Below are 57,671 nucleotides of genomic sequence, written 5' to 3'. Positions count from 1 at the left end.
CTCGAACACCTCGACGAGCGCTATCTGCGCGCGGTCGGCTACGCGACCAAGAGCAAGCGCAATGCGTTTCCGAAGATGGTGCTGATCGGCGACATTGTCGGCGACGATGCCGATGCGGTCGCGCAGGCCACTTCGGAAGTCGTGCGGATGGCCAACGGCAAGAGCGGCGAAGGCTTCGTCGCGGTCAACGCCGAGGCGCGCAAGCGTTTCTGGCTCGACCGCAGCCGCACCGCTGCGATCGCCAAGCATACCAACGCGTTCAAGATCAACGAAGACGTGGTGATTCCGCTCGACCGGATGGGCGAGTACACCGACGGCATCGAGCGCATCAACATCGAACTGTCGATCAAGAACAAGCTGCAACTGGTCGACGCGCTCGAAGCGTTCTTCAAGGGCGGCAAGCTGCCGCTCGGCAAGAGCGACGACGCCAATGAAATTCCGAGCGCCGAACTGCTCGAAGATCGCGTGCAGCAGGCGCTGGATCTGCTGAAGAACGTGCGCACGCGCTGGGAATTCCTGCGCGACAAGCTCGATCTGTCCTTGCGCGAGGCGCAGCATTATCTGGTCGGCCTCGGCTACGAAGCGCTGGCGGAGAAGTTCGCTGATCGCGTGGACGCGCAGCCGGATGCCAGCGTGTTCCACGTCACGCAGGACCGTACGATCCGCGTGTCCTGGAAGCAGGAAATCCGCGCCGAACTGCAGCAGATCTTCAACGGCGGCGAGTTCAAGCCGATCCTCGAAGAAGCCCAGGCGATCCACAAGCATGTGCTGCGCGGCCGCGTGTTCGTCGCGCTGCACATGCACGCGGGCGACGGCAACGTCCACACGAACCTGCCGGTGAACTCGGACAACTACGAGATGCTGCAGGACGCCCATACGGCGGTGGCGCGCATCATGAAGCTGGCGCGTTCGCTCGACGGCGTGATTTCCGGCGAGCACGGCATCGGTATTACGAAACTCGAATTCCTCACCGAAGACGAGATCGGCGAATTCCGCGCTTATAAGCAACGCGTCGATCCGCATGGCCGCTTCAATGCGGGCAAGCTGCTCGAAGGCGCCGATCTGCGCAACGCCTACACGCCGAGCTTCGGCCTGATGGGTTACGAATCGCTGATCATGCAGCAGTCCGATATCGGCGCGATCGCCGATTCGATCAAGGACTGTTTGCGTTGCGGCAAGTGCAAGCCGGTCTGCGCGACCCACGTGCCGCGCGCCAACCTGCTGTACAGCCCGCGCAACAAGATTCTCGCCACCTCCTTGCTGGTCGAGGCGTTCCTGTATGAAGAGCAGACCCGCCGCGGCGTGTCGATCAAGCACTGGGACGAGTTCAACGACGTCGCCGATCACTGCACCGTCTGTCACAAGTGCGTGACGCCGTGCCCGGTGAAGATCGACTTCGGCGACGTGACGATGAACATGCGCAACCTGCTGCGCAAGATGGGCAAGAAGAAGTTCAACCCGGGCAACGCGGCCGGCATGTTCTTCCTCAACGCCACCAATCCGCAGACCATCAACCTCGCGCGCACCGCGATGATGGGCATCGGCTACAAGGCGCAGCGCCTCGGCAACGACGTGCTGAAAAAGTTCGCGAAGAAGCAGACGGCGCATCCGCCGGCTACCGTCGGCAAGCCGGCGGTCACGCAGCAGGTGATCCACTTCATGAACAAGAAAATGCCGGGCAATCTGCCGAAGAAAACCGCGCGCGCGTTGCTCGACATCGAGGACAACAAGATCGTCCCGATCATCCGCAATCCGAAGACGACCACCGCCGACACGGAAGCGGTGTTCTACTTCCCGGGCTGCGGCTCCGAGCGGCTGTTCTCGCAAGTGGGTCTGGCCACGCAAGCGATGCTGTGGGAAGCGGGCGTGCAAACCGTGCTGCCGCCGGGTTATCTGTGCTGCGGCTATCCGCAGCGCGGCTCGGGCCAGTTCGACAAGGCCGAGCAGATCGTCACGGATAACCGCGTGCTGTTCCACCGTGTCGCGAACACGCTGAACTACCTCGACATTAAGACGGTGGTGGTGTCGTGCGGCACGTGTTACGACCAGCTCGCCGGCTACGAATTCGAGAAGATCTTCCCGGGCTGCCGGATCATCGACATCCACGAGTTTCTGCTGGAGAAAGGCATCAAGCTCGAAGGCGTGAGCGGTGTGCGCTACATGTACCACGACCCGTGCCACACGCCGATCAAGACGATGGACCCGGTCAAGCTCGTCAATGAACTGATGGGCTCGGAAAAAGACGGCTACAAGATCGAGAAGAATGATCGCTGCTGTGGCGAATCCGGCACACTCGCGGTGACCCGTCCTGACATTTCGACGCAGGTCCGCTTCCGCAAGGAAGAGGAGATCCGCAAGGGCGCGGCGAAGCTGCGCGGTATTCCGCCGGGCGGCGCTCCGCTGGGCAGCGCTCCGCTCGTCGGCGCGGGGGCGGACGCGGTCAATCCGGGCAACGGTTCGGCCGGTGCGGCCGTCGCCGTGGGTACGCCGAACGGCGCCGCCGACGTGAAGATCCTGACGAGCTGCCCGTCCTGCCTGCAAGGCCTGTCGCGCTACAACGAAGACGCGGGCACCGAAGCGGACTACATCGTCGTCGAGATGGCGCGTCTCGTGCTCGGCGAGAACTGGATGGCGGATTACGTCCAGCGGGCGAACAATGGCGGAATCGAGCGCGTGCTGGTTTAATGGCACCACTGACGATTTCTGCCTGAGGACGACGATGGACTGTGTTTTTTGCCGCGAAGACGGCGGCGACGTGCTGTGGCAGGACGACACCTTGCGTGTCGTCCTTGCCGACGAACACGATTACCCGGGCTTCTGCCGGGTGATCTGGAGCAAGCATGTGGCCGAGTTTTCCGACCTTGCCGGAAGCGACCGCGATCGCGTGATGCAGGCCGTGTATGCGGTCGAGCGCGCGATGCGGCGCATCATGCAGCCGGTCAAAGTGAATCTGGCGAGCCTCGGCAACCAGGTGCCGCACGTGCATTGGCATGTGATTCCGCGTTTTTCGAACGACGCGCATTTCCCGTTGCCGATCTGGGCGCCGCGCCAACGCACGGTGTCCGAAGCGATGCTGTCGTCGCGCCGCGCGCAGGCTACCTTGCTGCGCGACGCAGTTCGCCAGGAAATCGAACAAGCTCTTGGCTGAGCGCCCCTAACCTGTCGCTTCGCGCCAGGCCCCCCGAGGGGGTAAGAAAACTTGGGGCGGCCCGGCGTTAAGATGAATGCCCCCAAACCTGTCGCTTCGCGTCAGGCCCCCCGAGGGGATAAGAAAACTTGGGGCGGCCCGGCGTTAAGATGAATGCCCCCAACCTGTCGCTTCGCGCCAGGCCCCCCCCGAGGGGGTAAGAAAACTTGGGGCGGCCCGGCGTTTTCTTATGAGGCCATCATGAGCGGATTGACCCCCGATACCCCGGTGCCGACCGGTGTGGTCGTGCATTCCAGATCGCGCGTGCTCGAATTGCAGTACGCGAACGGCGAAACGTATCGCTTGCCGTTCGAACTGCTGCGCGTGTATTCGCCGTCGGCGGAAGTGCAGGGGCACGGACCCGGCCAGGACACCTTGCAGACCGGCAAGCGCGACGTGACGATCACGATGATCGAAGGCGTCGGCAACTATGCGTTGCAGCCGACGTTCTCCGACGGCCACGCCACCGGCATTTATTCCTGGGACCTGCTGTACGACATGGCAGTCCGTCAGGGTGAACTCTGGCGCGCCTATCTCGCCAAACTGGAAGCGGCCGGCGTCGACCGCGATGCGCCCATGATTCCATCCGGCGCTGCGCACGGGCATTGTCACTGATACGATTCGCCCTGATCGCCGCACTGATGCGGCGCAACATTTCAGAATACGCGAAAGGACGAGCGCGATGAGCAAAACTCACTTCGGCTTTCAATCAGTCGACGAACAGGAAAAAGCGCAGAAGGTGGCGGGCGTGTTCCACTCGGTTGCCGCTAACTACGACTTGATGAACGACCTGATGTCGGGCGGGTTGCACCGGGCGTGGAAGATGTTCACGATCGCCCAGGCCAACGTGCGGCCAGGCTTCAAGGTGCTCGATATCGCAGGCGGCACGGGCGATCTGTCCAAGGCGTTCGCGAAGCAGGCCGGGGAAACCGGGGAAGTCTGGCACACCGACATCAACGAATCGATGCTGCGCGTGGGTCGCGACCGCCTGCTGGACAAGGGCATCATCACCCCGGCGTTGCTGTGCGACGCCGAAAAAATCCCCTTTCCGGACAATTACTTCGATGTAGTCACCGTGGCATTCGGCTTGCGCAACATGACGCACAAGGACGTGGCGCTCGCTGAAATGCGCCGGGTGCTGAAGCCGGCAGGCCGTCTGCTGGTGCTGGAATTCTCGAAGGTGTGGGATCCGCTCAAGAAGGTCTACGACGTCTATTCGTTCAAGGTCTTGCCGTGGCTCGGCGACCGTTTTGCGAAGGATGCCGAGAGTTATCGTTACCTCGCGGAATCGATCCGGATGCATCCGGACCAGGAAACTTTAAAAACAATGATGGAACAAGCGGGTCTCGATGGCGTCAAATATTACAATTTGTCAGCTGGCGTGGTAGCTTTACATGTGGGGACCAAATACTAGGGTCCCTAACCCATCGATTTTTAAAGGAAAGTACGAATATGTCCGATTCAGGTGTGTTATCTCCCCGTAAGGTTTCGAGGTCGTTGGTGAGAAGAATCGGACTGATCGCGATGGTCGGCCTGATCATGGCCGGCTCTCTCGCCTCGCTCGATGCGGAAGCCCGCCGCATGGGCGGCGGCCGCAGCATCGGCCGTCAGTCGACTACGGCTCAGCAGCAATCTCAGTCGACCCCGACTCAACCTTCCCAAAGCAATCAGGCCACGCAGCAGCGCGCCCAACCGGCGCCGGCTCCTGCGCCCACGCCGGCCGCGCAGCCTAACCGCTCGCGCTGGCTCGGGCCGATCGCCGGTCTCGCTGCCGGTCTCGGCATCGCCGCGCTTCTGTCGCACTTCGGTCTTGGCGGCGCGTTTGCCAGCGCCATGGCCAACATCATCGTGATCGCCGTGATCGCGATGATCGGTATCTGGCTGATCCGCCGTTTCATGGGCCGCAAGCGCGATTCGGCGCAACCAGCGTACGCGGGCGGCGCGCCGTCGCTGAACGCGAGCGGCACCGGCTACTCGCAGGAACCGCGCTTCAGCGCGCCGCCCACCGGCTCGTATCTCGAACCGCAAGGCAGCCCGCTGACCACGCCGTCCGTCAACGCCATGCCCGCCGTGCCGGCCGGCTTCGATTCGGAAGCGTTCCTGCGTAACGCCAAGGTGTACTTCGTGCGCCTGCAAGCCGCGTGGGATGTCGGCAACATGGACGACATCCGCGAATTCACCACGCCGGAGATGTTCGCCGAGGTGAAGGTCGATCTGTCGTCGCGCGGCGCGGAGTCGAACCAGACGGACGTGGTGCAGCTGAACGCCGAGCTGCTCGGCGTCGAAGAACGCGCGAACGAATACTTCGCCAGCGTGCGCTTTTCCGGCTTGATCCGCGAATCTGCGGGCGCGGCGGCCGAGCCGTTCGTCGAAGTCTGGAATCTGTCGAAGTCGAACCGCGCCGGCGAAGGCTGGCTGCTGGCCGGCATTCAGCAGGTGGCGCAGCACTAGGACAGCACCGCTCGTCCTGACTTCGCACAAAGCATTGGCCGTTCGGCATAGCAAGCCGCGAAGCGAACGGACGTTACAATAGGAACCCGCGTGGGCACCTCGTCCGCGCGGGTTTTTTCTTGCCACTTTCAATGACCCTCGCCGCCAAGCCCTTCGCTGCTGCCGTCAATCACCTGCTCGCCCGCGAATCGTGGGCTCGTGAGCGCCTCGCCCCGTACTCGGGCAAAACCGCCAGACTGTCGTGTCCGCCGGTCGTGCTGATGCTGCTGGTGCAACCCGATGGCTACCTGAGCGCGATCGGCGAAACCGAGGCGCAGCAGTTCGACGTGACCATCGCGGTGCCGTCGGATGCGCTGCCGGCCTTCGTGCAAGGCGGCCAGGCCGCCGTGATGAAGCACGTGAAGATCGAAGGCGACGCCGAATTCGCCACCGTGATCGCGAAGCTCGCCGAGCATCTGCGCTGGGAGCCGGAAGAGGATCTGGCCAGGCTGATCGGGGATGGTCCGGCATGGCGGGTGGCGTCGGTCGTGCGCTCGGTCGGCGCACATGCGCGGCGCACCGGCCGCAACCTGCTCGATATGGCCGCTGAATATCTGCTCGACGAGAATCCGCAATTGGTGCGGCGCGCTGCGCTCGACGATTTCAACGTCGAACTGGCGCGTGCCCGCGATGCTTTGGCACGCGTCGAAAAGCGCCTTGAGCGCCTTGAACTGAAGGTCGAAGCCCGCGGCGCCGGTGCGTCGGGCGGCGCCGCCACGTTGCGCGGCACGCGCTAGTCACCGGGCTCCACTATGCGTTTTCTGCGTTTCCTCAAGATTTTTTTCACCGTCATTCGCTTCGGTCTCGATGAGATGATGCTTGGCCGCATCAACGACCGGCGCGTGCGTTTGCTGCTGCGTATCACCACTATCGGCCGCAAGTTCGACGAACCGCCGGGCGTGCGGCTGCGGCTCGCGCTCGAAAGCCTCGGGCCGATCTTCGTCAAGTTCGGCCAGGTGCTGTCCACCCGGCGCGATCTGTTGCCGGTCGATATCGCCAACGAGCTTGCCAAGCTCCAGGATCAGGTGCCGCCGTTCGACTCGGCGGTGGCGATAGGATTGGTCGAGAAGTCGCTCGGCGCGCCCGTCGACGTGCTGTTCGACGACTTCGAGCGCGTGCCGGTGGCGAGCGCGTCGATCGCGCAGGTGCACTTCGCGAAGGTGAAGGCCGGCCAGCATGCGGGCAAGGCCGTCGCTGTCAAGGTGCTACGGCCGAACATGCTGCCGGTGATCGATTCCGATCTCGCGCTTCTGCGCGACATCGCCGTGTGGGCCGAGCGCCTGTGGGCCGACGGCAAGCGCCTGAAGCCGCGCGAGGTGGTCGCCGAGTTCGACAAATACCTGCACGACGAACTCGACCTGATGCGCGAGGCGGCCAACGGCAGCCAGTTGCGGCGCAACTTCGCCGGGCTCGGTCTGCTGCTGGTGCCGGAAATGTACTGGGAGTTCTGCACGCCCACGGTGCTGGTGATGGAGCGGATGGTCGGCGTGCCGATCAGCCAGGTGGATGCGCTGCGCGCGGCGGGCGTCGATATTCCGAAGCTGGCGCGCGAAGGCGTCGAGATCTTCTTCACCCAGGTGTTCCGCGACGGCTTTTTTCATGCCGACATGCACCCGGGCAACATTCAGGTGAGCCTCGATCCGGCCCATTTCGGCCGCTATATCGCGCTCGATTTCGGCATCATCGGCGCGCTGTCGGACTTCGATAAGAACTACCTCGCACAGAACTTTCTCGCGTTCTTCAAGCGCGACTACCATCGCGTCGCCACGCTGCACCTCGAGTCCGGCTGGGTGCCGCCGACCACGCGGGTCGAAGAACTGGAAAGCGCGATTCGCGCGGTCTGCGAGCCGTATTTCGACCGCGCGCTGAAGGATATTTCGCTCGGGCAGGTGCTGATGCGTCTGTTCTCGACGTCGCGACGCTTCAACGTCGAGATCCAGCCGCAGCTGGTGCTGTTGCAGAAAACCATGCTGAACGTGGAGGGACTCGGCCGCTCGCTCGACCCGGAACTGGATCTGTGGAAGACCGCCAAGCCGTATCTCGAACGCTGGATGAACGAGCAGATCGGTGTGCGCGGCTGGTACGAGCGGCTGAAGATCGAGGCGCCGCAGTGGAGCAAGACACTGCCGCAGCTGCCGCGCCTGATTCATCACGTGCTGGCCGAGCGTCACGACCACACTCGCGGCGCGAACGACGACATGATTCAGCAGATTCTGCTCGAACAAAAGCGTACCAACCGGCTGCTGCAAGGGCTGCTGCTGTTCGGCGTGGCAGTCGGGGTCGGCGCGGTGCTGGCGCGGGCGTTTCTGGCGTTTGCTTACGGCGGTTAATCCCGATCCATACGAGGCACCTGATGAGCGACCCGAAGCAACCCTCCGCACCTGATTTCGCCGTCGGCGACCCGAACTCGCCGGAATTCTGGACCGAGCGTTTCGAGCGCCGGTTCACGCCGTGGGACCAGGCCGGGGTGCCGGCGGCGTTTCGGTCGTTCGCCGAGCGGCATGGCGGCGCGGCCGTGTTGATTCCGGGCTGCGGCAGTGCTTACGAGGCGCTCTGGCTGATCGAGCGCGGCAATCCGGTCCGTGCGATCGATTTTTCGCCGGCCGCCGTTGCGGCAGCGCGTGAGCAATTGGGCGCGCGGCATGCGGATCTGGTCGAACAGGCGGACTTTTTTACGTGCCAGCCGCCGTTCGCGCCGGCATGGATTTATGAGCGCGCGTTCCTCTGCGCACTGCCGGTGGCCCGCCGCGCAGACTACGCGCAGCGGATGGCGGAACTGTTGCCTGGCGGCGCGCTGTTAGCGGGGGTTTTCTTCATCGGCGAGACGCCCAAAGGACCGCCGTTCGGGATCGAGCGCGCCGAGCTCGACGCGCTGCTCACACCGTACTTCGATTTGATCGAAGACGAAGCCGTGAACGATTCGATCGCCGTGTTTGCCGGACGCGAGCGCTGGCTGACGTGGCGCCGCCGCGGTTGAGGGCAGCGCCGGCGCGTGCCCGGCGGACTTGATTCGGCGGTGGCCGCCCCCATTTGCAGCGACGGCGGCTGCGTCGGGCGCTTGCCCCGGAAATCCGGGGGCGGGCTGCCGTTTGCGGCTATAATTCAAGGCTTTGCAAGCGTTTACAAGATTTCAGTAGGGAAAGGATCATGCCGATCTACGCTTATCGTTGCGAATCGTGCGGCTTCGGGAAGGATGTGCTTCAGAAGATGAGCGACCCCCAGTTGACGCAGTGTCCCGAGTGCGGGAAAGACACCTTTCGCAAGCAGGTGACTGCCGCCGGCTTCCAGCTGAAGGGCTCGGGCTGGTACGTCACCGATTTCCGCGGAGGCAATGGCGGCGCTAGCGCGCCGGCGAAGCCCGACGCGAATGGCGGTTCGAATGCGGGCGCGGGCGAGAACGGCGCGTCGGCGAATGACGGCGCCGCGAAATCCGACACGGGTTCGGCCAGCAGCCCGGCAGCAGCCGCAACGCCGGCCGCGCCTGCTGCCGCACCGGCCGCTTCGGCAGCCTCGAGCGGTTCGGGCAGCGCCTAGCAGGACTGCCGCCCTCAGGGCGGCGCACACATCCGCGCAGCGGGCTCTCGCTCGCGCGGCTTTCTGGCGGTACACATGACGACGAAAAAAACGACGCTCAAATCGGTGTTCCTGACTGGCCTGCTCGTGCTGGTGCCTCTGGCTATCACACTGTGGGTGCTCGGCCTGATCATCGGCACGATGGACCAGACGCTGTTGCTGCTGCCGAGCGCATGGCAGCCAGAGCGCATCTTCGGCTTCCGCCTGCCGGGTCTCGGCGCGGTGCTGACGCTCGCGTTCATCTTTGTCGTCGGGCTGTTGACGCAGAACTTCATCGGCCAGAAGCTCGTGAAGTGGTGGGAGGTCGTGGTCGCGCACATTCCGGTGGTCGGACCGCTATATACCAGCGTCAAGCAGGTGTCCGACACGTTGTTGTCGAGCAGCGGCAATGCGTTTCGCAAGGCGCTGCTGATCGAATACCCGCGCCGCGGCTCCTATACGATCGCGTTTCTGACCGGCATTCCGGGCGGTGACGTGGTCAATCACCTGAAAGAAGATTACGTCAGCGTGTATGTGCCGACTACGCCGAATCCGACCTCCGGCTTCTTCCTGATGGTGCCCAAAAGCGAAGTGATCGAGCTCGACATGACGGTCGACGCTGCGCTCAAGTACATCGTCTCGATGGGCGTCGTGGCGCCGTCCGCGCCGCCGGCGCTGGTGCGCCGCACGACAGTCGAGCCTCCGCTGTAATGCCGGCGCGCAAAGTTTCACGCAGTGTTCGACTGCCGCGCGCCGTTCAACCAATGCAAAACGAAAGACAAACATCATGTCGATGAGATCTGAATACTGCGGTCTGGTGACCGAAGAACTGCTGGGCCAAACCGTCTCGCTGTGCGGCTGGGTAAGCCGCCGCCGCGACCATGGCGGCGTCATCTTCATCGACCTGCGCGACCGCGAAGGCCTCGTTCAGGTCGTCTGCGATCCGGATCGCGCGGAAATGTTCAAGGCCGCCGAAGGCGTGCGCAACGAGTTCTGCCTGCAGATCAAGGGCGTGGTGCGCAGCCGTCCGGAAGGCACCACGAACGCCGCGCTGAAGAGCGGCAAAATCGAAGTGCTGTGCCACGAGCTGATCGTGCTGAACGCTTCGATCACGCCGCCGTTCCAGCTCGACGACGACAACCTGTCGGAAACCACGCGTCTCACGCACCGTGTGCTCGACCTGCGCCGTCCGCAGATGCAGCACAACCTGCGTCTGCGTTACCGCGTCGCGATCGAAGTGCGCAAGTATCTGGACGCGCAAGGCTTCATCGACATCGAAACGCCGATGCTCACCAAGAGCACGCCGGAAGGCGCGCGCGACTACCTCGTGCCGTCGCGCACCAACGCGGGCCAGTTCTTCGCGCTGCCGCAATCGCCGCAGCTGTTCAAGCAGCTGCTGATGGTGGCGAACTTCGATCGCTACTACCAGATCGTCAAGTGCTTCCGCGACGAAGACCTGCGCGCCGACCGTCAGCCGGAATTCACGCAGATCGACTGCGAAACCTCGTTCCTGTCGGAACAGGAAATCCGCGATCTGTTCGAAGCGATGATCCGTCACGTGTTCAAGGAGACGATCGGCGTCACGCTGGACGAGAAATTCCCGGTCATGCTGTATTCGGAAGCGATGCGCCGCTTCGGTTCGGACAAGCCGGACCTGCGCGTGAAGCTCGAATTCACGGACCTGACGGATGCGGTCAAGGACGTCGACTTCAAGGTGTTCAGCACGCCGGCCAACACGAAGGACGGCCGCGTCGCGGCGATCCGCGTGCCGAAGGGCGGCGAGCTCTCGCGTGGCGACATCGACAGCTACACGGAATTCGTCCGCATCTACGGCGCGAAGGGTCTGGCGTGGATCAAGGTCAACGAAGTCGCGAAGGGCCGTGACGGTCTGCAAAGCCCGATCGTCAAGAACCTGCACGACGAAGCGGTCAAGGCGATCATCGAGCGCACCGGCGCGCAAGACGGCGACATCATTTTCTTCGCGGCGGATCGCGCGAAGGTGGTGAACGACAGCCTGGGCGCGCTGCGTCTGAAGATCGGCCATTCGGAGTTCGGCAAGGCCAACGGTCTGGTCGAGTCCGGCTGGAAGCCGCTGTGGGTGGTCGACTTCCCGATGTTCGAATACGACGAGGAAGACAACCGCTACGTCGCCGCGCATCACCCGTTCACGAGCCCGAAGGACGAGCACCTCGAGTATCTGGAAACGGATCCGGCGCGCTGCCTCGCGAAGGCCTACGACATGGTGCTGAACGGCTGGGAAATCGGCGGCGGTTCGGTGCGTATTCACCGTGAAGAAGTGCAGAGCCAGGTGTTCCGCGCGCTGAAGATCGGCGCGGAAGAAGCGCAAGCCAAATTCGGCTTCCTGCTCGATGCGCTGCAATACGGCGCGCCGCCGCACGGCGGTATCGCATTCGGTCTGGACCGCATCGTCACGATGATGGCCGGCGCCGATTCGATCCGCGACGTGATCGCGTTCCCGAAGACGCAACGTGCGCAGTGTCTGCTCACGCAAGCGCCGAGCGAAGTGGACGAGCGCCAGCTGCGCGAGTTGCACATCCGTCTGCGTACGCCGGAACCGAAGGCGTAACGTATTTGACGGTCGGGCAAGCCAAAGCTGTCTGAAAACGGCAGCGTGTCGGCGAAAAAGCGAAACGAAAAAGGCGCGTGATGCGCCTTTTTCGTTTTTTGCGTTACAGTCGAAGCAACTGCTTTCGACCGCTCATCGGACCACTCGCCGACATGTACCGCACAAGCGTTGCGCCCAGTTTTCACGCCATGCCGAAACCGCCGAAGATCCCGCAATCCGTACTCGTCATCATCCATACGCCCGCGCTCGAAGTACTGCTGATCGAGCGCGCCGACCACGAAGGCTTCTGGCAGTCGGTGACGGGTTCCAAAGACCATCTCGACGAGCCGCTCGCCGAAACCGCCGCGCGCGAAGTCGCCGAAGAAACCGGCATCGTGCTCGGCAGCGCGCGGGTGCCGCATAGCGCGCTCTTCGATTGGCAATATCAGATCGAATACGAGATCTACCCCGAGTTCCGCCACCGCTATGCCGAGGGCGTGATCCATAACACCGAGCATTGGTTCAGTCTGCAAGTGCCCGAGCAGCTCGAGGTGACGCTCGCGCCGCGCGAGCACATCGCGTTCCTGTGGCTGCCGTATGAAGAGGCGGCGTCGCGCTGTTTTTCGTCGTCGAATGCCGATGCGATCCTGCAGTTGCCGAAGAGGCTGAACGAGCGCCCGAAAGAGCGCGATGGGCGCTTGAAGGAGCGTGCCCGGTGAGCGTCGGCGGCGCGCGCCGTTTCGCGCGACTCCGGCAATCCTTGCTTGGCCGCCGCTACTGGCAGCGCTACCGTTTCACCAGCGGCAACGACGTCAAGCTGCTGCGTTCCGGCGACGAGTTCTTCGCCGCGCTGACCGCGCGTATCGACGCGGCGCGGACCGACGTCTTTCTCGAAACCTATATCTTCTGCGACGACAGCGCCGGCCACGCCGTCAGCGCGGCGTTGCTGCGTGCTGCGGCCCGCGGTGTGACGGTGCGTGTGATTACCGACGGCATCGGCACCGAGCGCTTGCCGATGTTCAACGAATGGCCGGCGGCCGGCATCGAGCATCGCATCTACAACCCGCATCTGTTCGGCCGCTTCGGCTTCTCGCGCACGCACCGCAAACTGGCGGTGGTGGACGATCAGTTCGCGTATTGCGGCGGCATCAACATCGTCGACGATTACGAGAACAACGGTGAGAAGCTGCCTTACCGGCGCTGGGACTTCGCGGTCGAGTTGCACGGGCCGGTGGTCGCCGATATCCGCCAGGCATTCGAGCTGCAATGGCGGCGGATTCGCCTTGGCCATCGGCCGCTGGAATCCATGGCGCCTGATCTCGGGCCGACGTCGTACGCGTCGCTCGGCACGCTGCGCCGGCGGCGCCGCAACCGCAACGAGGCGCTGTGGGCGGGCGGTCAGCCGTGCGTGGCATTCGTCGCGCGCGACAACCTGATCAACCGGCGCGCCATCGAAAAAGCCTACCTGACTGCGATCGGCCAGGCACGCAGCGAAGTGCTGCTGGCCAATCCCTACTTCATGCCGGGCCGCAAGCTGCGCCGCGCGTTGGTGTTCGCGGCGCGGCGCGGCGTCGATGTGAAGCTGATCATCGGGCGCAAGGAGTTTGCCGCGCTCGATTACGCGGTACCGTTCCTGTATCGTGCGCTGCTCAAAGCAGGCGTGAAGATCGCCGAGTACGAGAAAACCATGCTGCACGGCAAGGTCGCGGTGGTGGATTCGAATTGGGCCACCGTCGGCTCGTCGAACCTCGACGCGCTCAGCCTGGTGCTCAACAACGAAGCCAACGTGGTGCTGGTGAACGACCCGCAGATCGGCGCGCTGCGCGAAGCGATCCTCGTGGCGTTCCAGGACTCGCGCCGGATCGATGAGGCGCGCTATGAGACCCGCCCGGCCGGAGAACGGCTCCTGAACTGGCTCGCGTATACGACCTACCGGGCCGTGATGAAGCTGCTGACGGTGGGCGGTTATGACTAGCGCATTCTCTTCTCTCACATAAGTGCAAGGGCGCGGCGTCAATCGAAGGATAGAAAGAAGACAAACGAGAAGGCAAACGGGAAGGCAAACGCCTCTAAAAAATCTCCTTCGTCTGATTGACGGATGCCGCAGAATTGAAACCAGGTTAGAAACCGGTTTCTAATAAAGTCCTTGTTTCGCGGACGGCTGCACTCAATAATAGTACGGCCGTTCGATTTTCTTTCGGTCACATTAGAACGGTAAAAAAGCTATGCGAAAAGGCGAACAAACGCGAGCCGCGATTCTCGAAGCAGCACTCGATCTGGCAAGCCGAGACGGACTGGAAGGTCTGACGATTGGGCTGCTGGCCGAGCGCATGCAGATGAGCAAAAGCGGTGTGTTTGCGCATTTCGGGTCGCGCGAGGATTTGCAGGTCGAAGTGGTGCGCGAATATCACCGTCGTTTTGAAGACGAGGTGTTTTTTCCGAGTTTGCGTGAACCGCGCGGCTTGCCGCGTCTGCGCGCAATGATCTCCCGCTGGATCGAGAAGCGCATTCAGGAAGTCACCACTGGGTGCATCTACATCAGCGGCGCGGTCGAGTATGACGACCGCGCGGACAACCCGGTGCGCGAGCAACTGGTGTCGAGCGTGACGATCTGGCGTGCGGCGCTCACTCGCGCGATTTCGCAGGCAATGGAAGAAGGGCATCTGCGTGCCGATACCGATCCGCAGCTGATGCTGTTCGAACTGTACAGCTTCACGCTCGGCCTGCATCACGACGCGCGCTTCCTGCACTTGCCGGATGCAGTGCGTCTCACGTGGGCCGCGCTGGAAAAATTGATTGTTTCGTATCAGAGCGAAAGCCGTTAGCAGGACCGCCGAACCTGAGCAGATTCAGCGGCGCTGAAGGTCCGATCCGCGGACTGAGCTAACGGCCTGGCTTCTTGTCAAACTTTGGAGAGAGTCATGGGACAGTACGCCGCGCCGCTGCGCGACATGCAATTCGTGTTGCACGAGCTGCTTAACGTCGAAGCCGAAATCAAGCAGATGCCGAAGCACGCGGATCTCGATGCCGACACGATCGACCAGGTGCTCGAAGAGGCCGGCAAGTTCTGCTCCGAAGTCCTGTTCCCGCTGAATCAGAGCGGTGATCAGGAAGGCTGCACGTACGTCGGCGACGGCGTCGTGACCACGCCGAAGGGCTTCAAGGAAGCTTATCAACAGTACGTCGAGGCCGGCTGGCCCGCGTTGGGCTGCGATCCGGAATACGGCGGCCAGGGCTTGCCCGCGTTCGTCAACAACGCGCTGTACGAAATGCTGAACTCGGCGAATCAGGCGTGGACGATGTATCCGGGCCTGTCGCACGGCGCCTACGAATGTCTGCACGCGCACGGCACGCCGGAACTGCAGCAGCTTTATCTGCCGAAGCTGGTCGCAGGCGTTTGGACCGGCACGATGTGTCTGACCGAACCGCATTGCGGCACCGACCTCGGCATTCTGCGCACCAAGGCCGAACCGAACAGCGACGGTTCGTACGCGATTAGCGGCACGAAGATTTTCATTTCCAGCGGCGAACACGATCTCGCGGAGAACATCGTTCACCTGGTGCTCGCGCGTCTGCCGGATGCGCCGAAGGGCACCAAGGGCATTTCGCTCTTCATCGTGCCGAAGTTCATCCCGAACGAAGCAGGCGGGCCTGGCGAGCGCAACGGCGTGAAATGCGGTTCCATCGAACACAAGATGGGCATTCACGGCAACGCGACCGCCGTGATCAACCTCGACAACGCGAAGGGCTGGATGGTGGGCGAGCCGAACAAGGGCTTGAACGCGATGTTCGTGATGATGAACGCCGCGCGCCTGGGCGTCGGCATGCAGAGCCTGGGCCTGACCGAAGTCGCGTACCAGAACTCGCTGACGTACGCGAAAGAGCGTCTGCAGATGCGTTCGCTGACCGGTCCGAAGGCGCCGGAAAAAGCCGCCGATCCGATCATCGTGCACCCGGACGTGCGCCGCATGCTGCTCACGCAGAAGGCCTATGCCGAAGGCGCACGCGCGTTCTCGTACTGGTCCGCGCTGCACATCGACAAGGAACTGTCGCACGGCGACGAATCCGTGCGCAAGGAAGCGGCGGATCTGGTCGCGCTGCTCACGCCGATCCTGAAGGCGTTCCTGTCGGACAACGCGTTCGAAGGCACCAATCACGCGATGCAGATCTACGGCGGCCACGGCTTCATCACCGAGTGGGGCATGGAGCAATACGTGCGCGACGCCCGCATCAACATGATCTACGAAGGCACTAACGCCGTTCAGTCGCTCGACCTGCTGGGCCGCAAGGTGCTCGGCGACATGGGCGCGAAGATGAAGAAGTTCGGCAAGCTGGTCGCCGAGTTCGTCGAAGCCGAAGGCGTGAAGCCGGAGATGCAGGAGTTCATCAACCCGCTCGCCGACATCGGTGAAAAGGTGCAGAAGCTGACGATGGAAATCGGCATGAAGGCGATGCAGAACCCGGACGAAGTCGGCGCCGCCGCCGTGCCGTATCTGCGTACCGTCGGCCACCTGGTGTTCTCGTACTTCTGGGCGCGCATGGCTCGCATCGCGCTGGACAAGGAAGCATCGGGCGACGCGTTCTACAAGGCAAAGCTCGCCACCGCGCGCTTCTACTTCGCGAAGCTGCTGCCGGAAACGGCGATGACAATCCGTCAGGCTCGCGCGGGTTCCAGGTCGCTGATGGAAGTCGACGAAGCGCTGTTCTAAGCCACATCACGGCAAGCGCCACGCGATCCAGAAACGCGTGGCGCTTCGCCAAGCCATACATCGCGAAACATACGAGACACATTCGCGACACCGCACAACTCCCCGGAGGAACGACGTGAGCAATCTGATCATTCGCAAGGTAGCCGTGCTCGGCGCCGGCGTGATGGGCGCGCAGATCGCGGCGCACCTGATCAACGCCAAGGTGCCCGTGCTTCTTTTTGATCTGCCGGCCAGGGAAGGCCCGAAGAACGCGATCGCGCTGAAGGCGATCGAAAACCTGAAGAAGCTGTCGCCGGCGCCGTTCGGCGTGAAGGACGACGCGCAATATATTCAGCCCGCGAATTACGACGACGACATCGAGAAGCTCGCCGAGTGCGACCTCGTGATCGAAGCGATCGCCGAACGGATGGACTGGAAGCACGACCTGTACAAGAAAGTGTCGCCGCATATCGCGCCGAACGCGATCTTCGCGACCAACACCTCGGGTCTGTCGATCACCGAACTGTCGCAAGGTTTCGCGGATGAACTGAAGGCGCGCTTCTGCGGCGTGCACTTCTTCAATCCGCCGCGCTACATGCACCTGGTCGAACTGATTCCGACCGCCACGACGCGTCCGGAAATCGTCGATCAGCTCGAATCGTTCCTGACGAGCGTGGTCGGCAAGGGCGTCGTGCGTGCAAAAGACACGCCGAACTTCATCGCGAACCGCGTCGGTATTTTTTCGATCCTCGCCGTCATTACCGAAGCCGCGAAGTTCGGCCTGCGTTTCGACGAAGTCGACGACCTGACGGGCAGCCGCCTCGGCCGCGCGAAATCGGCAACCTTCCGCACCGCGGACGTGGTCGGTCTCGACACGATGGCGCACGTCATCAAGACGATGCAGGACAACCTGAAGGACGATCCGTTCTTCCCGGTCTACGAAACGCCGGCCGTGCTGGCCGAACTGGTGAAGAAGGGCGCGCTCGGTCAGAAGACCGGCGGCGGCTTCTACAGGAAGGAAGGCAAGGCGATCAAGGTGCTCGACCCGAAGACGGGCGAGTACGTCGACGGCGGCGCGAAAGCGGACGAACTGGTCGGGCGCATTCTGAAGCGTCCGCCGGCAGAGCATCTGAAGCTGCTGCGCGAATCGGAACACCCTCAGGCGCAGTTCCTGTGGTCGATCTTCCGCGACGTGTTCCACTACATCGGCGTGCATCTGGAGTCGATTGCGGACAACGCGCGTGATGTGGACCTGGCGATTCGCTGGGGCTTCGGCTGGAACGAAGGTCCGTTCGAAGGCTGGCAGACGGCCGGCTGGAAGCAGGTCGCGGCGTGGGTGCAGGAAGACATCGCGGCAGGCAAGGCGCTGTCGAATGCGCCGCTGCCGTCGTGGGTGCTGGAAGGCCCGGTCGCAGAGAAGGGCGGCGTGCATACGAACGAAGGGTCGTGGTCGCCGGCTTCGAAGACCTTCGTGCCGCGCTCCTCTCTCTCCGTGTATGACAAGCAGGTGTTCCGCGCACCGCTGGTCGGCGAAACGGCGGCGGACCCCAAGACTTACGGCAAGACGCTGTTCGAAACCGACGCAGTCCGCGCATGGGTCGACGATCGCGCGGGCGAGAACGATGTGCTGATCGTGTCGTTCAAGAGCAAGATGAACACGATCGGACCGTCGGTGATCGACGGCCTGACGCAAGCCATCGAACTCGCCGAAAAGGACTACAAGGGTCTGGTCGTATGGCAGCCGACGTCGCTGAAACTCGGTACGCCGGGCGGCCCGTTCTCCGCCGGCGCGAACCTCGAAGAGGCGATGCCCGCCTTCATGATGGGCGGCGCGAAGGGCATCGAGCCGTTCGTGAAGAAATTCCAGCAAGGCATGCTGCGCGTGAAATACGCGAGCGTGCCGGTCATCTCGGCCGTGTCGGGCATCGCGCTCGGCGGCGGCTGCGAACTCGCGCTGCATAGCGCGAAGCGCGTCGCGCACATCGAAAGCTATATCGGTCTGGTCGAAGTGGGCGTCGGTCTCGTGCCCGCGGGCGGCGGTTTAAAGGAAGCTGCACTGCGCGCAGCGGAAGCGGCAACCGCAGCCGACGCAACCAATGACCTGCTGAAGTTCGTGCAGAAGTCGTTCGAAAATGCGGCGCTGGCGAAGGTCTCGGCCTCCGCGCTCGACGCGCGCGCAATGGGCTATCTGAAGCCGTCCGACACCATCGTCTTCAACGTGTTCGAACTGCTCGACGTCGCGAAGAAGGAAGCGCGCGCGCTGTCCGCTGCGGGCTACCGTCCGCCGCTGCGCGTGACGCAAGTTCCGGTCGCGGGCCGCTCGGCGATTGCGACCATCAAGGCATCGCTTGTCAACATGCGCGACGGCCGTTTCATCAGCGAGCACGATTTCCTGATCGCGAGCCGCATCGCGGAAGCGGTGTGCGGCGGCGACGTCGAAGCGGGCAGCCTCGTCGACGAAGAATGGCTGCTGCAACTCGAGCGTCGTGCGTTCGTCGATCTGCTCGGCACGCAAAAGACGCAGGAACGGATCATGGGCATGCTGCAAACCGGCAAGCCGGTACGCAACTAAGTGACGCGCGGACGGCAATCGGATTGCATGGGACCGGAGTAAGGCGCTGAAGGGCTAACTCCGGTCGACCGCAAACATTGCATGGGACCAGAGTAGGCGCTAAAGCGCCAACTCCGGTCGACCGCAATCGGATTGCATGGGACCAGAGTAAGGCGCTAAAGCGCCAACTCCGGTCGACCGCAATCGAATTGCATGGGACCAGAGTAGGCGCTAAAGCGCCAACTCTGGTCGACAAAGGAGCTTTAAATGACAAAGCAATTGCAAGACGCATACATCGTCGCCGCGAGCCGTACGCCGATCGGCAAGGCGCCGCGCGGGATGTTCAGGAACACGCGCCCGGACGAACTGCTGGTCCACGCGATCAGGTCGGCCGTGGCGCAGGTGCCGGGCCTCGACACGAAGGTGATCGAAGATGCGATCATCGGCTGCGCGATTCCTGAAGCCGAACAAGGGCTGAACGTCGCGCGGATGGGCGCGCTGCTGGCCGGCCTGCCGAACACGGTAGGCGGCGTGACGGTGAACCGCTTCTGCGCATCGGGTCTGACCGCGCTGGCAATGGCGGCTGACCGCATTCGCGTCGGCGAATCGGACGCGATGATCGCTGGCGGCTGCGAATCGATGAGCATGGTGCCGATGATGGGCAACAAACCGTCGATGTCGCCGCACATCTTCGATCGCAGTGAAGACTTCGGCATCGCGTACGGCATGGGCCTGACGGCCGAGAAGGTCGCCGAGCGCTGGAAGATCAGCCGCGAAGCGCAAGACGCGTTCTCGGTCGAATCGCATCGCCGTGCGATCGCCGCGCAGCAAGCCGGCGAATTCAACGACGAAATCGCCGCGTACACGATCGCCGAGCGCTTCCCCGATCTCGCCACCGGCGAAGTGACGGTGAAGACCCGCGAAGTCACGCTCGACGAAGGTCCGCGTGCGGACACGTCGATGGAAGGCCTCGCGAAGCTGCGCACGGTGTTCGCGAACAAGGGTTCGGTGACGGCGGGCAACAGTTCGCAAACCTCGGACGGCGCGGGCGCGTTGATCGTGGTGTCGGAAAAGATCCTTAAAGAATTCAACCTGACGCCGCTCGCGCGTTTCGTCAGCTTCGCCGTGCGCGGCGTGCCGCCGGAAATCATGGGCATCGGTCCGAAGGAAGCGATTCCGGCCGCGCTGAAGGCTGCGGGTCTCAAGCAGGACGATCTCGACTGGATCGAACTGAACGAAGCGTTCGCCGCGCAGTCGCTGGCGGTGATCCAGGACCTCGGTCTGGATCCGTCGAAGATCAACCCGCTCGGCGGCGCGATCGCGTTGGGTCATCCGCTGGGCGCGACCGGCGCGATTCGTGCATCGACGGTGGTGCACGGCCTGCGCCGCCGTAACTACAAGTACGGCATGGTGACGATGTGCGTCGGCACCGGCATGGGCGCGGCGGGCATCATCGAACGTCTGTAATCGTGTTCGCCCCGATCCCCGCGTTGATTCCCGTGTTGATCCCGGCGTTGATCCCCTGAGGACCGCAGAAACGGTTCGCAGGCCGCCTGGCTTGCGAATCGTTTTTCCATTCAGCAGAAGTACGAGGAGATGACAATGGATATTCAGGTCGAGCGCGCGGACGGCGTGCTGACGATTGCCTTCAACCGGCCGGACAAGAAGAACGCGATCACGGCCGCGATGTATCAGACGATGGCCGATGCGCTGGTCGAGGCGCACGGCGACGCGTCGGTTCGGGCGATCCTGATTCGTGGCAGTGTCGGTATTTTCAGCGCCGGCAACGATCTCGAAGACTTCATGAAGCAGCCGCCAGACGGCGAAAACTCGCCGGTATTTCAATTCCTGCGTGCGATCAGCTCGGCGGAAAAGCCGATGGTGGCGTCGGTGGCGGGCCCGGCGGTCGGCATCGGCACGACGCTGCTGCTGCATTGCGATCTGGTCTACGCGGCGGAGACGGCGAGCTTCTCGCTGCCGTTCGCGCAGTTGGGGCTATGTCCGGAGGCGGCGTCGAGCCTCTTGTTGCAGCGCGTCGCCGGTTATCAGGCAGCGGCCGAAAAGCTGCTGCTGGGCGAAGCGTTCGACGCGCGCGAGGCGCACCGAATGGGCTTCGTGAATCGCGTGCTGCCCGCTGCGGAAGTGGACGCGTTCGCGGCGGCACAGGCGGCGAAGCTGGCGGCGCTGCCGGCCGCGTCGCTGCGCGTGACCAAGAGTCTGATGAAGCGCGCAAGCCAGCAGGAACTGCAAACGCAGATGACCGAGGAAGCGGTGCACTTCGGCAAGATGCTGCTCGCGCCCGAAGCGCGCGAGGCGCTCAAGGCGTTCTTCGAGAAGCGCAAGCCGGATTTCCGGCAGTTCGACTGAGCGCCGGCGCTCAGACGTTCAAGGCTGCGTCGGCTGCAACGTGTCGTAGTCGACGTAGCTGGTTTCGCGGCAGAAGCTGACGAGCCGCACGCCCGCTTTGCGCGCAATCGCAATCGCCAGCGAAGACGGCGCCGAAATCGTGGCGACCATCGGCACGTCGACGCGCGCCGCCTTGCGCACCAGCTCGTAGCTGGCGCGGCTCGACAGAAACACAAATCCCTCTTTGGTATCGGCGCGATCGAGCACCAGTTGGCCGATCAGTTTGTCGAGCGCGTTGTGGCGGCCGACATCTTCGAACGCATAGCGGATTGCGCCTGCCGCATCGCACCATGCGGCGGCATGCAAACCGCCGGTCAGACGGGTCAGCGCCTGGTGGTCGGGCAACTCGCGCGCCGCCCGGGCGATCGCATCGGGCGCGAGCCGTTGCAGAAAACCGGTGTCCGGCACGCGTTCCGGTTGCAGATCCAGCAGATCGATGCTTTCGATCCCGCATACGCCGCAGCCGGTGCGCCCCGCCAGCGCGCGGCGCTTTTCCTTCAGCGCGACGAATGCCTGCTGCACCACTTGCAATTGCACTTCGGCATGCGGCAATTCGCCGTCGTCATGCAGTTCGACCTCGATGTCCTGGATGTCGCTGCCGCGCTCCACGATCCCTTCCGAAATCGCGAAACCGACCGCAAACGCTTCCAGATCGCGCGGCGTGCACATCATCACCGCATGCGAAATGCCGTTGAAGACGAGCGCGACCGGCCACTCCTGACCGACGTGATCGGTGACGGTTTCGACCGCCGTGCCGCGGTGCCGGCGCACCTGGCGCTCCACGGCGCCCGGCTGTCCAGCCGTTTCCAGTTCGTTCAATGCCTGCCCCCTTTGTGAGGCTGCGCGTAAGCGGCTTCAGGCCTTGCCCGGCGCCGAAAAGCGGCCCCAGTCCCCGCCGCTGTCACGCGAATAAGGTTCTAAAATACCCCAAGGCGGGTTTGCGCGTTGCCCGTCGCCAAAGAGGAATACTGTCATGGGACTCAACGAGGCACCGATTCTGTTCAACTTCGAAGTCGAGTCTTCGGAGAATTTCACCTTCATTCCGATGTCGGTGCGCTTCAATCTCGACCGCTTCGGGCTGCGTATTTCGCTTGCACAGTGGCAGTTGCTGCCGCTCGAGGACCGCAAGCTGCTGGCGCGTTTCCCGGTCGAAGAAGACGCGGAAATCGAGCCGAATTTCGATCACGCGCTGTTCGAAATGCTGCGCACGCACGCGAACATCGAACCGGAGTGGTTCACGCCCGACGAAACACCTGCCTGGCGCCGCACGGATAGCGTACCGGAGGGCGTCGTGCACCAGGCGGGACTCGCCAGTCTGCCCACGCCGGGCACCGCCGAATGGGCCGAACTCGACCCGTTCAAACGCTATGTGCTCGCCAAATTGTCGCGCAAACCGGAAGGCAACCACGACTTTGTTCCCGCGATGAGGGAATTCGGTCTGGCCGGGTAGGTTTCGCCGGGTAGGTCTAACCCGGTAGGCGCGGCCGGCGAGGCCTGGCCGCTGAAACCCCGAGCCGGCCGCGTTCAGCCTCGAAGCGGGCCGCCGCCGCGCATCTCGCATCCGCAGGCGGCCCGGACCGCGAGCGAATTTTTTCGCCCGGCACCCTCAACCTGTTCCGAACCCTGCCGTTATCCATGGGTTGGCGCGTAAAAGACCCATATCGAAGCGAGCCCGCGCTCCCGCCCGCAGAACGATCGACGTTCGGAACCCATGACTCTCTTTTTATCGAAGCGGCTGCTGATCAATCTGGCGGTCGTCGCCGCGGCGGTCGGCGCGAACGCGTTCGTCGCCTATACGCAGATTTGCGATCAGCGCGACGCCGACGTGCGCATGCTGCGTTCGACGGGCGTGCGTCAGAACCTCGACGCCTACAATATGGCGCTCGACCATGGGCTGGCCGCGCTGGGCCGTTTCGAAGTGTCGGGCGAGGCGCCGCCTGCCAACGAGGGCGCCGCCATGATGACTTCGCTGGCCGGTCTGGAGCGCGAACTGCGCGGCGAACTCGCCGGCGAGCCGGTCATGCTCGATACGCTGGACAAACTGAGCGCGGATAGCCACGCGCTGCAACGCGATATCGACGCCGCGCTGTCGCGCAGCGCGAACGCCGCACCGACAGAGTCGCGCACCTGGGTAGCCTCGGACTACACGCGTCTTGGTATGGCGCAGGACCGCGTCGAAGCCGGGCTGGCGGCGCTGCGGGCGCAGGAGAATCATGCGCTGCAGGCGTCGCTCGCGGCCTCCACGCGCGAAACCCGGCACGCGATCGTACTGCTGATCCTGACGATGCTGGCCGGCAGCGCGCTGCTGATCTATACGTTCGGCGTACGCGAAAGCAGTGCGCGCGAGAAATTGCGCGCGGTCCGCGCGCTCGGCCGCAACGACGAGCGCTTTCGCGGCCTGTTCGACGATCATCCGGTGCCGATGTACATCTTCGATCGCGAGACGCTGCGCTTTCTGGCCGTCAACGCGGCCGCCGTTCAGCAATACGGCTACACCGAGAGCGAATTTCTCGGCATGACGATCCGTGCGATCCGCCCGGCTGGCGAAATTTCGCGTCTCGAATCGCATTTGCAGCGCAGCGACGTGGTGCCGCACCGCCGCACGATGGCGGGCATCTGGCATCACCGGCGCAAGGACGGCTCGACCATCAGCGCCGACATTTCGTATCACGCGATGAACTTCCTCGGCCGTGCCGCCTTTTTCGTGCTGGCTGACGACGTCACCGAGCAGATCAACGCCGAAGCCGAAGCGCGGCGCTCGAACCAGATGCTCGAGACGGTAATCGACAACATTCCGCAGCGCATTTTCTGGAAGGACGCGGAATCGCGTTACCTCGGCTGCAACATGGCGTTCGCGCGCGATGCGGGGCTCGTCTATCCCGAGCAGGTAGTGGGCAAGAGCGACGCCGATATGCCGTGGCGGGCGTTCGCCGACCAGCTGCGCGGGCACGACGAAGAGGTGCTGAGCACCGGTGTGCCGAAGATGAACTTCGAAGTCGACGTGGTGATCGGCGGCGTGCATCGTACGACGGTCACGAGCAAGCTGCCGTTCACCGACGGCGACGGCCGCATCATCGGCGTGCTCGGCTCCTATACGGACATCACCGAGCGCAAGCGCGCCGATCTGGCCTTGCGTTTGCAAAGCCGCGCACTCGATGCGAGCGTCAACGCGATTCTGATCACCGCGCCGTCGCCGGCAGGCAATCTGATCGAATACGTGAACCCCGCGTTCAAGCGCATCACCGGCTACGATCCCGCGGAAATGATCGGCCACGATTGCCGCGTGCTGCAACGCGACGACCGCGATCAGGAAGGCGTCGCCGCGATTCGTCAGGCGCTGGCGGCGAACCGCGAAGTCAGCGCCGTGGTGCGCAACTATCGCAAGGACGGCGCGCTGTTCTGGAATCAGCTGTTCATCGCGCCGGTGCCGAACGCGGAGGGCGTCATCACGCATCACATCGGCGTGATCAACGATGTGACCGACCTGATGCGCTATCAGGAGCAACTCGAATACCAGGCCAACTACGACAGCCTGACGCGGCTGCCCAATCGCAACCTGCTGCGCGACCGCCTGCAGCATGCGCTGATCGTCGCGCAGCGGCATCACAAGGGCGTCGCGGTGGTGTTCATCGATCTCGACGGTTTCAAGAACGTCAACGACAGTCTCGGCCATAGCGTCGGCGACGGCCTGCTGAGCGTAGTCGCCGAGCGGCTCGCCCGCTGTACGCGCACGAGCGATACGGTGGCCCGTCATGGCGGCGACGAGTTCGTGATCGTGATCACCGACACCGTCGACGAACAATCGCTGATCGCGTGGATGGAGCGCGTGCGCGCCTCCATTTCCGAGCCGGTGTGGCTCGACGGCACGGAGTTGTATGTCGGCTGCAGCATGGGCGCGAGCCTGTTCCCGCAGGACGGCGACGACGCGGAAACCCTGATGAAAAAGGCCGACCTCGCGATGTATCGCGCGAAGGACATGGGCCGCAACACATTCCAGTTTTATCAGCCGGAGATGAACGCGAGCGCGGGCGCGCGCCTGAACCTCGAACGGCGTTTGCGCCGAGCATTGCGCGACAACGAATTTCTGCTGCATTACCAGCCGCAGGTGGATATCGGGAGCGGGCAGATTGTCGGCACCGAGGCGCTGGTGCGCTGGCGCGATCCGGAAGTCGGCTTGATCCCGCCGTCGTCGTTCATTCCGGTCGCGGAAGAAAGCGGCTTGATCGGGCCGCTGTCCGAGTGGGTGTTGCGCGAAGCGTGCCGGCAGAACAAGGCCTGGCAGGATGCGGGCTTGCCGCCGGCGCGGGTGTCGGTGAATCTGTCGGCGCGCGTGTTCCAGCAGCGCGATATCGCCAAACTGGTGATGCAGGTGTTGGCGGAAACCGGCCTCGCGCCACAATACCTCGAGCTCGAACTCACCGAAAGCACGATCATGCGCAACGCCGAAGAAGCGGTGTCGATGCTCAACGAACTGCACGCGCTGGGCATCGGTCTCGCCATCGACGACTTCGGCACCGGCTATTCGAGCCTCAGCTATCTGAAACGCTTCCCGGTGGACCGCCTGAAGATCGACCGCTCGTTCGTGTCGGACATCGGCGTGTGCGGCGACGACGAAACGATCACTTCGGCGATCATCGCGCTCGCGCATTCGCTGAAGTTGCAGGTGATCGCGGAAGGCGTGGAGACCTCCGCGCAACTCGATTTCCTGAAAGAGCGCGCGTGCGACGAGATGCAAGGCTTCTACTTCGCCAAACCGTTGTCGACGGAGGCGATCTCCGAGTTGCTCCAGGGCGGAGTGGCGCGGGAACTGGCCGCGGTTTGAGCGCTAGCGAGGACCGTCGCAGCGCTCCGGTTCGAGATCCGCCAGCACGCTCAAACCGCCGGCGTATCCACGAAAACCGGCAACTGTTCGGCTGACGCGGAAAAAGCCTGCAGGCGGGGATACGCGGCCTTCACGACGATCTCCGGCAGGAACATCTGCGTGAAGTTCCACGCGACCGCCACGGTGACGTCCGCCGCACCGAAGTGGTCCGCCTCGACCGGCAGCGGCGCTGCTGCCAGTGCTTCCTCCAGCTCGCGATAAGCGGCGAGCAACTGCTCGCTCACCCGATCGACCCACGGCTCATGCTGCTTCTCGGCCGGACGCAGATTGCGTTCGTAGACGATCTGCACCGACTTCTCGCACGCGGCCAGCGCCAGCCCCGTCAGGCGCGCTGCGCGCTTCCAGTGCGCCGGCTGCGACGGGAAGATCCGCTGGTCCGCGCCTGCCAGCGTGGCGACGTACTGAAGGATCACCGTCGAGTCCATCACGCGTTGGCCGTCGTCGAGCACCAGCGTGGGCGCCTTGACGACCGGGTTGATCTTCTTGAACTCGTCGTAGGTGCTGAATACGGATATCGACTGCTGCTCGAAGTCGAGTTTCAGCAATTTGAGGCAGATGGCGACCCGGCGCACATAGGGCGAGTCGAGCATTCCGATCAGTTTCATCGCTTTTCCGTTAGAAGATTTATCATGGCGCGCCCAACTCCGCCGGCACGGGGCTATTTGCCGGCTGGGCGTCGCCAGTTGCGCCCAACCGATAGATTAAACATCTCGCGATAGTAAAAAAGCGATATTAATCGACGATTTCCGTCAGAATTTCTTACATGAAATCGATCCCGCCAATCGCCGCCCTCCGCTCGAATATCTGCGCGGCGGCGGTTGAGCCTGGGCGTCGTTCAATCCAGCACCGGCAATGCCCGCGGGCGCCGGTCGCTGTCGGTCGCGACGTAGGTCAAGGTCGCCTCTGTCACCTTCACGAGGTCTTCGGTCAGGCTCATGCGCTGCGCGTACACCTCGACCGACACCGTCACCGAGGTATTGCCGGTCTTCACGATATCCGCGTAAAAGCTCAGCAGATCGCCGACGAACACCGGCTGCTTGAAGACGAACGAATTGACCGCGATGGTCGCCACCCGCCCGTTGGCGCGGCGGCTCGCCGGAATCGAGCCGGCGATATCCACTTGCGCCATGATCCAGCCGCCGAACACATCGCCGTGGACGTTCGCGTCCGACGGCTGCGGCACGACGCGCAGCGCACAAGGCTTTTGCGGGAGTTGAAGGAGTTCGGTCATCGGGGCACCCTTGAGAAACGTATTGGCTCGGTCGGCTCGACCGGCAGGCGGGGGAATCTCACGACAACGGCACGAGACAGCTGCACGGCCGGCACGTAGCCGACGGCCGGACAGCCCATGAAAAGCGGCGCCAGCCGGCTTCTGCGACAATAGAAAGATCAGGAATTGTACGGGAAAGCGCCCAGCCGGATCGCGCGACAAAAAGCAGTTTGCCAACTGCCGGTCGGCGCGCCGCTGCGAACTCCGTCGCTTCCACACTCTCCCCAGCCGATCCCATGCGCCGCACGCCCTCCTCCGAACCATCGCCGATCTCGACCCAGCCGCGCAACGACTGGCAGACGATCCTGTCGCTGCTGCCCTACCTCGCCACCTACAAATGGCGCGTCGTCTTCGCGCTGAGCTGCCTGATCGGCGCGAAGATCGCGAACCTCGGCGTGCCGATCGTGATGAAGCGGATCGTCGACAGCCTCGCGTCGGTGCAGCATCTGACCGCGCTCGGCCGCGCGCAGGATTCGCCGGGCATCGTGTTGCTGAGCGGCGTCGGCTTGCTGGTGGTCGCGTATGCGGTGGTGCGGCTGTCCACGTCGCTTTTCACCGAGTTGCGCGAGATCCTGTTTTCGAAGGTGACCGAGAGCGCGGTGCGGCAACTCGCGTTGAAAGTGTTCCGCCATTTGCATGCGCTGTCGTTGCGGTTTCATCTCGAGCGGCAGACGGGCGGCATGTCGCGCGATATCGAACGCGGCACACGCGGCATCACGCAGCTCATTTCGTATTCGCTGTACAGCATTCTGCCGACGCTCGTCGAAGTCGGTCTCGTGCTCGGGTTTTTCGTCGTCAAATACGAGGCGTATTACGCGATCGTCACGTTCATCGCGCTCGCCGCATACATCACGTTTACCGTGAAGGTGACCGAATGGCGTACGCATTTTCGCCGCACGATGAACGATCTCGATTCAAAGGCGAATTCGCGTGCGATCGATTCGCTGCTCAACTACGAGACCGTCAAATATTTCGGCAACGAAGAGTGGGAAGCGCAGCGCTACGACGAGAACCTGAAGCGCTACCGGGCGGCTGCGATCAAGTCGCAAAACTCGCTGTCGGCGCTGAACTTTGGACAGCAGACGATCATCGGCACGGGGCTCGTGTTCATTCTGTGGCGCGTGACGCAAGGCGTGATGGCCGGGCGCCTCACGCTCGGCGATCTGGTGCTGATCAACACCTTCATGTTGCAGCTCTATATTCCGCTGAATTTTCTCGGCGTCGTGTATCGGGAGTTGAAGCAGAGTCTCACCGACATGGACCGCATGTTCACGCTGCTCGGCGCCTCGCAGGAAGTGCCTGACGTGCCGGATGCGCCCGCGTTGCGGGTGAGCGGCGCGCAGGTGCGGTTCGAACAGGTGAACTTCGCGTACGAACCGGCGCGGCAGATTCTGCACGATGTGAGTTTCACGATTCCGGCGGGCACCACGACGGCGGTGGTCGGCCATAGCGGCTCGGGCAAATCGACGCTCGCGCGGCTGATGTTCCGTTTCTACGATCTGGACCGTGCGAGCGGCGGCGCGATCGTTATCGACGGCCAGGATATTCGCGATGTGACGCAAGATTCGCTGCGCGCGTCGATCGGCATCGTGCCGCAGGACACGGTGCTGTTCAACGATTCGATCTACTACAACATTGCTTATGGCCGGGCGACCGCCACGCGAGAAGAAGTGATCGCGGCGGCGCGCGCGGCGCATATTCATGAGTTCATCGAAGGTTTGCCGAAGGGCTATGACACGCCCGTCGGCGAACGTGGGTTGAAACTGTCCGGCGGTGAGAAGCAACGCGTCGCCATTGCGCGGACCATCCTGAAGAATCCGTCGATCCTGCTGTTCGACGAAGCGACCTCCGCGCTCGATTCGCGTTCGGAGCGCGCGATCCAGCACGAACTCGATCAGATCGCACGCGAGCGCACGACGCTGATCATCGCGCACCGGCTCTCGACCGTGGTGCACGCCCAGCAGATCGTCGTGATGGACAAAGGGCGCATCGTCGAGCGCGGTACGCACGCCGAATTGCTGGCGGCGAACGGGCTGTTCGCGCAGATGTGGGCGTTGCAGCAGCAACGCGCGGCAGAGGCGCCCGAGGCGGTGGAAACGGTAGGCGCGGGAGAGGGTGGAGCCGGCGGGCGGTGAGCAAGACGCGGCGGGATATGCCGCGCTTGCTTAGCGCGCGCTCAGGTGTCGATCCAGGTCTTGCAGCTGCGCCGCTGTGCCGACGTTCTCCCACAAGCCTTCGTATAACTCGCCGCTCGCAAGGCCGCGCGCAATCGTGTCCCGGTAGTACGGCGTGAGCGCGCGCCGCGTGCCGCGCGGCAGATCGCGAAACATGCGCGTGTCATACAGGCCGATATTGCCGAACGTGAAGCGCGCTTGCGCGTCGAGCGACAACACGCCGTCGATCAAACCAAAATCGCCGTTCGGATGAAACGCCGGGTTCGGCACCATGATCAGATGCATGCCCGGTTCGGGCAACTTCGAAAGCTTGTCGGCGCGCGCATTCAGCGTCGCGTAATCGAAATCCGCATACACGTCGCCGCTGACCGCGACGAACACTTCGCTATGGCCGCTGTCTTCCAGCAGCGGCAGCGCCTGCACGATGCCGCCGGCGGTTTCCAACGCTTCGTGCTCGGCCGAGTAGCGCAGTTGCACGCCCCAGCGCGAACCGTCGCCGAGCGAGCCTTCGATCTGCTCGCCGAGCCACGCATGGTTGATCACGATGGTCTGAAAGCCGGCGCGCGCGAGCCGTTCGATCTGCCAGACGATCAGCGGCTTGCCGCCCGCTTCGAGCAAGGGCTTCGGGCACGTGTCGGTCAACGGACGCATGCGTTCGCCGCGGCCCGCGGCGAAAATCATCGCTTTCTTCAGAGACATCGTCATCGGTCAGAACGTGTAGCCGACTTCATTCGCGCGGCCTTCGAGATCGTCGAGCAGCTTCGCGAAGGGGCGCAGCGGCGCGTAGCGTTCGGCGACCTTGCGTGCATAGCCGATGAAACGCGGCAGATCCTTCATGTAATGCGGTTTGCTGTCGCGGTAGTTGATCCGGCAGAACAGGCCCAGCACCTTGATGTGCCGTTGCAGACCCATCCATTCGAGCTGGCGGTAGAACTCGCCGAAATCCGGGTCGACCGGCAGGCCGGCTTGTTTCGCGCGCTCCCAGTAGTACACGAAGCAATCCAGTTCGAACTCTTCGTCCCAGCTGAGGAAGGCATCGCGCAGCAGCGACGCGACGTCGTAGGTGATCGGGCCGTACACAGCGTCCTGGAAGTCGATCACACCGGGGTTGGCGGGGTTGGGCGCCGCAGCGGTCATCAGATTGCGCGGCATGAAATCGCGCAGCATGAACACTTGCGGCTGCGCCCGGGCGCTCGCGATCAGCAGCGCGAAGGTGCGCTCGAGCACCCCGCGGGTTTTTTCGTCGACCTCGCGCCCCAGATGCCGGCCGATGAACCACTCCGGCATCAGCTCCATCTCGCGGCGCAGGAAGGCTTCATCGAACGGCGGCAGCACGTTCTCGCGCGAGGTGAGCTGCCAGCGGATCAACGCGTCGAGCGCGTCGCGCATCAGCGTGCGGGCGCGGCGCGGGTCGGCGTCGTTCTGGGCGCCTTGCAGCGCGCCGAGGTACGACGCGGTGCCCAGATCGGTGACGAGCATGAATCCCGCGTCGAAGTCGACCTCCAGCACGCGCGGCACATGCACGCCGGCCGCTTCGAGCAACTGCGCGATCTGCACAAATTCGCGGCACTTTTCGGGCGGCGGAGCATCGACGGCGATTACCGTGCCGATGCTTTCGCCTTCCGCCGCCTTACCGGCAAGGCGGAAATAGCGGCGAAAACTGGCGTCGGAGGAGGCCGGTGCGAGTGTGGCGAGCTCGAGCGCATAGCGCGCTGCGTGGCCGTTCAGCCAGGCGGTGAGCAGGTCGAGGCGGGTATCGGTTGTGTCTTGGGAGGGGGGCAGCGTCATGAAAACCGGCGGCAAATTCAGAGGGGCAACGTCTTGCCATATAATACCCCACGACTTTTTTGACGCGGCTCACGCCAGCTTTTGCGTATTCCGCTTTACCGCCTGCCTCATCGTTCGAGAGATTGTCAATATTGATGTGCAGCCGACTGTCACGGTCGAGGTGTGCAGGCGGTGGATCGTGACTGCAGAAGCTGACGGACGGGCCGATTCGCCAAACGATACATGCCGCCTAGACAGCTTTCCCAAACGACTCCCTCTTGTGCCGGCGTGCCGCGCAAAAGGCGGCTCGTCGCGGCGTTGATCGCCGTTCCGGGCCTGATGCCCGCGCTTGCGCACGCCCAGTTGACGGGGGAAGCCGCGCAGCCGCAGCCTATTGACGCTCCCTGGGGCATGCAACTCGCCCCGCAGCTCGAAGAGCATCCGTTGCAGCCTGGCCAGAAGCCGGCCGCCTTCGTGCTCGGCGACTCCACCAGCGGCACCACCGATCAGGACATGGCCGCCAAGGGCTCGGCCGAGGTGCGCCGCAATACGGTCGTGATCAAGGCCGACGCGCTGCATTACGATCAGGACACGGACATGGCCGACGCCTACGGCCAGGTCCACGTGATCAACAACGGCAATACGTTCGTCGGCCCCGAAGCGCATCTGCGCGTGGATTCGAGCGAAGGCTTCATGACCGCGCCGAAGTACCGCTTCAACCTGACGGGCGGTTCGGGCAGCGCGGAGCGCGTCGATCTGCTCGACAACGAGCGCTCGGTGTTCACGCACGGCACCTACACGGCCTGTGCGTGCGTGGACGATCCGGCGTGGTACATCAAAGGCAGCGAGTTCGACTTCGACACCGGCGCGGACGAAGGCATCGCGCACAACGGCGTGCTGTTCTTTCAGGGCGTGCCGGTGTTCGCTTCGCCGTGGCTGTCGTTCCCGCTGTCGGGCGAGCGCCGCAGCGGCCTGCTGCCGCCCACGTTCTCGCTCAGTTCGGGCAACGGCTTCGAACTGTCGGTGCCGTATTACTTCAACATCGCGCCGAATCGCGATCTGACGGTCACGCCGCGTCTGATCTCGAAGCGCGGCGTGCAGTTGCAGTCGTCCTTCCGCTATCTGTCGCCGACCTATTCCGGCTCGATCACCGGCGAGTTCCTGCCGAACGATCGCCTGACGAAGACCAACCGCTACGCGCTGTATATCCAGCACAACCAGAACTTCGGTAACGGGTTCGGCGGCTACATCTACTACAACAAGGTTTCGGACAACACGTATCCGGAAGACCTGTCGTCGTCGGTCAGTCAGTTCATGAACGGCACCCAGCTCCTGTATCAACAGGAAGCCGGGTTGACCTACAACAACGGCCCGTGGTCGGTGCTCGCCCGCGAACAGCACTGGCAGACGCTGACGCCTTCAGTGGCGCCGTACGGCCGTGAGCCGCAGTTGAACGTGAAGTACACGAAGTACAACGTCGGCGGCTTCGACTTCGGCACGGAAGCCGACTACACGAATTTCCGCATCACGACCGCTGACGCGACCGAAGGCCAGCGCGTGATGTTCAACCCGTACCTCTCGTATTCGGTGGTCGGGCCGGGTTACTTCATCACGCCGAAGGTGCAGTGGCACTTTGCGTCGTATAGCCTGAACAACACCGGCACTAGCACCTCGCCGAAGAACTTCACCGAATCGATCCCGACGCTCAGCTTCGACACCGGGCTGATCTTCGACCGTTCGGTGCGGATCTTCGGTCAGGATTACATTCAGACGCTGGAGCCGCGGCTTTACTACGTGTACACGCCGTTCCGGAACCAGCAGTCCGCGCCGCTGTTCGACACCGCCGACTCCGACTTCGGCCTGGCGGAAATCTTCACGCCGAACACCTTCGTCGGCAACGACCGTATCGCCGACGCGAACCGCCTGACCGCGGCCATCACCACGCGCTTCATCAATCCGGCTACCGGCGACGAACGCGCGCGCTTCGTGCTCGCACAGCAGTACTATTTCCAGGATCAGCGCGTCACGCTGCTGCCTACCCAGACCAGCACGCAAGCTACCCATTCGGACCTGATCGCGGGTGCGTCGCTCAAGCTCGGGGCCGGTTTCGCTTCGGAAACGGCGTTCCAATATAATGCCGACAACAACCAGTTGGTAAAGACGAGCGTCGGTTTCGGGTTCAGTCCGGGCACCGGCCGGGTGGTCAATGTCGGGTACCGCTACACCCGCGCGAACACCACGCTGGACAATCAGCCGATCAATCAGGTGCTGGTCTCGGGGCAATGGCCGTTGTCACATCGGGTGTTCGGGGTGGGCCGTTTCAATTACGACCTGGGCGGGCACCGGATCGTCGACGGTCTGGTCGGCCTGCAATACGACGCCGACTGCTGGACGCTCGGCGCCGGGATCCAGCGCTATGCGAACGGTCTGAATACCTCGGGGCAGCATCAGGCGGGCACGCGGTTTCTCGCGCAGTTGACGTTCAAGGGCTTGTCGAGCGTCGACAACGGGCTGATTTCCGCGTTCCGCTCCAGCGTGGCCGGCTACACGCCGTTGCCGCCGCCACCGCCGCCGGAAGCGCGTTTCACCAATTACGAATGATGCTCGCCCGATCATTTATAGAATGCGAAAAGACGGGCCAGGCGCGCCCGACATCATTGGAGTATCTGTGGCAATCATGAAAAAGCTTCGCTTGGCAACGCTTGCGGCCGGTCTCGCCGCCGCGGCGTCTCTCCTGTCGGTCGCGCCGGTTCAGGCGCAGGCGCTGCGCGGCAATAGCGGCCAGACGGTCGACACCATCGCCGCGGTGGTCAACAACGGCGTCATCACGCGGCGCGAGCTCGACGAGCGCATGGGCCTGATTACCCGCCGGCTGAACCAGCAGAACGCGCCGGTGCCGCCGACCGATCAGCTGCGCCAGCAGGTGCTGAACCAGATGGTGCTGGAGCGCATCCAGCTGCAGAAGGCCAAAGAAGACGGCATCAATATCGACGACGCCGCCGTGCAAAAAACGCTCGAACGGCTCGCGCAGGCGAACAACATGACGCTCGACATGTACCGCTCGCGCATCGAGGCGCAAGGCGTGCCCTGGAGCACGTTCACGAGCGATGCGCGGACCGAACTCACGCTCTCGCGTTTGCGCGAGAAGGAAGTGGACAGCAAGGTCACGGTGTCTGACGCGGAAGTCGTGAACTATATCGCCAGTCAGCGCGGCCCGAACGCCGGTCTGACGAGCGATCTGCACTTCCAGCACATTTTCCTGAAGGTGCCGCTGAACGCGGCGGAAACCGACATCGAAGCGGCCCAGCAAAAGGCCCAGGCGCTGCTGACGGAAGCCAGGGGCGGCGCCAACTTCGAAAAGCTCGCGAAGTCGAATTCGCAAGCGCCGGATGCCTCGAAAGGCGGCGATATGGGTTTCGTGACGCCGTCCAGGCTGCCGCCTGAATTCGTCAAGGCCGCTGCGGCATTGCGCCCCGGTCAGGTCAACCCGGATCTGATCCGCACGAACGACGGCTTCGAAATCGTGCGTCTCGTCGATCGCCGCGCAGGCCAGGGCGCGAGCTCGGCCGATGCGCCGAAGCTCGTGCAGACGCACGTGCGCCACATTCTGCTGCGGGTCGGCGACGGCATGTCCGAGCCGCAAGCGCGTCAGAAGCTGCTCGAAATCAAGAACCAGATCGCCGCGGGCGGCGACTTCGCGAAATTCGCTCACACCTACTCGCAAGACGGTTCGTCGTCGCAAGGCGGCGAACTGGGCTGGATCAGCCCGGGCGAGACGGTGCCGGAATTCGAGCGCACGATGAACAGCCTGCAGGACGGTCAGATCAGCGACCCGGTGCGCAGCGAATACGGCTACCACCTGATCCAGGTGCTGGCCCGCCGCGAAGCGGAAGGCTCGGTTTCGCAGCAGATGGATCTGGCGCGTCAGGCAATCGGTCAGCGCAAGGCGGAACAGGCCTACGCCGACTGGCTGCGTGAATTGCGCGACACTGCATATATCGAAGTAAAACCCGCTCAAGCAAGCGTGCAATAAACGCCATGACAACCGCCGCCCAGTCCGCCAGCGCCCCGTTGCAAATCGCGATCACGACCGGCGAACCGGCCGGCGTCGGCCCCGAGTTGACGGCGCAGGCGCTGGCCGGGGCGGCGGCGCATTGGCCCGGCGCGCAGTTCACTGTGCTGGGCGACGCCGGTCTGCTCGCCGAGCGGGCCCGGGCGGTGGGCGTGGATTGGGCCGCGCTGACGGCGGACGGCAAGCGCGTGCGCGTGCAGCATCGGCCGCTCGGCGCACCGTCGCTGGCAGGCAAGCTCGACGCGGCCAACGGCCGCTACGTGCTCGATCTGCTCGACAGCGCGATCGACGGCGCAATGGCCGGCACGTTCGACGCGATCGTCACCGCGCCGCTGCAAAAAAGCACCATCAACGACGCCGGTGTGCCGTTTACCGGCCACACGGAATACCTGGCCGAACGCACGCACACGCCGCGCGTGGTGATGATGCTGGCCGGCACCGGCAAGCGCCCGTTGCGCGTCGCGCTCGCCACCACGCATCTGCCGCTGAAAGACGTGTCGGCGGCGTTGTCGATCGACAGCATCGGCGAGACGCTGCGGATCATCGATCACGACCTGCGCCACCATTTCGGTCTGCCGGCGCCGCGCATTCTCGTGACCGGTTTGAATCCGCACGCGGGCGAAAACGGTTATCTGGGCCGCGAGGAAATCGACGTGATTGCGCCGGCGCTGAAGCTCGCGAACCATCAGGGCATCGATGCGCGCGGTCCCTATCCGGCAGACACGCTATTCCAGCCGCGCTATCTGAACGAAGCCGATTGCGTACTCGCGATGTTCCACGATCAGGGCTTGCCGGTGCTGAAGTACGCCACGTTCGGCGAAGGCATCAACATCACGCTCGGTTTGCCGATCATCCGCACGTCGGTCGATCACGGCACCGCGCTCGATCTGGCCGGCACTGGCCGCGCCGACTCCGGCAGCTTGATCGCCGCGATCGATACGGCAGTGTCGATGGCGCAGCACCGCCGCGCGGGCTGATTCGCGCGGCTCATTGCTTGCAAACATCGCTTCACCTGCATCGCTTCACCCGTATCGCTTCACAGGCGGTTTCTTTTTTTAAGCAGTTCTCTTCCTAGCGTTTCTTCGATGTCCACCAGCAGACAGCAACGGGCCCAGCATCAGGGTCATACCGCACGCAAGCGTTTCGGCCAGAATTTTCTGGTCGATATGGGCGTGATCGATTCGATCGTCGACGTGATCCGGCCGCAGCGCGGCGAGCGCATGGTCGAAATCGGGCCGGGGCTGGGGGCGCTCACCGAGCCGCTGATCGAACGCCTCGCGACGCCTGAAGCGCCGTTGCACGCCGTCGAACTGGATCGCGATCTGATCGGCCGGCTCAAGAAGAAATTCGGCGACCTGCTCGAACTGCATGCGGGCGACGCGCTCGCGTTCGACTTCGGTTCGCTGGCTGCGCCGGGAGAAAAGGCGTCGCTGCGGATTGTCGGCAATCTGCCGTACAACATTTCGAGCCCGCTGCTGTTTCATCTGACGTCGTTCGCGCATCGCGTGATCGATCAGCACTTCATGCTGCAGAACGAAGTGGTCGAGCGGATGGTGGCGGAGCCGGGCACCAAGGCGTTCAGCCGGCTCTCGGTGATGCTGCAATACCGTTACGTGATCGACAAGCAACTCGACGTGCCGCCCGAAGCGTTCCAGCCGCCGCCGAAGGTCGATTCGGCGATCGTGCGGATGATCCCGTACGAGCTGCACGAATTGCCGCCGGTGGACGAGCGCGTGCTCGGCGAAGTGGTGACGGCGGCGTTCTCGCAGCGGCGCAAGATGCTGCGCAATACGTTGGCTGCCTATCGCGGCCGGGTGGATTTCGACGCGCTCGGTTTCGATCTGCAACGCCGCGCCGAAGACGTGCCGGTCGCCGAATATGTGCGCGTGGCGCAGGTCGTGGCGGCGCTGCCGTCGCACGGCGCCGCAGCCGCCGGGAGCAGCGCCGCCTGAGTTTCGGCTTTAGCCTTGAAGGAAGCGCGCTGCGTCCTGCTGCGCGCTCAAAGAACCATCTTCTGGCCCACCTCGCCTAAGCGGCCACCCGCTGAAGGGCTGCGGGGCAGTCGCGGACGTCTGCGCGCACGGCGATAGTCGGCCGGATGGCTGACTCAATGGCGAAACCGGCAAGCTGAAGGCGGCAGGCATAGATCGTACGATAACAAAACCACCCGCGCTGCAATGCGATGACCCACCGCCTACGCGTGCTTCTTGCATCTCGCAAGTAGTTCGCTGACGTAACGGCACCCGCGCAACACCTACAACAGTCTGTTTTCTTACTGTGTCCGTTTCAGGATAAGGTTCACCCACGCATATTTTGTCAGGTCATTGGCGGTACTTCGCATCTGGCGAAGTGGAGCCGGCAGCCGAAAAGACAGGATGCCTATACGTCACATCGCGTCACACCGCGGACCATCCGCCTGAAAACCTGACCGAAGCGTGCCCGAAGAGCAAAGCGAACGCACCACATTCCCCGGCGAGCGGAACCAGTTTGAGGAGACGGTATGAAGAACGTGAGCAAATGGGCGGTGGCGATGGTGCCCGCGGCATTGGCCTGTCAGATGGCGCACGCGCAATCGGGCGTGACGCTGTACGGCGTGGTCGACGAGAGCGTGCGGTATCTGACCCACGCGAACAAGGCCGGCGATTCTTCGATTGCGCTCGGCAACGGCGGCATGACCCAGAGCCGTTGGGGACTGAAGGGCGTCGAGGATCTGGGCGGCGGCTGGTCCACGTTCTTCAAGCTCGAAAACCGTTTTTACATCAATAGCGGACAAAGCGATCTCACCTTGCCATTCCTCAACGAAGCTCAAGTGGGAGTGCGCTCGAACTCCTATGGTCAGGTGATCCTGGGCCGTCAGTTCAACTTGATGATCGAAGGCGTCACGGTCGGCGGCTACGGCAGCAATCCCTGGATTCCGTACGATTTCAGCTTCCAGCCGGAAGTGACGATGACCGGCGGTATCTGGACCAGCAACCAGGTGCAGTATCAGGCGCACTACAACGGCTTGATGTTCGCCGCCGGCTATGCATTCGGCGGCAACGCGGGGAATTCATACGGCAGCCAGATCGGCGCCGCGGCCGCGTATGCGCCGAAGGGCGGTCCGTTCACCGTTGGCGGTGCGTACGAGGAGTCGAAAGACTCGGTCAACGGTGCGGCCGCGAAGGCGTGGAGCTTCGGCGGTTCGTACACCTGGGACAAGACGCGTTTTGCGGCCGGTTACATCGTCAATCAGAACGACGCCGCCTTTTCGAACTTCGCCAACGGGCCGTTCAGCGCGCCAGCGCTCGCCGCGCTCAAGTACACCGACTTTTCGCGGCGTCGCATGATCTTGGGCGGGATCACGCAGCAGTTCGGCCATGCGTGGCACTTTGCCGCGAATGTGTGGCGCACGCTGCAGGACGGCAAGAAGCCGTCTCAGGACGGCTCGGCATGGCAGTATCAACTGGTCGCCGATTACAACCTGTCCAGGCGCACCGATGCTTATCTGGAAGGCGATTACTCGCTGTATCGGGGCGATCTGATCGGCGCTCAGTTGCAGGGCGTCAACGGCATCGGGCTCGCGCAGAAGGGGACGCAGATCGGTGTGATGGCGGGCGTGCGGCATCAGTTCTGATCCGCGCTCTGCAGCGCAGCGTGATTCCAGTTACATTGACGTTCTCGACGTCACGCAACAGGGAGTACACGATGCGCCTGCTTCACACCATGCTCCGGGTCGGCGACCTGGACCGCTCGATCGCGTTCTACACCGAACTGCTCGGTATGAAATTACTGCGTCGCGACGACTATCCAGACGGCAAGTTCACGCTCGCTTTCGTCGGCTATGAAGACGAGCGTAACGGTACTGTCATCGAACTGACGCACAACTGGGACACGCCGTCGTACGACCTCGGCACCGGCTTTGGACACCTCGCCGTCGAAGTCGAAGACGCGTACGCCGCGTGCGACAAAATCAAGGCTCAGGGCGGCTCGGTTGTGCGCGAAGCCGGTCCGATGAAACACGGCACCACCGTGATTGCGTTCGTCACCGATCCGGACGGCTACAAGATCGAGTTCATCCAGAAGAAAAAGTAACGCACGCAGCGGGGCGAGGATTCAGGCAATGAGTATCGTGAATATCAACGCGATAGCGCGGGCAACGCAAACGTGCGGCGCTCGACTGCGGTGATGGACATCGACGCGCACGGCAAGGTGACGTGGCGCCATCTGCAGGAAACCTTCTGCACCGCGTGAGGCCGCGGGCTTCAGAAAGCCGGCGCTTCAATGCGGAGCGCCGGCGCATTAAAGCGTCGGCAGCAACTCCGGCGGATGCGACTTCAACGTCTGCCGCGCTTCGCGGAATTCCGGAAAAATCGATTCAACTGTTTGCCAGAAGCGCGGGCTGTGATTCATCTCGCGCAGATGCGCGAGTTCGTGTGCGACGACGTAATCGATGATCGACAGCGGGAAGTGAATCAGCCGCCAGTTCAGGCGGATCTTGCCGTCGCTCGAACAACTGCCCCAACGCGTCGCCGCTGAGGAGAGCGCATACGCGCGATAGTCGACGCCGAGCTTGTCCGCGTAGATCGCCAGCCGCTCACCGAACAGACGCTTCGCTTCGCCTTGCAGCCAGCCTTGCACGCGATCCTTGATCTGCTGCGGGTCGGCCTGCAACGGCAGAGGCAAAGCGAGCGCCGCTTCGTCCGCGTTGAACGCCAGAGTGCCTTGCGGCGAGCCGAGTTTCACGCGCACAGGCTGGCCGAGATACGGCACTTCCGCACCATCTTTCCAATCGACCTTCGGCAACGCGCGTTGCTCGACGCGCGTCTGCCATTCGATCAGCTTCGTAAAAATCCAGCGCTGCTTTTCGGTGATCGCGGTTTCGATATCGGCGAGCGTGACCCAGCGTGGTGCGGTAATCATCAGGCCGCTGCTGTCGATCGCAAAGCCGATCGAGCGGCGTGCCGAGCGCTTGAGTTGATAGTGCAGCGTGCGCGAGCCGATCGTCAGGCTGCGCAGCTTGCTGCCGTCCGGCGCGAGCGGCACGACCGGCTGCTGCCCGGTCTGCAAGTCCGCCGGAGAGCCGGACAAAGGCGCGGACGGTGAAGGGGACGACGACGTCGAACCCGGCTCGGCGAAGAGTGGGAGATCGAGTTGCCGGCTATCGAGCGCCGCAGCGGGCTGCGGCGTAGGAGACTTCTGCATCGGATTCGGCTTCGCGCAAATGCGCCTTCGAGGGCGCGGGCGCGTCAGATTGGTGCGGCGGCGGAGCTGCTTTCCGCCGCGCGGTACGCAGTAGGATCAATGCGACGCATTTCAGCTTCGATCCACTGTTCGACGCGCGTGTTCACTTCATCGGGCGTGAGCCCCGTCGTCTCGATCGGCTTGCCGATCGACACTGTGACTATACCCGCATATTTGAGAAACGAGTTGCGCGGCCACACACGTCCCGCGTTGTGCGCGATCGGCACGACCGGCGCGCCGGTGGCAATCGCAAAACGCGCACCGCCGGTTTTGTACTTGCCCTGCTTGCCGGTCGGCGTGCGCGTGCCTTCCGGAAACATGATGACCCACGCGCCTTCGGTCATGCGCGCCTTGCCTTGCTTGATGACCGATTCGAACGCGTACTTGCCTTCCTTGCGATCGATGTGAACCATCTTCAGCATGCCGAGCGCCCAGCCGAAGAACGGCACATACAGCAGCTCGCGCTTGAATACGTAGCACAGCGGCCGCGGCATCAGCGCCGGAAACGCCAGCGTTTCCCATGCCGATTGATGCTTCGACAGCAGCACGGCCGGACCGTCGGGCAGGTTCTCGTAACCCTCGACGTGGTAGCGGATGCCGTTCAGCCAGCGCACCGTCTCGAGCGTGGCGCGGCACCAGCCGGCAGCCATCCAGTAGCGGCTGTCGGCGCGCATGAACGGAAACGCGATGAAGCACGCGATCGCGTACGGCACCGTGAACAGGACGAAGTAGATCAGCAGCAGCAAAGAACGAATGAAGCGCATCGGCGTGGTCAGTGAGGGGTGGGGACGCGCGCGCTGCGCGTCACGCGTGATGGTCGGAGAGGAAGTCGAGCGCGAACGCACGCAGGTCGTCGTGCACGCGTGTGCCGTCGGGCAGGCCGCCGGCCTCGAGCGTTTTGCGGCCCTTGCCGGTCAGCACCAGATGAGTCGGATGTCCGAGCGCCACGCCCGCTTGCAGATCGCGCATCGCATCGCCGACCACCGGCGTATGCTCCGGCAAGACTTCGAAACGCTCGGCGATCATCTTCAGCATGCCGGGCTTCGGCTTGCGGCATTCGCAATGGTCTTCCGCCGTGTGCGGGCAGAAGAACACCGCGTCGATGCGCCCGCCGACCGCCGCCGCCATGCGGTGCATTTTCAGATGCATCGCATTGAGCGCGTTCATGTCGAACAAACCGCGGCCGATGCCCGACTGGTTCGTCGCGACCGCGACGCGATAACCGGCGTGATTCAGCCGCGCGATCGCTTCGAGCGAGCCGGGCAGTGCGACCCATTCGTCCGGCGACTTGATGAACGCGTCGGAATCGACGTTGATCACGCCGTCGCGGTCGAGGATCACCACTTTCTTGATCGGCATGGCGCGGGGCTCAGGCAGCGAGTCGGGAAATGTCGGCGACGCAATTCATCTGCTGATGCAGCGTGCCGAGCAAGGCCAGACGGTTGGCGCGCAACGCTGGGTCTTCGGCGTTGACCATCACGTCGTTGAAGAACGTGTCGACCGGTTCGCGCAAGGCGGCGAGCGCCGTCAAGGCGCCCGTGTAGTCGCGCGCGGCGAGTTGCGACTGCACACGCGGCGTGACCTGTTCGAGCTGCGCGTGCAAGGCTTTTTCCGCCGTCTCGGTCAGCAGCGTGACTGAAACGCCGCCGGCCGTGACGCCGTCCGACTTCTTCAGGATGTTCGAAATGCGCTTATTGGCTGCCGCGAGCGATGCCGCTTCAGCCAGCGTCGCGAATTCGCGTACCGCATCGAGTCGCGCGACGATGTCGTCGAGGCGTGTCGGGTTCAGGGCCAGCACCGCGTCGATTTCGCCCACCGCATAGCCGCGTTCACGCAGCAAGCCGCGCAGACGGTCCATGCAGAACTCGTAGATCGCCGGTGTCGAATCGGCGACGTTCGGCACCGCGGCGAATTGCGCGTAAGCGGTGCGCAGCAGTTCGACCAGATCGACTGGCAACTGCTTTTCGACCAGAATCCGCAGCACGCCGAGCGCGTGACGGCGCAGCGCGAACGGATCTTTTTCGCCGGTGGGTTGCAGGCCGATGCCCCAGATGCCGACCAGCGTTTCGAGCTTGTCCGCCAGCGCGACGACCGTGCCGGTTGCGGTGGTGGGCAATGCGTCGCCGGAGAAACGCGGCTGGTAGTGTTCCGAGCATGCGAGCGCGACTTCTTCCGGCTCGCCGTCGTGGCGCGCGTAGTACGTGCCCATCGTGCCTTGCAGCTCGGGGAATTCGCCGACCATGTCGGTGATCAGATCGGCCTTGGCGAGACGCGCGGCGCGCTTCGCGAGCGCGACATCGGCGCCGGTCAGCGAGGCGATCGCGCCAGCCAGCGCTTCCACACGCTCGACGCGTTGCAGCGCCGAACCCAGCTTGTTGTGATACACGACGTTCGCGAGCTGCGGCACGCGCTCGGCGAGCGGCTTCTTCTTGTCCTGCTCGAAGAAGAACTTGGCGTCGGCCAGACGCGGACGCACCACGCGCTCATTGCCTTCGACGATATCGCCCGGCGTCGCCGTTTCGATATTCGACACGATCAGGAAGCGCGAGTGCAGCTTGCCGTTCGTATCCGTCAGCGCGAAGTATTTCTGGTTCGTCTGCATGGTGAGGATCAGGCATTCCTGCGGCACTTGCAGGAATTCGTCTTCGAAACGGCAGGCGTAGACCACCGGCCATTCGACCAGCGACGTCACTTCGTCCAGCAGCGATTCGGGCATCACCACCTGATCGCCGTTGGCTTGCGCGAGCAGTTGGGTGCGGATGGCTTCCTTGCGGTCGGCGAAATTCGCGACCACGCGGCCCTTGTGCATCAGCGTTTCGGCGTACGCATCCGCGTGCTGGATCTGCACGAAGCCTTCGGACAGGAAGCGGTGGCCGAGCGAGGTGTCGTCGGCGTCGATGCCGAGTGCCGTGACCGGCACGACCTGGTCGCCATGCAGCACCGTCAGACGTTGCGCCGGGCGCACGAACTGGATGTTGGTGCCGTCCGGACGCTGATACGTCATCACCTTCGGGATCGGCAGCTTCGAGACGGCGAGCGCTTCGTCGAGCGCGGTTTGCAGGCCTTCGGCGAGCGTCGCGCCCGGTGCGGCATAGCGCAGGAAGAAGGCTTCGGCCTTGCCGTCCGGCGCGCGCTCCAGGTCGCTCACCGAAAAATCGGGGAAGCCGAGCGCGGCCAGTTTCTTGGCGAGCGGCGCGGTGGGCTGGCCGTCCTTGTCCAGCGCGACCGAAACCGGCAGCACTTTTTCGCGCACGTGTTTTTCCGGCGCAACCGCGCGCACATTCCTGATCGTGACCGCGAGGCGGCGCGGCGTCGCATAACGTTCGAACGACAGTTCGCCTTCGATCAGATCGCGCGCCGCGAGGCGCTGTGCAATGCCTTCGGCGAATGCGTCGCCGAGACGCGCGAGCGCTTTCGGCGGCAGTTCTTCGGTCAGCAGTTCGACGAGCAGGGTAGCTTGATGGGAATGAGTCATTTCTAGGTGTTCTCGTCAGTCCTGGTCGATCTTGCGTTCGACTTTCAGCGGCGGCGCCCATGCGGGCATCGCGGCATCCTGTGCGTCGGTCGTGAGGCCGGGCACGCCGTGCACCGGATTGCCGAGCATCGGGAAGCCGAGCTTTTCGCGCGAATCGTAATAAGCCTGCGCGACCAGCTTCGACAGCGCACGGATGCGGCCGATATACGCCGCGCGTTCCGTGACGGAAATCGCGCCGCGCGCGTCGAGCAGGTTGAAGGTATGGCCGGCCTTCAGCACGAGTTCATAGGCGGGCAGCGCGATCTGCGCTTCGATCATGCGCTTCGCTTCCGCTTCGTAGCTGTTGAAGATCGAGAACAGCAACTCGACGTTCGCGTACTCGAAGTTGTAGGTGGACTGTTCGACCTCGTTCTGGTGATACACGTCGCCGTAAGTCAGGCGCCGGAGTTCGGGGCCGTTCGGCCCTTGCTCTTCCCACTCGGTCCAGACCAGGTCGTAGACGTTTTCGACCTTCTGCAGGTACATCGCGAGACGTTCGAGACCGTAGGTGATTTCGCCGAGCACCGGCCTGCAATCCAGGCCGCCGACCTGCTGGAAATAGGTGAACTGGGTCACTTCCATGCCGTTCAGCCACACTTCCCAGCCGAGGCCCCACGCGCCGAGCGTCGGGTTTTCCCAGTCGTCCTCGACGAAGCGCACGTCGTTCTGCTTCAGGTCGAAGCCGAGCGCTTCGAGCGAGCCGAGGTACAGGTCGAGGATGTTTTCCGGCGCCGGCTTCAGCACCACCTGGTATTGATAGTAATGCTGCAGGCGGTTCGGGTTCTCGCCGTAGCGGCCGTCTTTGGGACGGCGCGACGGCTGTACATAGGCTGCTCGCCACGGTTCCGGACCGATCGCGCGCAGGAAGGTGTGGACGTGGGACGTGCCCGCGCCGACTTCCATGTCGATCGGCTGGAGCAACGCGCAACCCTGCTTATCCCAGTAGGACTGCAGTGTCAGGATGATTTGCTGAAACGTGAGCATGAAGTGCCTTTCGGGCATAGGGCCGCGCCGCAAAGCGCCGAAGCGCGCGGGGCGGCCGTGGAGCGAAGTGCTAAACCGTAGATTTTAACGGAAAGGGAGGGGGGTGTCCGTTTTGCGGGGGCAGACGAGCTTCGCGGTGATCCTCAAACGACGAAGACTTTGCGGCGATCGACCCGCTGGCCGATCGCCGCCACAACCGGATTACGTCGCGGCCAGGTCCATCTTCGGCGCAAACGAATCGCTGCGCGCCACCGGCCACCACTTCTCGTACAACGAATAACGATAGTTGCCGTTGAGCAGATCGTTCGGTTCGAGATACTTCAGCAGCTCCGACATCAGCTGGACCTCATGCGACGACACGCGCCGCACGATGTGATGCGCGCGCAGTTCCGCCGGATGCTTCAGGCCCGCGGCCTGAATGATTTCCTTCAGCGCATGCAGCGTGTTGTGATGGAAGTTGAACACGCGCTCGGCCTTGTCCGGCACGACCAGCGCGCGCTGGCGCACCGGGTCCTGCGTCGCCACGCCGGTCGGGCAGCGGCCGGTGTGGCAGGTCTGCGCCTGGATGCAGCCGACCGCGAACATGAAGCCGCGCGCCGCGTTGACCCAGTCGGCGCCGATCGCCAGCGTCCTGGTGATGTCGAACGCGGTGATCATCTTGCCGCTCGCGCCGATGCGGATGCGCTGGCGCAAGCCGATGCCGACCAGCGTGTTGTGCACCAGCAGCAGTCCTTCCTGCAACGGCACGCCGACGTGATCGGTGAATTCCAGCGGCGCGGCGCCCGTGCCGCCTTCGGCGCCGTCGACCACGATGAAGTCCGGCAGGATACCCGTCTCCAGCATCGCCTTCGCAATGCCGAAAAATTCCCACGGATGCCCGATGCACAGCTTGAAGCCGGTCGGCTTGCCGCCAGAGAGCGTGCGCAAACGGTCGACGAATTCGAGCAGGCCGCGCGGCGTGGAGAACTCGGAGTGCGTGGCGGGCGAAATGCAATCGCGGCCCATCGGCACGCCCCGAGTCTCGGCGATCTCCGGCGTGATCTTCGCGGCCGGCAGCACGCCGCCGTGACCGGGCTTCGCGCCTTGCGAGAGCTTCACTTCGATCATCTTCACTTGCGGTTCGGCGGCCTGCTTCGCGAACTTCTCGGCGCTGAAGGTGCCGTCGTCGTTGCGGCAGCCGAAGTAGCCCGACGCGATTTCCCAGATGATGTCGCCGCCGTGCTCGCGGTGATATTTCGACATCGAACCTTCGCCGGTGTCGTGTGCGAAGTTGCCTTTCTTCGCGCCGAGGTTCAGCGCCATGATCGCGTTGGCCGACAGCGAGCCGAAGCTCATCGCGGACACGTTGAAAATCGACATCGAGTAAGGCTGCGCGCGGTCCGGTCCAACGACGATGCGAAAGTCGTGACCGTCGAGCGTGGTCGGCGCGAGCGAGTGGCTGATCCATTCGTGCGCGACGGCTTTGACGTCGAGTTCGGTGCCGTACGGGCGGCTGTCGACGTCGTTCTTGGCGCGCTGATAGACGATGCTGCGTTGCGCGCGCGAGAACGGTTTCTCGTCGGTATCGTCTTCGACGAAATACTGGCGGATTTCCGGCCGGATGAATTCGAACAGGAAACGGAAGTGCCCCCATAGCGGATAGTTGCGCAGAATCGCGTGGCGTTCCTGCGTCAGATCGAAAAGGCCGAGCGCGACGAGCGCCACCGGCACGATGATCCAGAACCACGAAATGCGATGCGTCGCGGCGAGCGCCGCGCACACGGCGAACAGCGCGACTGCGCACCACATCGCCAGGTAACGTCGAGAAAACATGGGGACTCCAGTGCAGTGAAGGTCGTCACGGAGGGATCGCCGACGCTGTGGGCGCAGACGGAATCCGCCGCGAAAGAAAACAACAACTGCTTATTTATGGTGAAGCCGCGGCTTGAAGATGAAGCTTGCGGGTGAAGCGCGTGCCGCGGCGGCGAGCGCCGCGGCACGGTAAAACTCCTTGTCTAGCGGGCGGTCAGCAGCGCCGCCTTTTGCGGCTGGCGCGCCGCCGGCTGGCCGGTCACCGCGTGCTCGATGATGCCGCCGCCCAGACAGACGTCGCCATCGTAGAGCACCGCCGATTGCCCCGGTGTGACAGCCCATTGCGCGGCATCGAAATTCAGTTCGAACAGATCATCGGCGGCGCCTGCGGCCTCAGCCGCCGAGCTGGTCGTCGCCCCAGCCGCCGCACTGAACGTGCAGGGCGCGTCGGCTTGGCGATAGCGGGTTTTCGCGCCGCACGCGAAACCTTCAGCCGGCGGTTCGCCCGCGACCCAGCTCGTATTGCCGGCGGAGAGCGTATGGCTCAGCAGCCATGGATGATCGTGGCCTTGCGCGACATACAGCGTGTTCGACGGAATATCCTTGCCGGCCACGAACCACGGTTCGCCGCTGCCGTCCTTGCTGCCGCCGAGGCCGATGCCCTTGCGCTGGCCGAACGTGTAGAACGCGAGACCGATGTGTTCGCCGATCACTTTGCCGTCGGTGGTTTTCATCGGGCCGGGTTGAGTCGGCAGATAGCGGTTCAGGAAGTCGCGGAACGGCCGCTCGCCGATGAAGCAGATGCCGGTCGAATCTTTTTTCTTCGCATTCGGCAGGCCGATCTGTTCGGCGATTTCGCGCACTTTGGTTTTCGGAATCTCGCCGAGCGGAAACAGCGTCTTCGACAACTGCGCCTGATTCAGCCGATGCAGGAAGTACGACTGGTCCTTCGTGTGATCGAAGGCCTTCAGCAGTTCGAAGCGGCCGTTGTTCTCGCGCACGCGCGCATAGTGGCCGGTCGCGATGGTTTGCGCGCCGAGCGACATCGCGTGGTCGAGGAAGGCCTTGAACTTGATCTCGGCGTTGCACAGCACGTCCGGATTCGGCGTGCGGCCGGCCGAGTATTCGCGCAGGAATTCGGCGAACACGCGGTCCTTGTATTCGGCGGCGAAGTTGACCGCTTCGACGTCGATGCCGATCAGGTCCGCCACGGAGACGACGTCGATCCAGTCCTGCCGCGTCGAGCAGTACTCGCTGTCGTCGTCGTCTTCCCAGTTTTTCATGAACAGGCCGACCACGTCGTAGCCTTGTTCCTTCAGCAGCCACGCGGTGACCGACGAATCGACGCCGCCCGACATGCCTACTACGACTTTTTGCTTGCTCATAAGGTGCTCACTGCGTACTGCCTGACTTCATTGATCGGTTATTGGCCGCTCATTGGCCATTTGGGCCCGACCGAATGCGTGTGCACGAAGTCGAGCGGGAAACGCCGGCCCGCGAGGTAATCGTCGATACATTGCATGACGAGCGGCGTGCGATGCCGTTCGGGACATGCGCGCAATTCTTCGGCGCTCATCCACAGCGTGCGGACAATGTTGGGGTCGAGCGCGCGATCCGCTTGCTGCTCGCCGTTCTTGCCGCAATAGGTGAAGCGCAGATACGTCACGCCCTCGCTGCCGGGCCGCACGAAATGCGTCATATACATGCCCACCAGCGCCTCGGGCGTGAACGGATGGGCGGTTTCCTCGAGCGTTTCGCGGCTGACCGCATCCAGAAGCGTTTCACCCGCCTCCAGATGGCCGGCGGGCTGGTTCAGGCGCAGGCCGTCGACGGTATGTTCCTCGACCACCAGAAAGCGCCCGTCACACTCGACAATAGCCGCGACGGTGACGTGCGGCGTCCAGGTTTCCGGTTTCATGGGTGCGCATTTTACCGTTTATGGGATCGCGCTGCCGGGAAGCGGCCAGGACCCCCGGATTGTCCCCGATTTCGGCGCACCCCCCAGTTTCGGTTAAAGTGACGCCTTAGCCGTGGCAATTGCAAGCCGGCGTGCCTCGTCGGCAGATCTGTCGTAAAACAGGAAGTCGAGGAGGAACAACGATGCACATCGGAGTGCCAGCCGAGACGCGCGCGCACGAAACCCGCGTCGCCGCGACGCCCGAAACGGTCAAGAAGTATGTGGCCCAGGGCCATCGGGTCACGATCCAGAGCGGCGCCGGCACCGGCGCCAGCTTCCCTGACGATGCCTTTACAGCCGCCGGCGCGGAAGTCGTCGATGCGGCTACCGCTTTCGGCGCCGAGCTCGTTCTCAAAGTCCAGTCCCCGACCGATGCCGAGCTGCCGCTTCTGAAGCGCGGCGCGACGCTGGTCGGCATGCTCGATCCTTTCAACGCCGAAAACGCGCTGAAACTCGCCGCGGCCGGCGTCACCGCGTTCGCGCTCGAAGCCGCGCCGCGCACCACGCGCGCGCAGAGCCTCGACGTGCTGTCGTCGCAGGCGAACATCGCCGGCTACAAGGCGGTGCTGCTGGCGGCCACGCTTTACCCGCGTTTCATGCCGATGCTGATGACGGCCGCCGGTACGGTGAAAGCTGCGCGTGTGCTGATTCTCGGCGCGGGCGTGGCCGGCTTGCAGGCGATCGCGACCGCCAAGCGCCTGGGCGCCGTGATCGAAGCCTCCGACGTGCGTCCAGCGGTGAAGGAGCAGATCGAATCGCTCGGCGCCAAATTTCTCGACGTGCCCTACGAAACCGACGAGGAGCGCGAAGCCGCGCAGGGCGTCGGCGGCTATGCGCGGCCGATGCCGCCAGGCTGGCTGCAACGCCAGTCGGCGCTGGTGCACGAGCGCGCCAGGCAGGCCGACGTGGTGATCTCCACCGCCTTGATCCCGGGCCGCGCCGCGCCGACGCTGATCTCGGTCGAAACCGTGCAGGCGATGAAACCCGGCTCGGTTCTGGTTGACCTGGCGGCAGGTCGCGGCGCCGGGGTTGACGGTAGCGAAGGCCGGCGCGGCGGCAACTGTCCGCTGACCGAAGCGGACCAGGTCGTGGTCAAACACGGCGTGACGATCGTCGGCCACACGAATCTGGCCTCGATGGTGCCCGCCGACGCGTCGTCCCTGTACGCACGCAACCTGCTCGACTTCCTCAAGCTGATCATCACCAAGGAAGGCACCCTGAACATCGATCTCGCGGACGACATCGTCGCGGCCACGCTGCTGGCCCGCGACGGCGAAGTCGCGCGCAAGGCATAAAGCGAACCACATGGGACCGGAGTAAGTGCTTTGTATGGGACCAGAGTAAGCGCTAAAGCGCTAACTCTGGCCGACAGCGAACCACATGGGACCGGAGTAAGTGCTTTGCATGGGATCAGAGTAAGCGCTAAAGCGCTAACTCTGATCGACAGCTAAAGCGCTAACTCCGGTCGACATAGGAGAAGGCAATGGAAGTCATCAACCACACCGTCATCAACCTGATCATCTTCGTGCTGGCGATCTACGTCGGCTATCACGTCGTCTGGAACGTCACGCCTGCGCTGCACACGCCGCTGATGGCCGTGACCAACGCGATCTCGGCGATCGTGATCGTCGGCGCGATGCTGGCGACGGGCCTCACGCTGGGCACGCCGGGCAAGTTCTTCGGCACGCTCGCCGTCGCGCTGGCGGCGGTCAACGTGTTCGGCGGCTTTCTCGTCACCCGGCGAATGCTGGAGATGTTCCGCAAGAAAGAGCCGAAGAAGCTCACCGCTGACAAGGCACAATCCACGACCAGGGAGAACGCGTAATGAGTCTGAACGTCGTCACGCTGCTTTATCTGGTCGCGTCGGTCTGCTTCATCCAGGCGCTCAAGGGGCTGTCGAATCCGAAGACGGCGCGCACCGGCAACACCTTCGGCATGGTCGGGATGGCGATCGCGATTCTCACGACCCTCGTGCTGATCACCAAACAGGCTGCCGCGCTCGGCTCGAATCTCGGCCTGGGGCTCGGCCTGCTGCTGGTCGCGCTGGTGATCGGCGGCGCGGTCGGCGCGTTCGTCGCCGCGCGCGTCGAGATGACCAAGATGCCGGAACTGGTCGCGGCGATGCACTCGCTGATCGGTCTCGCGGCCGTGTGCATCGCGTACGCGGTGGTGTCGGAGCCGTCGGCGTTCGGCCTCGTCGATCCCGAGAATCCGGTGCCGGGTTTCCTGCCGTACGGTAACCGCGTCGAGCTGTTCATCGGCACGTTCGTCGGCGCGATCACGTTCTCCGGCTCGGTGATCGCGTTCGGCAAGCTGTCGGGCAAATATAAATTCCGGCTCTTCCAGGGCGCGCCGGTCGTGTATGCGGGACAGCATCTGATCAACCTGATGCTGGCGATCGCGATGCTCGGCTTCGGCGCGATCTTCTTCCTGACGCAGTCGTGGCTGCCGTTCGTCATCATGACGGCGATCGCGTTCGCGCTCGGCGTGCTGATCATCATCCCGATCGGCGGCGCGGATATGCCGGTGGTGGTGTCGATGCTCAATTCGTATTCGGGCTGGGCGGCGGCGGGCATCGGTTTCTCGCTGAACAATCCGATGCTGATCATCGCGGGTTCGCTGGTCGGCTCGTCGGGTGCGATCCTGTCGTACATCATGTGCCGCGCGATGAACCGCTCGTTCTTCAACGTGATTCTCGGCGGCTTCGGCAACGAACCGGGCGCGGCCGCGGCGGGTGGGTCGGCGGAACAGCGTCCGGTGAAAGCCGGTTCGGCCGACGATGCGTCGTTCATGCTCGGCAACGCCGAAACCGTGGTGATCGTGCCGGGCTACGGCCTCGCGGTCGCGCGTGCGCAGCATGCGTTGAAGGAACTCACCGACAAGCTGGTCGAGAAGGGCATCGAGGTCAAATACGCGATTCACCCGGTGGCCGGCCGCATGCCGGGCCACATGAACGTGCTGCTCGCCGAAGCCGAAGTGCCGTACGACATGGTGTTCGAGATGGACGACATCAACGGCGAGTTCGGCCAGGTCGACGTGGTGCTGGTGCTCGGCGCGAACGACGTGGTGAATCCGGCGGCGAAGAACGATCCGAAGTCGCCGATCGCGGGCATGCCGATCATCGAGGCGTACAAGGCGCGTACCGTCATCGTGAATAAACGCTCGATGGCCGCGGGTTATGCGGGTCTCGACAACGACCTGTTCTACATGGACAAGACGATGATGGTGTTCGGCGATGCGAAGAAGGTGATCGAGGATATGGTGAAGTCGGTGGAGTAACGCGCCTCGGCGCCTCGGCGTCCTGGCGGATCACGGCCTGCGAGGTGGCGGGCCGCGATCCGCTTGTGTGCGGGCCAACTGCACGCGTGAAGCGTGGCGGCCGCTGCAAGAAAAATCCTTATCGCGGCTTCGCGCGTACATGCCGCAACAGATCCGCCAGCCGCCTGCCTTCCTGGTCCGGATACTGTTCGAGCAACTGGAGATTCTGGATCTTCTCCAGACCGAAATTCCGGAAGTCGCTCCGTAATTCGCACCACGCGCCCAGCGTCCAGCGCGCGCCCCAATAGGCGAGCGCCAGCGGCCACACGCGCCGCTCGGTGGCCGCGCCGTTCACGTCGGTGTAGGCGAAGCTCGCCACCTGGCGGCCGTCGATCGCTCGATGCAGCGCATCCACCTTCGCGGAAAAATCCCCTTTGATGTGAAACGACGGCGCGAAGATCGCCAGCCGTTCGAGCGTCGCGCGTTTGTCGGCGGGCATCGCCGAGGCGATCTTCGCCAACGCGCCGCGCGCGCCGCTCGCAAAGCCGGCGCCGCCCCACGATTCGAGCATTCGCGCGCCGGCTGCGAGCGCGGCCAGTTCGTCGGCGGTGAAGGTGAGCGGCGGCAAGCTCGCCGCGCGGCTCAGCCGGTAGCCAATACCGGCTTCGCCTTCGATCGGCACGCCGGAGAGTTGCAGATCGCGCACGTCGCGATAGACCGTGCGCAGCGAGATGTTGAGCCAGTCGGCGAGTTGTTGCGCGGTGGTCAGACGCCGGCCGCGCAGCAGTTCGGCGATCTGGAACAGGCGGTCGGCGCGGCGCGTCATCGTGGGCGTCTTGTAGAAAAGAACGGGGACAGTCCCACGATGATAGCGCCGCATGCCGTGCTCCGCTCGGCATTCGGATCGGCTGACGATTGACCGCTGTCGCCGCCGGGCCGTTTAACCGTTGGTCCGCGAATGCAGACCCAGGCGGTTGCCTTCCGTATCGGTGAAGAACGCGATGTAGCCAATGTCCTGCGGCAGCTTGATCACCGGTCCGTCCACCTTGCCGCCGGCCTGTTCGACGCGGGCGAGCGTGGCGTCGACGGTCGGTTGCGCGTTCAGGTAGACGAGCACGCCGTCGTCGGTCGGCGTCATCGACGGGCTGTGGACGATTGCGCCGCCGGTGGCCGGTTCCTCGTAGCCGAAGATCGCGATCGGCTGGCCGCCGAGCTCCTGGCGATTCAGTTTGACGTCGAGCGCGGTTTCATAAAACCGAACGGCGCGATCGAAATCGACCGACGGAATCTCGAACCATGCAACAACTTTGGATGATGCGGACATGTCACTCTCCTATGGATGGCGGGTAAGCCGTGCAAAGCGCCGGATGGCGTGAGAAGGAGTGTGCAGGGGGGCTGCTGACAGCGTAGTGTCAGTAGGGCATGGCGGAAGTGCGAATAGACGCGGGCCCGCTCAGACGAAAAAAAGCCGCGGACCTTTTGGGTCCGCGGCTTCTCACAAAGGTTGTTGCGCTACCGGCTCAAGCCGCCGGCGTATCGTTCTGCGGCCGTTGCCGGACGCTGCCCGCAATCAGGTCGAAGCGGAACAGCCGGCATTCGAGCGCGCCATTGAAGAGCGGCGTTTTGGTCGACTCGCGCAGACGCAACTGGCCAGGCAGCTTGCGATCCGACGTGAGAATGAACGCGTGCCAGCCGGTGAAGCGCTGTTTCAGCGCGTCGCCGAACGACTGGAAAAATTCGCTGTCCGGCGCTTCTTCCTGGGCGCGGCGGAAACCGTCGTCTTCGCGGCCTTCACGATTGCCGCGGCCTTCGCGGACTTCGCCGCGCGCGTTGCGGCCACGCACTTCGATCCGCTCGCCATACGGCGGATTCGCGACGAGAATGCCCGGTTCCGGCGACGGCGCAGTCATGCCGCGCGCGTCGACCTGTTTGAGCGGAATGGACGGCAGGCCGGCGCGCTGGAAGTTCGCGCGTGCCTTGTCCAGCATGTCGCCGGAAATGTCGCTGCCGAAAATCTGCAGATCGGCGCGCGAGCTGCGGGCGGCGTGCTTCGCATCCAGCGCGGCGGCCTTCAGCGTTTGCCACGTCTTCGCTTCGTATTGCTTGAGCTTTTCGAAGCCGAAGCGGCGTTCGGCGCCCGGCGCGATATTCAGCGCGACCTGCGCGGCTTCCGCGAGGAACGTGCCGCTGCCGCACATCGGGTCGTACAGCGGCGTGCCGGCGGTCCAGCCGGTCAGACGCAGGATGCCCGCCGCGAGGTTCTCGCGCAGCGGCGCCGCGCCCTTGTCGAGACGCCAGCCGCGCTTGAAGAGCGGGTCGCCGGAGGTGTCGAGGTAGAGCGTGCAATCGGTGGCGGTCAGGAACGCGAACACGCGCACGTCGGGCATGCCGGTGTCGATGCTCGGACGCGCGCCGCTGACTTCGCGCAGACGGTCGCAGATCGCGTCCTTGACGCGCAGCGTCGCGAATTCGAGGCTGCGCAGCGGCGATTTGATCGCCGTGACGTCCACGCGCAGCGTTTCGTTTGCGGAGAACCACTGTTCCCAACGCTGTTCGAGCGCGAGCGCGTAGATGTCCTGCTCGCTGCGGTACGGGCGATGCGCGATTTTCAGCAGTACGCGGCTCGCGAGGCGCGAATGCAGGTTGGCGGCCATGCCGGCAGCCCAGCCCCCGCGGAAATGCACGCCGCCCGGCACTTGTGCGCCGGCCGTGAACGGCGCGCCGTTCAGATGCTTCGCGGCAATTTCGGCGAGTTCGGCGGCGAGCGAGGCTTCAAGTCCGCGCGGACAGGGAAGGAAGAAATCGAAGGACATTGAGGTTGCCGGAAGGCGTTGGATAAGGCGCTATTGTACGCGGTCGAGGTGAGGCGCCCGGGCGCGCACCGGCCACACCAGTTCGAGCGGACGCTGGAACACGCGCTGCCAGATCGCGCCGCGCAGCGAGCGCACCGTATTGCGCCGCAAATCGCGCGATTTCACCGCCATGTAGAAGGCAAGCGCGAAGCTCACGGCCACGTTCAGGATCGCCATGCTGCCGACGCCCGCGACCGCCCACCACAGCTCCGGCAACTTCAACGCGTCTTTGCCGAGCACGCCGAGCGCGACGCCGATCGAGCCGGCGCTGAGCGTGACGTGGCGCACTTCAAAAGCGAACGCGAAGGCGGTGAGGATCGCGGGCACGAGACCGAGCATCAGGCCGAGCGTGATATTGCCCGCGACGCCTGCCACGTTCGAGCGGCAGAACTGCGCGAGACGGGCGGCGCCGGCCGCACCGAGCGTCATGCGCAGCCGCCGGTTGTAGGCGAGCGCATCGGCCACGCGATGCAGGACGAACCAGTTATCCGCCCAGCCTGCGAGCAGGCTCGATGACCAGAGCAGCACGCCGGTCAGCGCCGCGTAGAACGGCGTCGGCCCGAGCAGCGCGAACGAATGCAATGTAGCGTGAGCTTTCTCCGGCGAAATGAGGTTGGCGTGGAACAGCATGTGCCACAGCAATTGCACGCCGAGGCACACGGGGAACACCAGCAGAACGTTGCCGAGCACGGCTGCTGCTTGCGTGCGGATCAGCGCGGTCACCGAACTCACGAAGCTGTCCACGCCTGCAGGCGTGCCGGTCCCGTCGAGTTCGCGGGCGAGGGTGGGCGCCGTCATCGCCGGCTGCTTGGTGGCGAGCGAGAAGTGCAGGAAGTGCATCAGCAGGAAGCTGGCGGCGTAGTTGATGCCGGCCAGCAGGCCTTCGAACATCGATTGCAGATGCGCGCCGGTGATCGCGAACTTCACGCACACCGTGACGACGGTGACGAGTCCGCCGCCGGCTGCCATGCGCAGCATCTTCAGGTACTCGGCGCGATCGCGCGCGATGTAGTGCTCGCCGGTGTCGGCGCTGTATTCGACGACCTTGCGCGCGAGCAGCGAGAAATTGCTGCGCACCAGGTGGGCGACGCTTTGGCTCGCATGATTCGCGTTCACCAGTTCGGCAGTCAGACGCGCGCCGGCGTGCGGATCGTCCTGTGCCATCCATGCGTTGAGCAGAAGCTCGGCGCGCACGATGCGCATGCGCATCCGCTCGACCTGGAACACGATATCGACGCTGACGCCGTTGCGATAGAGGTGTGCGAAGACGTTGTCGGTGGCGCTGCGGCATTCATCGAGCAGCAGCCGCAGATAGTTGACCTCATGCAGCAGCTTGTCTTGCGGCGCGCCTTCGACGACGGCCTGATGCGCGGCTTCGACTGCGAGCATCGCGCGTGTGAGCCCGTAGAAAGGCTGCTTTTCCATGGCGACGCGCACATCGCCGGCATCGCGGACGTCGACTTCGCCGAGGCGGCTGCGTACGGTTTGCGACAGGCCGGTCGAGCTGATCTGGCAGGTGAGGTTGTGCAGCGCGGCCAGCAGGTCGAGTGAGAGCGGCGTGGTTTCGCGCGGCTCGTTTTCGTCTTGCTCGTAGTCGAAGAGGGCGCGGATGCGGGTGAGCAGATCGGTGGGGGTGGCGTCGATCCACTGCGCGTCGCGCTCGGAGTTGAACATCAGCCTGACGATCGCGGTGAGATCGCGCCGGTTGGGCGCGGGCGGAATCAGCGAAGCCTCGAACCGTTCGAACAGCGCGCCGAAGAAGCCCGAGTGGACCGGCATGCCTGCATCGCAGAGGAGCGAGAGGCTGTCGCTTTCGCGCAGCAGCGCGCGGAGGATGCCGGCGACGTTTGCCTTCCACGCGGGGTTGCGGTCGAGGACGTTGAGCAGGTAACGGATTCGGGTGTGCGCTGGGATTGAGCGCGAATCGGAGGCGGCGTCAGAAGCGGTGCTGGATGCGGCCGGTTGCACGGCGCCCCCGCGGTGGATCCAATGCGCGAGTTCTATCAGCCACTCGCTGCGGTCAGGGTAAGGCGCGGTCTTGTCAGCGATCGCTAGCAGCGCGTCTAGCTGGTGGCCGCTGTCGCGGGAAGCGCGCCATTTTTTTATGAATCGTTGGATAGAAGTGAACATTCTTTTTTGCCTGCGGCGCTCTGGTGGTCGTTAGATGAAAGGATATGGCATGTTTTTTTTCTTCTGGTTGAGGTTTTGCATAATTTTTCTGATTTGCCTTTGGCGGCAGCAATTTGTGGTTTGCATGCAGTGGTCTTGATTTTTTTGCCTTCGCGGCGCTTCTTAAGTCTGTTTGCCTATGGCGTTGGTCTTGGTTTTTTTGCCTGTGCGGCGCTTCCTATGTCTGTTCGCCTACGGCAGTGCCTTTCGCTGTTCTGACTTCTTTGGCCTTTCCTTGATTTGTTATTGGTTTATTAGCTTTCCCCCTGTGCGGGGGAGCACCTACTTTTCTTTGCCGGCCGCAAAGAAAAGTAGGCAAAA

Annotated in this window: 48 protein-coding genes (1 of these 48 running past the window's edge); 31 read left to right on the top strand and 17 right to left on the bottom strand. The window is 63.6% G+C overall.

Annotation, left to right across the window (positions count from 1 at the left end; all coding sequences use genetic code 11):
• From AC3WLT_RS29965 to AC3WLT_RS29880, 18 genes are all read left to right on the top strand, one after another.
• Window positions 1–2,685, top strand: partial view of a DUF3683 domain-containing protein gene (locus tag AC3WLT_RS29965; protein ID WP_492595266.1) — the 3' portion only. 1,407 nt of this gene lie to the left of the window's left edge; only the last 2,685 of its 4,092 coding nucleotides appear in the window; the start codon falls outside the window, past its left edge; its stop codon occupies window positions 2,683–2,685.
• A gap of 34 nt (window positions 2,686–2,719) precedes the next feature.
• On the top strand, window positions 2,720–3,148 hold the full coding sequence (locus AC3WLT_RS29960) for an HIT family protein (protein WP_492595265.1): 429 nt from the start codon (window positions 2,720–2,722) through the stop codon (window positions 3,146–3,148).
• 240 nt (window positions 3,149–3,388) lie between these two features.
• Window positions 3,389–3,802, top strand: a complete 414-nt coding sequence (locus AC3WLT_RS29955; protein ID WP_492595264.1) for a gamma-butyrobetaine hydroxylase family protein — start codon at window positions 3,389–3,391, stop codon at window positions 3,800–3,802.
• Between the two features lie 67 nt (window positions 3,803–3,869).
• A complete protein-coding gene (gene ubiE, locus AC3WLT_RS29950; RefSeq protein WP_492595263.1) occupies window positions 3,870–4,601 on the top strand; it encodes a bifunctional demethylmenaquinone methyltransferase/2-methoxy-6-polyprenyl-1,4-benzoquinol methylase UbiE in 732 nt (243 codons plus the stop codon).
• Window positions 4,602–4,639: 38 nt separating this feature from the next.
• Window positions 4,640–5,638 carry a Tim44 domain-containing protein gene (locus AC3WLT_RS29945; protein WP_492595262.1) on the top strand — a complete coding sequence of 333 codons (999 nt, stop codon included), beginning with the start codon at window positions 4,640–4,642 and terminating at the stop codon, window positions 5,636–5,638.
• A 131-nt stretch (window positions 5,639–5,769) separates the two neighbouring features.
• A complete protein-coding gene (locus AC3WLT_RS29940) occupies window positions 5,770–6,414 on the top strand; it encodes a ubiquinone biosynthesis accessory factor UbiJ (protein ID WP_492595261.1) in 645 nt (214 codons plus the stop codon).
• A 15-nt stretch (window positions 6,415–6,429) separates the two neighbouring features.
• A complete protein-coding gene (ubiB, locus tag AC3WLT_RS29935; RefSeq protein ID WP_492595260.1) occupies window positions 6,430–8,007 on the top strand; it encodes a ubiquinone biosynthesis regulatory protein kinase UbiB in 1,578 nt (525 codons plus the stop codon).
• Between the two features lie 23 nt (window positions 8,008–8,030).
• Window positions 8,031–8,654, top strand: coding sequence for a methyltransferase domain-containing protein (locus tag AC3WLT_RS29930; protein ID WP_492595259.1), 624 nt, complete (start codon window positions 8,031–8,033; stop codon window positions 8,652–8,654).
• A 170-nt stretch (window positions 8,655–8,824) separates the two neighbouring features.
• Window positions 8,825–9,211 carry an FmdB family zinc ribbon protein gene (locus AC3WLT_RS29925; RefSeq protein WP_492595258.1) on the top strand — a complete coding sequence of 129 codons (387 nt, stop codon included), beginning with the start codon at window positions 8,825–8,827 and terminating at the stop codon, window positions 9,209–9,211.
• Between the two features lie 75 nt (window positions 9,212–9,286).
• A complete protein-coding gene (locus AC3WLT_RS29920) occupies window positions 9,287–9,940 on the top strand; it encodes a DUF502 domain-containing protein (RefSeq protein ID WP_492595257.1) in 654 nt (217 codons plus the stop codon).
• Between the two features lie 76 nt (window positions 9,941–10,016).
• A complete protein-coding gene (aspS, locus tag AC3WLT_RS29915; RefSeq protein WP_492595256.1) occupies window positions 10,017–11,816 on the top strand; it encodes an aspartate--tRNA ligase in 1,800 nt (599 codons plus the stop codon).
• A gap of 188 nt (window positions 11,817–12,004) precedes the next feature.
• Window positions 12,005–12,514 carry a dihydroneopterin triphosphate diphosphatase gene (nudB, locus tag AC3WLT_RS29910; protein WP_492595269.1) on the top strand — a complete coding sequence of 170 codons (510 nt, stop codon included), beginning with the start codon at window positions 12,005–12,007 and terminating at the stop codon, window positions 12,512–12,514.
• Complete coding sequence (clsB, locus tag AC3WLT_RS29905) at window positions 12,511–13,770, top strand: cardiolipin synthase ClsB (RefSeq protein WP_492595255.1); 1,260 nt, start codon at window positions 12,511–12,513, stop codon at window positions 13,768–13,770. The genes nudB and clsB overlap by 4 nt, the downstream gene beginning before the upstream one ends.
• 250 nt (window positions 13,771–14,020) lie before the next feature.
• Complete coding sequence (locus AC3WLT_RS29900; protein ID WP_091796739.1) at window positions 14,021–14,620, top strand: TetR/AcrR family transcriptional regulator; 600 nt, start codon at window positions 14,021–14,023, stop codon at window positions 14,618–14,620.
• A gap of 96 nt (window positions 14,621–14,716) precedes the next feature.
• Entirely contained in the window at window positions 14,717–16,504 is a 1,788-nt protein-coding gene (locus AC3WLT_RS29895) for an acyl-CoA dehydrogenase C-terminal domain-containing protein (protein WP_492595254.1), read from the top strand.
• A gap of 115 nt (window positions 16,505–16,619) precedes the next feature.
• Window positions 16,620–19,055, top strand: coding sequence for a 3-hydroxyacyl-CoA dehydrogenase/enoyl-CoA hydratase family protein (locus AC3WLT_RS29890; RefSeq protein WP_492595253.1), 2,436 nt, complete (start codon window positions 16,620–16,622; stop codon window positions 19,053–19,055).
• A 246-nt stretch (window positions 19,056–19,301) separates the two neighbouring features.
• The gene (locus AC3WLT_RS29885) at window positions 19,302–20,501 is read left to right on the top strand and encodes an acetyl-CoA C-acyltransferase (RefSeq protein WP_492595252.1); all 1,200 of its coding nucleotides are present in this window, start codon (window positions 19,302–19,304) and stop codon (window positions 20,499–20,501) included.
• 135 nt (window positions 20,502–20,636) lie between these two features.
• Window positions 20,637–21,401 carry an enoyl-CoA hydratase gene (locus AC3WLT_RS29880; protein WP_492595251.1) on the top strand — a complete coding sequence of 255 codons (765 nt, stop codon included), beginning with the start codon at window positions 20,637–20,639 and terminating at the stop codon, window positions 21,399–21,401.
• 18 nt (window positions 21,402–21,419) lie between these two features.
• Here the strand turns inward: AC3WLT_RS29880 and fdhD are convergent, their stop codons facing one another.
• Complete coding sequence (gene fdhD, locus AC3WLT_RS29875) at window positions 21,420–22,259, bottom strand: formate dehydrogenase accessory sulfurtransferase FdhD (protein WP_492595250.1); 840 nt, start codon at window positions 22,257–22,259, stop codon at window positions 21,420–21,422.
• A gap of 154 nt (window positions 22,260–22,413) precedes the next feature.
• On the opposite strand from fdhD, the gene AC3WLT_RS29870 reads away from it, so the two are divergent.
• Window positions 22,414–22,890: a nitrate reductase associated protein gene (locus AC3WLT_RS29870; protein ID WP_492595249.1), complete on the top strand. Its 477-nt coding sequence runs from the start codon at window positions 22,414–22,416 to the stop codon at window positions 22,888–22,890.
• 261 nt (window positions 22,891–23,151) lie between these two features.
• The gene (locus AC3WLT_RS29865; RefSeq protein ID WP_492595248.1) at window positions 23,152–26,262 is read left to right on the top strand and encodes a sensor domain-containing protein; all 3,111 of its coding nucleotides are present in this window, start codon (window positions 23,152–23,154) and stop codon (window positions 26,260–26,262) included.
• A 50-nt stretch (window positions 26,263–26,312) separates the two neighbouring features.
• On the opposite strand, the gene AC3WLT_RS29860 is transcribed toward AC3WLT_RS29865, so the two are convergent.
• Together AC3WLT_RS29860 and AC3WLT_RS29855 are read right to left on the bottom strand one after the other, a co-directional pair.
• Window positions 26,313–26,927 carry a glutathione S-transferase gene (locus tag AC3WLT_RS29860; protein ID WP_492595247.1) on the bottom strand — a complete coding sequence of 205 codons (615 nt, stop codon included), beginning with the start codon at window positions 26,925–26,927 and terminating at the stop codon, window positions 26,313–26,315.
• Between the two features lie 230 nt (window positions 26,928–27,157).
• The gene (locus tag AC3WLT_RS29855) at window positions 27,158–27,553 is read right to left on the bottom strand and encodes an acyl-CoA thioesterase (RefSeq protein WP_492595246.1); all 396 of its coding nucleotides are present in this window, start codon (window positions 27,551–27,553) and stop codon (window positions 27,158–27,160) included.
• Window positions 27,554–27,828: 275 nt separating this feature from the next.
• Between AC3WLT_RS29855 and AC3WLT_RS29850 the strand changes: the two genes are divergently transcribed.
• Complete coding sequence (locus AC3WLT_RS29850; RefSeq protein ID WP_492595245.1) at window positions 27,829–29,727, top strand: ABCB family ABC transporter ATP-binding protein/permease; 1,899 nt, start codon at window positions 27,829–27,831, stop codon at window positions 29,725–29,727.
• Window positions 29,728–29,757: 30 nt separating this feature from the next.
• Here the strand turns inward: AC3WLT_RS29850 and murU are convergent, their stop codons facing one another.
• Both murU and AC3WLT_RS29840 read right to left on the bottom strand, forming a co-directional pair.
• Window positions 29,758–30,471, bottom strand: coding sequence for an N-acetylmuramate alpha-1-phosphate uridylyltransferase MurU (gene murU / locus AC3WLT_RS29845; RefSeq protein ID WP_492595244.1), 714 nt, complete (start codon window positions 30,469–30,471; stop codon window positions 29,758–29,760).
• A gap of 3 nt (window positions 30,472–30,474) precedes the next feature.
• Window positions 30,475–31,554, bottom strand: coding sequence for an aminoglycoside phosphotransferase family protein (locus AC3WLT_RS29840; RefSeq protein ID WP_492595243.1), 1,080 nt, complete (start codon window positions 31,552–31,554; stop codon window positions 30,475–30,477).
• Between the two features lie 222 nt (window positions 31,555–31,776).
• On the opposite strand from AC3WLT_RS29840, the gene AC3WLT_RS29835 reads away from it, so the two are divergent.
• The 6 genes from AC3WLT_RS29835 (at window position 31,777) to gloA (ending at window position 39,676) form a co-directional block, all read left to right on the top strand.
• Window positions 31,777–34,134 carry an LPS-assembly protein LptD gene (locus AC3WLT_RS29835; protein ID WP_492595242.1) on the top strand — a complete coding sequence of 786 codons (2,358 nt, stop codon included), beginning with the start codon at window positions 31,777–31,779 and terminating at the stop codon, window positions 34,132–34,134.
• A gap of 67 nt (window positions 34,135–34,201) precedes the next feature.
• Window positions 34,202–35,566, top strand: coding sequence for a peptidylprolyl isomerase (locus AC3WLT_RS29830; protein ID WP_492595241.1), 1,365 nt, complete (start codon window positions 34,202–34,204; stop codon window positions 35,564–35,566).
• 5 nt (window positions 35,567–35,571) lie between these two features.
• On the top strand, window positions 35,572–36,582 hold the full coding sequence (gene pdxA, locus AC3WLT_RS29825; protein WP_492595240.1) for a 4-hydroxythreonine-4-phosphate dehydrogenase PdxA: 1,011 nt from the start codon (window positions 35,572–35,574) through the stop codon (window positions 36,580–36,582).
• Between the two features lie 108 nt (window positions 36,583–36,690).
• A complete protein-coding gene (gene rsmA, locus AC3WLT_RS29820) occupies window positions 36,691–37,557 on the top strand; it encodes a 16S rRNA (adenine(1518)-N(6)/adenine(1519)-N(6))-dimethyltransferase RsmA (RefSeq protein WP_492595239.1) in 867 nt (288 codons plus the stop codon).
• A 548-nt stretch (window positions 37,558–38,105) separates the two neighbouring features.
• Window positions 38,106–39,218, top strand: coding sequence for a porin (locus tag AC3WLT_RS29815; RefSeq protein WP_492595238.1), 1,113 nt, complete (start codon window positions 38,106–38,108; stop codon window positions 39,216–39,218).
• Window positions 39,219–39,289: 71 nt separating this feature from the next.
• Window positions 39,290–39,676: a lactoylglutathione lyase gene (gloA, locus tag AC3WLT_RS29810; RefSeq protein ID WP_492595237.1), complete on the top strand. Its 387-nt coding sequence runs from the start codon at window positions 39,290–39,292 to the stop codon at window positions 39,674–39,676.
• Between the two features lie 207 nt (window positions 39,677–39,883).
• On the opposite strand, the gene AC3WLT_RS29805 is transcribed toward gloA, so the two are convergent.
• The 8 genes from AC3WLT_RS29805 to AC3WLT_RS29770 all read right to left on the bottom strand — a co-directional run bounded on the left by AC3WLT_RS29805 (window position 39,884) and on the right by AC3WLT_RS29770 (window position 49,032).
• Window positions 39,884–40,786, bottom strand: coding sequence for a M48 family metallopeptidase (locus tag AC3WLT_RS29805; RefSeq protein ID WP_492595236.1), 903 nt, complete (start codon window positions 40,784–40,786; stop codon window positions 39,884–39,886).
• 44 nt (window positions 40,787–40,830) lie between these two features.
• Window positions 40,831–41,589 (bottom strand): lysophospholipid acyltransferase family protein, encoded by a 759-nt coding sequence (locus AC3WLT_RS29800; protein ID WP_492595235.1) that lies wholly within the window; start codon window positions 41,587–41,589, stop codon window positions 40,831–40,833.
• A gap of 40 nt (window positions 41,590–41,629) precedes the next feature.
• On the bottom strand, window positions 41,630–42,184 hold the full coding sequence (gene gmhB, locus AC3WLT_RS29795) for a D-glycero-beta-D-manno-heptose 1,7-bisphosphate 7-phosphatase (RefSeq protein WP_492595234.1): 555 nt from the start codon (window positions 42,182–42,184) through the stop codon (window positions 41,630–41,632).
• A 10-nt stretch (window positions 42,185–42,194) separates the two neighbouring features.
• Entirely contained in the window at window positions 42,195–44,300 is a 2,106-nt protein-coding gene (gene glyS, locus AC3WLT_RS29790) for a glycine--tRNA ligase subunit beta (RefSeq protein WP_492595233.1), read from the bottom strand.
• A gap of 15 nt (window positions 44,301–44,315) precedes the next feature.
• A complete protein-coding gene (glyQ, locus tag AC3WLT_RS29785; RefSeq protein ID WP_492595268.1) occupies window positions 44,316–45,323 on the bottom strand; it encodes a glycine--tRNA ligase subunit alpha in 1,008 nt (335 codons plus the stop codon).
• 201 nt (window positions 45,324–45,524) lie between these two features.
• Window positions 45,525–47,135 carry an FMN-binding glutamate synthase family protein gene (locus AC3WLT_RS29780; RefSeq protein WP_492595232.1) on the bottom strand — a complete coding sequence of 537 codons (1,611 nt, stop codon included), beginning with the start codon at window positions 47,133–47,135 and terminating at the stop codon, window positions 45,525–45,527.
• Between the two features lie 182 nt (window positions 47,136–47,317).
• Entirely contained in the window at window positions 47,318–48,499 is a 1,182-nt protein-coding gene (gene mnmA, locus AC3WLT_RS29775) for a tRNA 2-thiouridine(34) synthase MnmA (RefSeq protein ID WP_492595231.1), read from the bottom strand.
• Window positions 48,500–48,537: 38 nt separating this feature from the next.
• Window positions 48,538–49,032 (bottom strand): NUDIX hydrolase, encoded by a 495-nt coding sequence (locus AC3WLT_RS29770; RefSeq protein WP_492595230.1) that lies wholly within the window; start codon window positions 49,030–49,032, stop codon window positions 48,538–48,540.
• Between the two features lie 182 nt (window positions 49,033–49,214).
• Here AC3WLT_RS29770 and AC3WLT_RS29765 point away from each other — a divergent pair, with 182 nt between their 5' ends.
• The 3 genes from AC3WLT_RS29765 (at window position 49,215) to AC3WLT_RS29755 (ending at window position 52,350) form a co-directional block, all read left to right on the top strand.
• Window positions 49,215–50,366 carry a Re/Si-specific NAD(P)(+) transhydrogenase subunit alpha gene (locus tag AC3WLT_RS29765; protein ID WP_492595229.1) on the top strand — a complete coding sequence of 384 codons (1,152 nt, stop codon included), beginning with the start codon at window positions 49,215–49,217 and terminating at the stop codon, window positions 50,364–50,366.
• 188 nt (window positions 50,367–50,554) lie between these two features.
• The gene (locus tag AC3WLT_RS29760; RefSeq protein WP_492595228.1) at window positions 50,555–50,896 is read left to right on the top strand and encodes an NAD(P) transhydrogenase subunit alpha part 2; all 342 of its coding nucleotides are present in this window, start codon (window positions 50,555–50,557) and stop codon (window positions 50,894–50,896) included.
• On the top strand, window positions 50,896–52,350 hold the full coding sequence (locus tag AC3WLT_RS29755; protein ID WP_492595227.1) for an NAD(P)(+) transhydrogenase (Re/Si-specific) subunit beta: 1,455 nt from the start codon (window positions 50,896–50,898) through the stop codon (window positions 52,348–52,350). Before AC3WLT_RS29760 ends, AC3WLT_RS29755 begins: the two co-directional genes overlap by 1 nt.
• Window positions 52,351–52,468: 118 nt before the next feature.
• Here the strand turns inward: AC3WLT_RS29755 and AC3WLT_RS29750 are convergent, their stop codons facing one another.
• The 4 genes from AC3WLT_RS29750 to AC3WLT_RS29735 all read right to left on the bottom strand — a co-directional run bounded on the left by AC3WLT_RS29750 (window position 52,469) and on the right by AC3WLT_RS29735 (window position 57,311).
• Entirely contained in the window at window positions 52,469–53,209 is a 741-nt protein-coding gene (locus AC3WLT_RS29750; RefSeq protein ID WP_492595226.1) for a helix-turn-helix transcriptional regulator, read from the bottom strand.
• A 60-nt stretch (window positions 53,210–53,269) separates the two neighbouring features.
• On the bottom strand, window positions 53,270–53,653 hold the full coding sequence (locus tag AC3WLT_RS29745) for a VOC family protein (protein WP_492595225.1): 384 nt from the start codon (window positions 53,651–53,653) through the stop codon (window positions 53,270–53,272).
• Between the two features lie 196 nt (window positions 53,654–53,849).
• A complete protein-coding gene (locus AC3WLT_RS29740; protein ID WP_492595224.1) occupies window positions 53,850–55,142 on the bottom strand; it encodes a THUMP domain-containing class I SAM-dependent RNA methyltransferase in 1,293 nt (430 codons plus the stop codon).
• Between the two features lie 30 nt (window positions 55,143–55,172).
• Entirely contained in the window at window positions 55,173–57,311 is a 2,139-nt protein-coding gene (locus AC3WLT_RS29735; RefSeq protein ID WP_492595223.1) for a site-specific recombinase, read from the bottom strand.
• Here AC3WLT_RS29735 and AC3WLT_RS29730 point away from each other — a divergent pair.
• Window positions 57,252–57,569: a hypothetical protein gene (locus AC3WLT_RS29730; protein ID WP_492595270.1), complete on the top strand. Its 318-nt coding sequence runs from the start codon at window positions 57,252–57,254 to the stop codon at window positions 57,567–57,569. The two genes, AC3WLT_RS29735 and AC3WLT_RS29730, sit on opposite strands and share 60 nt — an antisense overlap.
• Window positions 57,570–57,671: the final 102 nt, after the last annotated feature.

The sequence above is a fragment of the Paraburkholderia sp. FW306-2-2C-D06C genome (assembly GCF_058781505.1).
The sequence above is the reverse complement of the archived record's forward strand: the minus strand, read 5'-3'. Positions and strand labels throughout refer to the sequence as shown.

Coding starts and splice junctions, on each gene's coding strand:
- AC3WLT_RS29960 (WP_492595265.1), top strand. CDS start 2,720: ATGGACTGTGTTTTTTGCCGCGAAGACGGCGGCGACGTGCTGTGGCAG.
- AC3WLT_RS29955 (WP_492595264.1), top strand. CDS start 3,389: ATGAGCGGATTGACCCCCGATACCCCGGTGCCGACCGGTGTGGTCGTG.
- ubiE (WP_492595263.1), top strand. CDS start 3,870: ATGAGCAAAACTCACTTCGGCTTTCAATCAGTCGACGAACAGGAAAAA.
- AC3WLT_RS29945 (WP_492595262.1), top strand. CDS start 4,640: ATGTCCGATTCAGGTGTGTTATCTCCCCGTAAGGTTTCGAGGTCGTTG.
- AC3WLT_RS29940 (WP_492595261.1), top strand. CDS start 5,770: ATGACCCTCGCCGCCAAGCCCTTCGCTGCTGCCGTCAATCACCTGCTC.
- ubiB (WP_492595260.1), top strand. CDS start 6,430: ATGCGTTTTCTGCGTTTCCTCAAGATTTTTTTCACCGTCATTCGCTTC.
- AC3WLT_RS29930 (WP_492595259.1), top strand. CDS start 8,031: ATGAGCGACCCGAAGCAACCCTCCGCACCTGATTTCGCCGTCGGCGAC.
- AC3WLT_RS29925 (WP_492595258.1), top strand. CDS start 8,825: ATGCCGATCTACGCTTATCGTTGCGAATCGTGCGGCTTCGGGAAGGAT.
- AC3WLT_RS29920 (WP_492595257.1), top strand. CDS start 9,287: ATGACGACGAAAAAAACGACGCTCAAATCGGTGTTCCTGACTGGCCTG.
- aspS (WP_492595256.1), top strand. CDS start 10,017: ATGTCGATGAGATCTGAATACTGCGGTCTGGTGACCGAAGAACTGCTG.
- nudB (WP_492595269.1), top strand. CDS start 12,005: ATGCCGAAACCGCCGAAGATCCCGCAATCCGTACTCGTCATCATCCAT.
- AC3WLT_RS29900 (WP_091796739.1), top strand. CDS start 14,021: ATGCGAAAAGGCGAACAAACGCGAGCCGCGATTCTCGAAGCAGCACTC.
- AC3WLT_RS29895 (WP_492595254.1), top strand. CDS start 14,717: ATGGGACAGTACGCCGCGCCGCTGCGCGACATGCAATTCGTGTTGCAC.
- AC3WLT_RS29885 (WP_492595252.1), top strand. CDS start 19,302: ATGACAAAGCAATTGCAAGACGCATACATCGTCGCCGCGAGCCGTACG.
- AC3WLT_RS29880 (WP_492595251.1), top strand. CDS start 20,637: ATGGATATTCAGGTCGAGCGCGCGGACGGCGTGCTGACGATTGCCTTC.
- AC3WLT_RS29870 (WP_492595249.1), top strand. CDS start 22,414: ATGGGACTCAACGAGGCACCGATTCTGTTCAACTTCGAAGTCGAGTCT.
- AC3WLT_RS29865 (WP_492595248.1), top strand. CDS start 23,152: ATGACTCTCTTTTTATCGAAGCGGCTGCTGATCAATCTGGCGGTCGTC.
- AC3WLT_RS29860 (WP_492595247.1), bottom strand. CDS start 26,927: ATGAAACTGATCGGAATGCTCGACTCGCCCTATGTGCGCCGGGTCGCC.
- AC3WLT_RS29855 (WP_492595246.1), bottom strand. CDS start 27,553: ATGACCGAACTCCTTCAACTCCCGCAAAAGCCTTGTGCGCTGCGCGTC.
- AC3WLT_RS29850 (WP_492595245.1), top strand. CDS start 27,829: ATGCGCCGCACGCCCTCCTCCGAACCATCGCCGATCTCGACCCAGCCG.
- murU (WP_492595244.1), bottom strand. CDS start 30,471: ATGACGATGTCTCTGAAGAAAGCGATGATTTTCGCCGCGGGCCGCGGC.
- AC3WLT_RS29840 (WP_492595243.1), bottom strand. CDS start 31,554: ATGACGCTGCCCCCCTCCCAAGACACAACCGATACCCGCCTCGACCTG.
- AC3WLT_RS29835 (WP_492595242.1), top strand. CDS start 31,777: ATGCCGCCTAGACAGCTTTCCCAAACGACTCCCTCTTGTGCCGGCGTG.
- pdxA (WP_492595240.1), top strand. CDS start 35,572: ATGACAACCGCCGCCCAGTCCGCCAGCGCCCCGTTGCAAATCGCGATC.
- rsmA (WP_492595239.1), top strand. CDS start 36,691: ATGTCCACCAGCAGACAGCAACGGGCCCAGCATCAGGGTCATACCGCA.
- AC3WLT_RS29815 (WP_492595238.1), top strand. CDS start 38,106: ATGAAGAACGTGAGCAAATGGGCGGTGGCGATGGTGCCCGCGGCATTG.
- gloA (WP_492595237.1), top strand. CDS start 39,290: ATGCGCCTGCTTCACACCATGCTCCGGGTCGGCGACCTGGACCGCTCG.
- AC3WLT_RS29805 (WP_492595236.1), bottom strand. CDS start 40,786: ATGCAGAAGTCTCCTACGCCGCAGCCCGCTGCGGCGCTCGATAGCCGG.
- AC3WLT_RS29800 (WP_492595235.1), bottom strand. CDS start 41,589: ATGCGCTTCATTCGTTCTTTGCTGCTGCTGATCTACTTCGTCCTGTTC.
- gmhB (WP_492595234.1), bottom strand. CDS start 42,184: ATGCCGATCAAGAAAGTGGTGATCCTCGACCGCGACGGCGTGATCAAC.
- glyS (WP_492595233.1), bottom strand. CDS start 44,300: ATGACTCATTCCCATCAAGCTACCCTGCTCGTCGAACTGCTGACCGAA.
- glyQ (WP_492595268.1), bottom strand. CDS start 45,323: ATGCTCACGTTTCAGCAAATCATCCTGACACTGCAGTCCTACTGGGAT.
- AC3WLT_RS29780 (WP_492595232.1), bottom strand. CDS start 47,135: ATGTTTTCTCGACGTTACCTGGCGATGTGGTGCGCAGTCGCGCTGTTC.
- mnmA (WP_492595231.1), bottom strand. CDS start 48,499: ATGAGCAAGCAAAAAGTCGTAGTAGGCATGTCGGGCGGCGTCGATTCG.
- AC3WLT_RS29770 (WP_492595230.1), bottom strand. CDS start 49,032: ATGAAACCGGAAACCTGGACGCCGCACGTCACCGTCGCGGCTATTGTC.
- AC3WLT_RS29765 (WP_492595229.1), top strand. CDS start 49,215: ATGCACATCGGAGTGCCAGCCGAGACGCGCGCGCACGAAACCCGCGTC.
- AC3WLT_RS29760 (WP_492595228.1), top strand. CDS start 50,555: ATGGAAGTCATCAACCACACCGTCATCAACCTGATCATCTTCGTGCTG.
- AC3WLT_RS29755 (WP_492595227.1), top strand. CDS start 50,896: ATGAGTCTGAACGTCGTCACGCTGCTTTATCTGGTCGCGTCGGTCTGC.
- AC3WLT_RS29750 (WP_492595226.1), bottom strand. CDS start 53,209: ATGCGGCGCTATCATCGTGGGACTGTCCCCGTTCTTTTCTACAAGACG.
- AC3WLT_RS29745 (WP_492595225.1), bottom strand. CDS start 53,653: ATGTCCGCATCATCCAAAGTTGTTGCATGGTTCGAGATTCCGTCGGTC.
- AC3WLT_RS29740 (WP_492595224.1), bottom strand. CDS start 55,142: ATGTCCTTCGATTTCTTCCTTCCCTGTCCGCGCGGACTTGAAGCCTCG.
- AC3WLT_RS29735 (WP_492595223.1), bottom strand. CDS start 57,311: ATGTTCACTTCTATCCAACGATTCATAAAAAAATGGCGCGCTTCCCGC.